Below are 49,283 nucleotides of genomic sequence, written 5' to 3'. Positions count from 1 at the left end.
CCGGGCAGGTCGTAGAAGGTGAAGACGGACTCGCCCCAGCCGGGGCCGGTCAGTCCCTCGGTCTCCTCCGGCAGCAGCCGGGCGCCGGTGGCGACGACGAGGGCGTCGTAGGCGACCCAGCCGCCGACGGCGAAGTACACCGTCTGCGCGTCCAGGTCGACGCGGTCGATGCGGGCCCGGCGGTAGTCGATGCCGTCGTGCAGCTGGCGCGGGCGGGAGCGGACCAGGGCGTGCGGCTGGGCCAGCCCGAACGGCACGAAGAGCAGGCCGGGTTGGTAGACGTGGTTGTCGTCCTGGTCGACGACCGTGATCCGCAGCTCGCTCTCGTCGTACGTGCGGCGCAGCCGGTTGGCGGTCATGGTGCCGGCGGTTCCGCTTCCGAGAATCACGATGTGTTTACCCATGCCTCCACGGTGGTGCGGGGGATGAGATGTGATCAGGGGCCGATGGTCCCCTTTCCGGTACCCACCGGGGTATGCGCCGTCCACACCGCCGCGCCGCCAGGGGCCGAACGGCCCGAGACCCACCCCGATTGTCTCCTCGCCCTCCCCCACCGGCCGCGCTGCACTGAAGGCAGGAGCAGGCGACGGCATCCGGAAGGGTCTCGCACTGCACCGTGCGCAACGCTCCGCGCGTCGGCCACAGGAGGTGGACTCCCCGTGCCCTTTCCCCGGTTCCTGAGCCGCCGGCTGCGCGGCCCCGTCAACAGGACGACCCTCCGTCTCGCCGGTCATCTCGCCTTCGCCGACCTCGAACACGTCGGCCGCAGCACCGGCGTCGTGCGGCACACACCGCTGCGGGCCTTCCGCAGCGGCGACACGGTCGTCGTCGGGGTCAACTTCGGCCGGGAATCCGACTGGTTGAAGAACATCCGGGCCGCGGGCCGATGCCGGATGCGGCTGGGCGGGCAGTGGCTGGAGCTCGATGCTCCTCGGATCGTGCCCGTCGAGGAGGGCGTGCGGGACATGCCGTGGCTGTTCGGTGCGGTGCTGAGGTACGTCGTGCGGACCAGGGAGTGTGTTCAGCTGCCCGTGGTCGGTGGCGTGAGCGCCCGGAGCTCGGAGTCGCTGCCGTGATCGTCGCCGCCTCGCTGCTTCAGCTGCTCATCCTCGTGGGGGCGTTGTACGACACGGCCCGACTGCTGCGGCCGGCCACGGGTTCCCGCCGTGCCGGGCGGCCCAGTCGTCGCCGCGCCGCGCTCGAGGCGACTGAGCGCCGGCTGGTGGATCAGCGGCTGCGCGGGCGGATCGACGCGGGCGCGTACCGGGAGGGGATGCGCCTGGTGGCCGAGGGTCGGGAGGCGCCCGCCCGGAGGGGTCACGGCTGATCCCGGTGGGTGGCGTCCCGGCGTGCGGGCGTCAAGGGCCCGAACGGCCCTCGGTCCGGACCACTCGCCCCTCCTGTACCGGTGGTGGCGTGGTGATCATTGAATCAGGCGCGGATGCCGGGGCCGGCACCGCAAGGGGCTCCCCCGTCCCCCACCGGAACGGCGTCCGCGCCAGGGGGACGGCCACCCGAGGGGGCCGCGGTCGCGAGTGGGTCGTCCATCGCGTTCCCCGCCCAGGTGGCCCGTCCCCCGTGCGGACCGCTCGGTCCCGCCGGGCGAACGGAACAGGCACAACCGCCCTGCGCAGCTCCCGATGAGCCCGGTTCACAGCCTCCGGCGCCGGCGTCCTCGGCGTCGCACGACCCAGCCCCGGTCACCCGCGCTTGCGCCCGACCCCCGCGTACACCCAGTACTCCGAAGGCTTGTCCGGGACCTGCTCCTCCGGGTCCGGGCGCCACAACGGGACGTACACCAGGCCCGGTTCGGTCAGTTCGAAGCCGTCGAAGAGGGCGTGGATCTCGTCGTGGGAGCGGGTGGAGACCTGCGAGGTCGCCCGGGCGTTGTACAGCCGGGTGACGGCGGCGGCCGTCTCCGGGCGGTCCTCGTTCGTGGCGTGGGACAGCGCGAGCCAGCTGCCGTCCGGCAGGGCGTCGCGGAACGCGCCCACGATGCCGGCCGGGTCCTCCTCGGGCGTGACGAAGTGCAGGATCGCGACCATCAGAAGGGCGACCGGCTGCTCGAAGTCGATCAGTTTCCGCAGCTGCGGCGAGGACAGGACGTCGGCGGGCCGGCGGATGTCGGCGTCGACGATGGCCGCGTCCGCGTTGTCGGCGAGCAGCGAGGTGCTGTGGGCGACGGCCACGGGGTCCTTGTCGACGTGGACCACCCGGGCGCCCGGAATCGCGGCCTGTGCCACCTCGTGCACATTGCCCTGGGTCGGGATGCCCGAGCCGAGGTCGATGAACTGCCGTACCCCTTGCCCGGCGAGGAAGCGCACGGCTCTGCCGAGGAAGGCGCGGTTGGCGCGGGCCAGCGTGCGCACCTGGGGGTCGATGGCGGTGACCGCCGCCACCGCCTCGCGGTCGATGGCGAAATTGTGCTCTCCGCCGAGCATCGCGTCGTACATCCGCGCGACACTGGCCTTGTCGGAATCGGCCCCTGGCGGTGGACCTGCGCTGTCGGGCACCACAACATCCTTTCCTCTCAGGGATCTTGACGTCCCATCATATAGTTGCCGTCGACGCGCGGTGATCCTTTGTTCCCGCCGCGCACCCGGTCCCCCCACCCGGAAAGGCACGACCCTGCGGAACGAACCGCGCAGCCCCGCCGACGGTCCTCCTGCCGTCCTGCCCTCTCCGCGCCGGTCGGCCTTCTCGCCCGCGGCCGACGTCATCGGCTCGGAGCTCGATCTCCAGCTGACCGGCAGCCATGTGGTGCACGCCCTGACGCCGGGGTTCTGCGACGCGGCGTCGCTGTATCTGCTGGAGCGCTGGCGCCGCGAGGAGACCGCGTACGCCGCCGTCGACCCGCCGCAGATCGAGGCCCGCCGGCTGGCGCTGCGGGTGGGCACGGACGCGCCCGAGACCTGGGAGGGGGTACTGCCGGTCGGCGAGGTGATCGTCTTCCCCCGGGGGACGCCGTACGCCCGCGCTCTCGTCGACGGGCAGGCGCAGCTGCTGGACTCCGTCGACGCGCACACCACCGAGCGGCTGATCGCCGCCGCCGACGGGGACGAGCGCATCGAGGAGCTGCTGAAGGTGGGGGCGTTCCTGGTGGCGCCGCTGCGGCTGCGGGGCGACACGATCGGCTTCATGGCCTGCTCGCGCGCCCCGGAGCGGGGGCCGTTCCTGACCTCGGAGGTGGCGGCCGCGGAGTCGCTGGCCGCGCGGGCCGCCGTGGCTCTCGACAACGCGCGCCGCTACGAGCGCGAGCGGCGCACCGCGCTGGCCATCCGCAACAGCCTGCTGCCCGGCGCGGTCCAGGAGGTCGAGGGCTGCCGGATCGCCCATGGCTCGCTGCCGGCCGGACAGGGCACGATCATCGGCGGTGACTGGTCGGACGTGCTGCGCCGGCCGGGCGACCGGGTGAGTCTGATCGTCGGGGACGCGATGGGGCACGGCCCGGAGTCCGCGGTAGCGATGATCCAACTGCGCACCGCGGTACGCACATTGGCGGGCCTCGACATTCCCGCCGCGGAGCTCATACGGCGGCTCGACGCGCTCGCCAGCGAGACGCCGGGCGCCTCCTTCGCCACCTGCATCTACGCCGAGTGGGACGCCCGGCAGCGGACCTGCACCCTGGTGGGCGCGGGACACCCGCCGCCTCTCCTGCGCGGCCCGGACGGCCGCACCGCACCGGTGCCGCTCGTCGGAGCGGGCCTGCCCCTCGGGCTCGGCACCGGCAGCTACGAGCCGACCGTGCTGAGCATGACCGAGCCGGGTCTGCTGGTGCTCTACAGCGACGGCCTGGTCGAGTCCCGGGACGCCGACATCGACCACGAGATCGCCCGCCTCGCCCGGCACGTGGACGAGGCCGCCGTAGAACCGCTGAACGGCGGCTACGACGCCCTGTCCGCGCTGTGCAAGCAGCTGCTGCGGGCCCCCACGGGTACGGCCGGTGGGGACGACCGCACTCTGTTGCTCGCCGAGCTGACGCCCGCGAAGGACTGAGACTCCTCCCGCCGGCGCGTGCACTCAGGCCGTCAGGTTCGCCCACACGGCGTTGCCGCCGGTGAGCCTCGACCGGTCGACTCCCCAGGAGACCGCGAGCTGTTCCACCAGAAGCAGTCCGCGTCCGCCCTCGTCGTCGGGGCCCGCCTCGCGACGGGACAGCTCACGGCGGCCCGAGTAGTCGTGGTCGTGCACCTCCAGCCGCAGGCACACATCGCTCAGGAACCCGATGCCGCACAGGATCCGCGCGCTGAGGGTGTGCCGTACGGCGTTGGTGGCCAGCTCGGACAGGAGCAGCACCGCGTCCTCGCACAATTCGACCGGAAGCTGCCAGCCGGCCAGCCGGGTGCCGACGGAGCGGCGGGCGACTCTGATGCTGGAGCGGTGGGCCGGGAGTTCGAGCCAGTGGGTGCGGTCGGGGTCGGCCGCGTCTAACAGCTGGGGAGCCGAAGTGAGGTGGGGGGACACGGTGTTGGCCTTCCGTGGGGGCGGGCGCAGCCAGGCGCGGGGAGACGCCTTGCACGTCGGAGCACACCAACTCGTTGGGGGGTGGGGACGGTTGACGGACCGCGCTCGCGTTCGGCAGCACGGTTCACACAAGTAACTATGATCGCACCCAAGTTCAACCTGCAACAGACCTGCTGATAATTTCAACGGGCCGATATCGGTCTGGTGACGTCAACAAGTCGCTGACAGACTCGACCGGGTGACAGTTCCTCAGGAGGTGCGGGCGTGAGCGAAGGCCGTCAGAGCACGGGGGGCAACAGTGCCCCCACCGTGCTGCGCATGATCCTCGGCCGACGGCTGCAGGAGCGGCGGCAGGGCGCGGGCGTCTCCCTCGAGGACGCGGCGAAGGCGCTGCGGGTCACCTCCCTGACGATCCGCCGCCTGGAGAAGGCGGAGGTCGGCCTCCGGCCCCTGTACGTGGAGCTGTTGCTGCATGCGTACGGGGCGGACCGGCAGGAGATCGACGAGTTCGTGGCCCTCGCCGAGCGGGCCAACGAGCCCGGCTGGTGGCACACGTACCGCGATGTCCTGCCGGGCTGGTTCAGCGCCTATGTGAGCCTGGAGAGCGGCGCGCGCACCCTGCGCACCTACGAGCCGCACTACGTCACGGGGCTGCTGCAGACCCGCGCCTACGCGCGCGAAGTGCTCAGCGGCGGCTTCCCGAACGAGGCCGACGAGGACCTGGAACGGCGCGTGGACCTGCGGCTGCGGCGGCAGAGCCTGCTGGAGAGACCGGACGCGCCGACGCTGTGGGTGGTGATGGAGGAGGCCGTGCTGCACCGGGTGGTGGGCGGCCCCGAGGTGATGCGGACGCAGATCGAGCGGTTACTCGAGGTCTCGGAGCTGGAGCACATCAGCGTCGACGTCGTGCCGTTCACCGCGGGCGCCCATGTCGGTGCCTGCGCGCCGTTCACCTACTTCCGCTTCGAGGCGCCGGAGCTGCCGGACATCGTGTACAGCGAGATCCTCTCCGGCGCGATGTACCTGGACCAGCGCTCCGACGTAGTGGCGCATCTCGAGGCGCACAACCGCATGTCCCTGCTGACCTCGGACGCGGACAGCAGGGCACTCCTGAATCGCATGCGCAAGGAGTACTCATGACCACCATCGACTGTCACCACGTCTACAACGGGATGCCCGCGACCGCTCTCGGCGAGCAGGGCTGGGAGTCCCCGTGGAGCGGCCCCAACGGGGGACAGTGCGTGCAGACGAAGCAGCTGGCCGACGGCCGCGTGGCCCTTCGGCAGTCGACCGATCCGGCCGGTCCCGCGCTGATCTACACGCCGGAGGAGATCGCCGCGTTCGTCGCCGGCGTCAAGCGCGGCCTGGCCGACCACCTCGCCACCGGCTGAACCAGGACCCGAGCGGGAAGGATCCTGCCGGCCCCGGCCGCGACCTGCCCGACACCCCCACGCTCACCATTGAAAGGGACAGGATGACCAACTCGCACGCCGCGCGGGACATCGACACCAGCAGGCCCCACTCCGCCCGCATGTACGACTACTACCTCGGCGGCAAGGACCACTTCGAGATCGACCAGAAGGCGGCCGAGTCCGTCGCGGCGGCCTACCCGGGCATCTTCGTGTGCGCGCGCGAGAACCGTGCCTTCATGCACCGTGCGACCCGTGTGCTCGCCCGGGAGCACGGCATACGCCAGTGGCTGGACATCGGCACGGGCATCCCGACCGAGCCGAACCTGCACCAGGTGGCCCAGTCCGTCGTCGCCGATGCACGGGTCGTGTACGCCGACAACGACCCGCTCGTCCTCAAGTACGCCGAGCGCCTGATGCGCAGCACCCCCCAGGGCCGCACCACCTACATCGAGGCGGACGTCAACGACCCGGACGCGCTGCTGAACGCGCCCGAACTCGCCGCGGTCCTCGACCTGGACCGGCCGGTGGCCCTGTCCCTCAACGCGCTGATGCACTTCATCACGGACGCCCAGGACCCGTACGGCATCGTGAACCGGCTGCTGGCCGTGCTTCCCTCGGGCAGCGCGCTGGCCCTGTCCCACTGCACCCCCGACTTCGACCCGGACACCTGGCAGAAGGTGACCGACATCTACAACGGCGCCGGTACACCCGTGCAGTTCCGCTCCCGGCAGGACGTCGCCCGCTTCTTCGAGGGGCTCGACCTGCTCGACCCCGGCGTCGCCGTCGGCCACCGCTGGCGCCCGGACGGCGCGTCCGAGGCCACGGACGCCGAGGTCAGTCTGTGGACCGGGGTGGGCATCAAGCCGTAGGGCCGAGAGGGAGATCCATGGGGCCGGTCGGCCCCGGAACCGGGTGCGGGCCTTGGGCCGTTGGTCCCCGGCCCCGGGGGCCGGCCGGCCCCTCTTGGCTGCGACGCCCCTCGACGGCACGGACACACGGGTGGCTGCCTGCTCCACAGAAGTGGCCGCCGCGCACCTGCGCCGCGGCACTGCCCACCCATCCCTTTCGGCGACATCCACCTGGACGACCCGGCCGACGCGACCACTCCCGTCGTAGTGGTCTCGGCGGGTGTCGGCGGCACCCCGATGACGGGCATGCCGGCCCACCTCGCCGCGCTGCGCTCCCCGCGCCCGGTCCTGGTCCCGCACGCCGACCGCTCCCTGTCCGAGCACGCCCTGCGCTCCGGGACACGCGAGCTGGTCGGTCAACTGCCGGTCGCTCGCGCGGAGTTCTGGTACGAGCAGCCGGGATCGGAAGAACCCGCCACCCACACGGGCCTGATGGGCCTCGACGGCGTCGAACTCCCCGCGGACGCCACGGTGTTCCTGTGCGGCCCGCTGCCCTTCATGCGCACGGTCCGCGCACAGCTCGTCGAGGCCGGGATTCCTGCCCGCCGTATCCGCTACGAGGTCTTCGGCCCCGACCTGTGGCTGCCGGGCCCGACTGCCTGAACGGGCTCGGGTCCGCGCCCGCGGCCCGATCCGCCGGACGGCCCTCGACCTGCGCGGGCCGTCCGGTCCGCGCAGGTGACCAATGGCCCACTGACGGCCCCCGGTCCGGGAGGGAAGCGTGGGGTGTGCGGTTTCCGATCGACGTGTGAGAGACGAGGAGTTGGGCCATGGCGAAGGCGTATCTGGTGGGCGGGGGCATCGCGTCGCTCGCCGCGGCCGCGTTCCTGATCCGCGACGGCGGCTTCCAGGGGACGGACATCCACCTCTTCGAGGCACAGCGGCAGCTCGGCGGCAGCCTGGACGCGGGCGGCACTCCGGAAGCCGGCTACTCCATGCGCGGCGGGCGGATGTTCGAGGCGGAGTTCCGCTGCACGTACGACCTGCTGTCCGGCATCCCCTCGCTGGACGACCCCTCGGTGTCGGTGACGGAGGAGATCCTGGCCGGGCACGAGGAGTTCGGCTGGGACGACGTATCGCGGCTCGTCGACGGCAAGGGGCAGATCCTCGACACGTCCTCGATGGGGTTCTCCGAGCGCGACCGGCTGGAGCTGGTCCGCTGTCTGGCGGCACCCGAGGGCCACCTGGACGGCCAACGGATCACGGACTGCTTCGGCGAGCACTTCTTCACCACCAACTTCTGGTTCATGTGGTGCACCACGTTCGCCTTCCAGCCCTGGCACAGCGCGATCGAGTTCCGCCGCTATCTGCGCCGCTTCATCCACCTCTTCCCCGAGTTCGCCTCCATGTCGGGCATCCATCGCACCCGCTACAACCAGTACGACTCCATCGTGCGGCCCCTGACGGCCTGGCTGCGCGAGCGCGGCGTCGTCGTCCACACCGCGACCCGGGTCACCGACCTCGGCTTCGCACCGGGACAGCACAGCGGCACGGTCGAGACGCTCCACATCACCCGGGCCGGGCGCGAGGAGAAGATCTCCGTGGCCCCCGAGGACCTCGTGCTGGTCACCAACGGCTCGATGACGGACGCCTCCAGCCTCGGCACCCACACCGCTCCTCCGCCGCCGGCGCCGGGCCGTTCGGACGCCTGGCTGCTGTGGCACCGACTGGCGCGCGGACGCGATGAGTTCGGCAACCCGGCCGCCTTCGACAAGCATGTCAAGGAGTCCCGCTGGGAGTCGTTCACCGTCACCGCCAAGGACCCCGCCTTCCTCGACGCGCTCGCGGAGTTCAGCGGGCGCGAGACCGGCCGGGGCGGCCTGATGACCTTCACCGAGTCCAACTGGCTGCTGTCCATAGTGGCCCAGCGCCAGCCGGTCTACCGCGAGCAGCCCGAGGGCGTCTCGGTGTGGTGGGGCTACGGGCTGTTCCCGGGCCGTGCGGGCAACCACATCCCCAAGCCGATGACGATGTGCTCCGGCCGGGAGATCCTCGAAGAGGTCCTGTACCACCTGCGCTTCGAGGGGGAGCTCGCGGACCGCGTCCTGGCGACCTCCACGGTCGTGCCGTGCGTGATGCCGTACATCACCAGCCAGTTCCTGGCCCGCCGCCGCGAGGACCGGCCGCACGTGGTGCCCGAGGGATCGGTGAACCTCGCCTTCGTCGGACAGTTCGCCGAGGTACCCGACGACGTCGTCTTCACCGTCGAGTACTCGGTGCGCACCGCCTGGACGGCCGTGTCCCGGCTCCTGCACCTGGACCGGCAGCCTCCGGCGGTCTACAAGGGCCACCACGACCCGCGGGTGCTGGCGGCCGCTCTGGAGACCATGCACCGGCGGTGAAGGGGCGGGTCCCAAAAAACTGATCGAAACCCTGTCTCCGGGCCGGGGACGCGTTAGCCTCGTCTTCCCTCAGGGGGCGAACTGACATACGACGAACATCACTTCGGGGGATCAGTGTCAGAAGACCGGCCGGTGGCACCGGACCCGGCGCCGGACGACGCCGCCGCGCTGCGGCAGTCCGGCGCCGCGCCCCTGCACTCGGGCGACCCGCGCCGCATCGGCCCCTATGTACCGCTGGCCCTGCTCGGCAGCGGCGGCATGGGCCGGGTCTACCTCGCCCGTCCCGAGGACGGCGGCCCCGGCCTCGTCGCGGCGAAGGTGATCAGGCCGGAGTACGCGGACGACCCCGGATTCCGGCGCCGGTTCGAGCGCGAGGCGTCGGTGCACGACCTGGTCCGCACACCGCACACTCCGAGGCTCTGCGGCACGGGCTTCGAGGACCGACTTCTGTGGATGGCCACCGAGTACCTCCCGGGCCTCGATCTGGCGGACGCCGTACGTGAGGACGGGGCTCTGGCGACCGCCGCCGTGTGGCGGCTGGTGGCGGAGCTCGGGCGGGCGCTCGCCGACCTCGCCGCGGCCGGGATCGTGCACCGGGATCTGAAGCCGTCCAATGTGCTGCTGTCCGTCCAGGGCGCCCATGTGATCGACTTCGGCCTGTCGAAGGCCGTGGACGCGAGCGCCCTGACCGGTACCGGCAACCGGGTGGGCACCCCGGCGTACATGTCACCGGAACACCTGAGGACGGGCACCTGCGGACCGGAGTCGGACGTGTTCTCGCTCGGCGCGACGCTGGTCTACGCGGCGACCGGTCAGGCCCCGTTCGGCGACGGCACCGGTGTCGACGTGATGCATCGGGTGGCCTTCGAGGAGCCCAACGCGGAGCTGCTCGGCGCGGTCGCTGCGGCGGATCCGGAGCTCGCCGCCCTGCTGTCCGTCTGCCTGGCCAAGGAACCGGAGCGTCGGCCCGCTCCGCGGGAGCTGGTCGACGCGGCCTCGGCCCGCGCCCAAGTGACCGACTGGCCCGAGCCGTTGGCGGGCAGGGTGCTGACCCGGCAACGGGCGTACGAGGTGCTCGACCGCCTCCCGGTCGACAGGACCCCCCGCCTGCGCTCGACGGACGACGGGCCGACGGCGGCACCCCCACCGCCGACCGGGCAGGCGGACCGGCCCGCCGTGCCCGCGGCCGTACTCCCTGCGGAGACGGCGGCGACGGCACAGCCGCCGGAGCGGTTAGCCGCGGACGGCGCCCGCGGCCGCACGCGGGCCCGAAGAAAGCCACTCCTCGTCGTCGCCGTGGGAGTGGTCCTCTGTGCGACGGCCGCGGGCGTCCTCGCCCTCGCCCGCCCGGACCACTCCGCGTCGGCCGCGTCTCCGGGGACGGGAACGACGCGTGACGACTCCCTGCCCGGCATCACCGTCTCGGCGATTCCAGGGGCCTCCGGCCCGTCGTCCGCGTCCGGCAAGAGCGTCGACGGCGCGGCGAGGGCCGCCGACTCCCCCACCCCGTCCACCCCGTCCGCCCCGCCCGTCTCCGGCTCGGCCGACCCCCACGGGGGCGGTTCTCCCGGGGCTCCGGCCACCGGGCCGAGCGCATCCAGCGGGACGACCGTGCCCTCCGCGGGAGTCTCCTCCGAGCCCGCGGCCCCGCCCTGGATCTCCGACTGCACCTACTACTCCGGCAGCGGCCGCACCCGTGAGGGCGACAGCGGCAACCGCGTCCTGCAGGTGCAGTGCATGCTGACGAAACGCGGATACGACGTGGGCGGTTCGGGCGTGGACGGCGAGTTCGGTCCCGACACCACGGCCGCCGTGGAGAGCTTCCAGAGCGACAAGGGGCTGAAGGCCAACGGCGTCGTACGCCGGGGCACCTGGGCCGCGCTGCGCGAAACCGACTGAGCGCGTGATCGATACCACAATCGAGACGATGTCGTTTCGATAGCGACGGGACTAGGCTGGCCCACACGTGAACGAAACGGTTTCGTTCAGGGGAGAAGCACGCCATGACCTCCGTACTCGTCGTCCATGACCAGTCCCTGCAGCGCCTCGGCCTCCGTATGCTCCTCGCGGCCGAACCCGATCTGACCGTCGTCGGCGAGGCGACGACCCCCTTCGAGGCCACCGACATGAGCGCCGGCCTCCGGCCCGACGTCGTCCTCATGGGCGGCCGCGTCTCCGACGCGGACGGCATCCAGGCCATCCGCCACATCAGCCGCCCCACCGTGCCGGGAGAGCGCCGGCCGCGGATCCTCGTCCTGACGCCCACCAGCAGCGAGGCCTACGCCTCCGCCGCCCTGCGCGCCGGTGCCGGCGGCTTCCTCCCGCAGGAGGCCACCCCCGAGGAACTGATCGCCGCCGTCAGGGTCGTGGCCGCCGGGGACGCGGTCATCACGCCCACCCTGACGCGCGCGCTCATCGAGACCGTCCGACAGGAGCAGCCGGTCCCCCGTCCCACCCGGGCCGTCGACCTCGGCACGCTCACCGGACGTGAACGCGACATCCTCGCCGCCGTGGCCTCCGGCTGGTCGAACGCCGAGATCGGCCGGCGGCTGTCCATCGCACCGACCACCGTGAAGTCCCACGTCAGCCATATCCTGGCCAAGATCGGCGCCCGTGCCCGTGTGCAGGCGGTGGTCTTCGCCTACGAGTCGGGGCTGGTACGCCCGGCGGCCTGACACGGACACGACCGGCGGGCAGCGCCCCGCCGGTCGTGTCGATCAGCCGCGGATCACTTCTGGACGGGCTTCCCCCGGCCCCAGGCCCACGCCAGCCGGTCGGCGCCGGACTGGTTCGTCGTGACCAGCCAGGGCCTCGCGGCGTCGCCGGTCAGCTTCTGGATCGAGTACGTGTCGTCCGTGCGCAGGCCCGGCCAGTACACGGAGCCCATACCGAGCGCGCGGGCGGTGTCGGTCTCGGCCTGGATGAAGTTGACGGAGTTGTCGTCCGGCGTCGGCTTGTCGTAGTCGAGGCCCGTGGTCATCGGGGCACCGAACTCGTCGATGACCGTGCGGCTCGCGCAGTCGCCGATGCGGTCCTTGAGGTCGGTCACCCACTGGTCGTAGGTGGCGTACGACTTCCAGAAGCCGTAGTGGTGCAGGGAGAGGTAGGTGCCCTTCAGGCGCGGGTCGGCGCAGACCGAGGTGACGTGGTCGTTGTAGCCGGCACCGCTGACGAAGACGCGGTTGCGGGGGACGGACGGGTAGGTCGCGAGCCACTTCGCGGCGATGTCGGCCCACTGGGCGTCGGTGTAGCCGTGCGGCTCGTTCATCGGCTCGAAGTAGACCTTCGGGTCGTGCTTGTAGGCCTTGACCACGGTGTTCCACATCGGCCAGTACGTCGACTCGTCGTCGATGAAGCCGTCCTTCTGGTCGCCCGTGCCCTCCCAGTAGGACAGGATGACCTTGAAGCCGCGGTCCGAGGCCGCGTCGACGACCCCGCGGTACGACTTCCAGTACGCGCCGTTGACCGTGTAGGGGTTGATGGGCAGCCGGACGGTGTTGGCCCCCAGGTTGGCGCGGAACGCCGAGATGATGCGGGTCGCCTTGGCGTACGTCTGGGCGTAGCTGTCGGAGGTCGACAGGCCCGACAGCTGGAGATAGTCGTTGGCGTAGTTGTCGCGCGGGTCGGCCCAGTTGACACCCTTGAACTGGGTCGTGCCGGTCGGCGCGGCGGAGGCTGGGCTGCCGGCCAGGGTCGCACCGCTGACCGCGGCGATCGCGACCGCCACACAGGTGGCGCGCAGCCCGGAGGTGAGGCGGTTTCTGGCGGGGGTCTTGCGCATCGACGTGCCCTTTCAAGAGGTGGCGGCTCGGCGCTCCGCATGTTTACGTAAACATCGCGTACCGTCGGAGGGGATGTTTACGTAAACTCGGCGGCGCCGGAATCGTGGCATCCGCCTCAGCGGCAGTCAAGGTTTCTCACGCGTAACATCCCGCGCATCGCGCAACAGGCCGCGCGGGCCGGGCCAAGGAGGCACCAGTGGTGGAACGGGGCGGTTCCGGTGTACCCGGCGGACGCCGCAAGCAGCGGGTGTCCATGGCCGATGTCGCCAAGCTCGCCGGTGTCTCGTCCCAGACGGTCTCCCGGGTCTCCAACGGCCATGCCGGGGTGATCGCTTCGACCCGGGAGCAGGTGCTCGCCGCGATGCGGGAGCTGGGCTATCGCCCCAACAGCGCGGCGCGTGCCCTGCGTTACGGCCAGTTCAACACCATCGGAGTGATCCTGTTCAGCCTGTCCTCGACGGGCAACAGCCGCACGGTCGAGGCGATCGCGACGCACGCGGCGGCCGAGGGGTACGCGATCACCCTGATCCCGATCGACGTGCCGACCCAGGACAACGTGCTGGGAGCCTTCACCCGCATGGGCGAGCTGGCCGTCGACGCGGTGATCGTCATCATGGAGATCCATCTCCTGGACACCGGCACGGTCCAACTCCCGCCCGGCGTCCATGTCGTGGTCGTCGACTCCGACGCCGGCGACCGCCACAGCGTGGTCGACACCGCCCAGGCCGACGGCGCCCGCAAGGCGGTACGGCATCTGCTGGACCTGGGGCACCGGACGGTGTGGCATGTCACCGGACCCGAGTCGTCGTACGCCGGTCAGCGCCGAACTCAGGCCTGGCGCAGGGTCCTTGAGGAGGCGGGGCGTCCCGTGCCGCCGCCGCTGCACGGCGACTGGTCGGCCGAGTCGGGCTACGCGGCCGGCCTCACGCTCGCCGAACAGCCGGACTGCACCGCGGTGTTCGCCGCCAACGACCAGATGGCGCTCGGCCTGCTGCGCGCCTTCCACGAACGCGGATGTGACGTCCCCGGGGACGTCAGTGTGGTCGGCTTCGACGACATCCCGGACGCGGCGTACTTCGTGCCGCCGCTCACCACGGTCCACCAGGACTTCGCGGAGGTGGGCCGACGCTGTGTCGAGAAGGCGCTGCACCAGATCCGCACCGGCGGCGACTCCCGCCCCGGCACCGATCTCGTCCCGGTCAGCCTGGCTATCCGGCGGAGCACGGCCCCGCCGAGGAGCTGACGTCACCCGGCCCACGCCGCCGGCGCCTCGACGCGACGCATCACCTCGCGGCAGGGGTCGATCGAGGTCGGCGGGGTCGCGGACCTGTGCGTCCCGGACCGGCCGCTGCTCGGCCTGGATCGGGGTGATCGACCTGGGGCCGGGCGTCGGGAAGGCGGGCGGACGGATCGTGGCGGTGGGGACGCCGGAGGAGGTGGCGGGGGGCAGGGAACGCCACGGCGCCGAATCCGACGCAGGCGTTGCGGCCCGGCAGGCGCTGAGGCCGACCCTCACCTGCGTTCACTCGCGGACGCGCGCCGCGCGCACGAACAGCCCGTCAAGCCGCCGCTTCCGCTTGCGACCTGGCGTCACGCACTCCCCTCAGCGCGCCGGCCCAGGCGATCACCTGGTCGAGCATGCCGTGGACGGCGGCCTCGAAGCCGTCCTGCGGGACGAAGGTGCCGGTCGAGAACGTGGGGATCAGGGGGACAGCGGGCTGGGCGCGGACCGTGGCCACCTGAAGCTCGGCGAGCACGAGCCGCAGCGCCTCGGCGGCCCGGACGCCGGCCGCCCAACCGCCGTAGCTGACGACGCCGGCGGCCTTGTCGTTCCACTCCCGGTAGACGTAGTCCAGCGCGTTCTTGAGCGCTCCGGGGAAGGAGTGGTTGTACTCCGGGACCAGGAAGACATAGCCGTCGAAGCCGTCGATCAGTTCGGCCCAGGCGCGGGTGTGCGCGTGCTCGTACTGCCGGAGGTTCGGATTGCCGCCCTCGTCGAGGTTGCCGAGGCGGTGCTGGGCGAGGTCGATCAGCTCGTAGTCGGCGCCGCCGTAGGTGCGCGCCGTGTCGAGCACCCAGGAGGCGATCTGCTCGCCTCGACGTCCGGGTCGCGTGCTGCCGAGGATGATGCCGATGCGGAGTGTCATGGGTGCCCTTTCGAGAGAGTTGACGCATCAACTCTACGAAGGGCGAGTTGATGCGTCAACTCACCCGCCCGGTATGCTTCCCGCCATGGCCGAGACCACCACCCTGGAACCCGACGAATGGGAGTTCTGGGACACCTGGATGCGCGCGCAGCGCCTGCTCGCCCGGGAGTTGGAGCGTGACCTGCAGCGTGACTGCGGTATCTCGAAGGCCGAGTTCAGCGTGCTGGTGACGCTGACGAAGGCGTCCGGTCGCGAGCTGCGCGTCGGTGAGCTGGCGGAGTCGCTCGCGTGGGAGAAGAGCCGGGTCTCGCACCAGTTGACACGCATGGAGAACCGCGGCCTCGTGGAGCCGGTTCAGAGCGGGGCCGGCGGCCGGCGCACCGGGGTCCGACTGACCGCCAAGGGCCGCCTGGCCGCCGAGGGCGCCGTCCTCGGTCACGCGGGCAACATCCGCCGCCACTTCCTCGACCACCTCACGCCCGCACAGGCGGCGGTCATCCGGGCGTGGAGCGAGCAGACGGTCGACCGCATCGAGAGTGGATCTTGAGCACGTAGCCGACGGCGGCGCCGTCAGGTCCCGGCTCGTTGTTCGTCCCGCCTCGCCGAGGCGATCACCGCGGAGACAACGGTGGTCGCGGCGAGGGTCCCCATCATGACCATCCCTACGCCGACCATGTACAGGCCGCCGACATCGTCCGACCAGTCGCAGGAGGCGGCGACGGTCAGGCCGGCGTTGGTGCCGGTGTGCTGGGCGGCGTTCCGGCGCCATGTCGTGGGTGCTGTGGAGCGCATGTACTCAGCTCCGACCGAGTACGGGAGCCGCGTCAGAAGGGTCCCGGCCTGAGCGGTCGGGACCCTCGTCGCATGCCGGTTGCTACGGCGTCACGACCTTGCCGCCGAACGTCACCGCCAAGCTGCCGTCCGAGGCGAAGGACCAGCCCAGGGCGCCGGAGTACGAGGAGCAGCGGGAGCCGTTCGTACCGGTCCAGAACTGGTTGGTGCTGTCGGCGTCGCCGACCGTCTTGTCGTTGGAGCCGGAGACGGCGAAGCGGCACGAGGTGTTGGTACGGAAGACCGACGTGCCCGCGTCGAAGGAGAAGTTGCGTTCCGCGTTGTCGATGCTCGCGTTGTTCGAGATCGCCATCGTGCCGGGGTTGCTGTTGTACGTGAACCCGTGGTGGCCGTTGCGGTAGGCGATGCTGTGCCGGACGACGTGGTTGACCGCGATGTCGTCGCCGCCGAGCTTGTAGCCGTTGCGGTCGCCGTTGGAGTTCACGGTGCCGTCACTGAGCGTGCCATTGGTGTAGGAGAGCGAGTACTCGATGGTCACGGGCCCGATCGCGCCCGTGTCGGTCTTGGTGTAGAGGTCCCAGCCGTCGTCGATGTTGTTGTGCGAGACGTCGTAGCGGAACACGTTCCCGGTGCCCGTCGTCAGCTTCGAGGCGAACCCGTCCGCGTCCTCCCCGTCGGAGTCCGCGTTGTCGTGCGACTCGGAACTGACGATCAGGTTGTTCGACGGCCACTGCGAGCTGGGCGTGCTGGAGGAGATACGGCCCAACTGCAGCCCCGTGTCACGGTTGTACGCCGTCACCACCCGCTCCACGACGTTGTTGCTGCCGCCGACGTAGATGCCGTTGTCGCCGGCGTGCTGGACGGTGATGCCGTAGAGGTGCCAGTAGTCGGCGTTGAGCTGGATGCCTCGGTTCGACGAACTCTCGCTCTGCGCCGAGAAGTTGAGCACCGGTGTCTCGCCCGGGTAGGCGGTCACCGTGGTACGGGCGCTCGACGTGCCGTTGCTGCCCGCCGGGATCGTGACCGTCGACGAGTAGCTGTACGTCCCGCCGCGCAGATAGATCGTGCCGCCCGAGGCGATACGGCTGATCGCCGTGGCGAGTGTGGTCGGGGCGGACTGTGTGCCGGCCGCGCTGTCGGTGCCGCTGGGCGACACATACTGCGTGCTGCTCGCGGCCTGGGCCGGCGTGCCCGAGAGTGCGACGAGCGCGCCGGCCAACAGGCTGACCGACGCGAGGATGGATCTCACGTGCATGGGGTGCCTCCGGTTCGTGCGGGACCAGGGGTGCCGTGCAGGAGAAAGCGCTTTCTCACGTTCTCAGACGGGAACGTAAGTGCTTGCTATGAACGCGTCAATAGCCGGGTTCTTGATTCTTATTCACGAACATGAACAAGGGTGGGCTTGTCGAGGAGGCCGGCGACGAGGTCGCGCGGCAGGCCGTGGGTGTCGTGGAGGTAGCCGTAGTCCTCGTCGCGCAGCGGCCGTTGGAACTCCGGGCGGGACAGGACACGCCGACCGCGTTCCAGGAGCTTCGTGAACCGCCGCTCCTCGCCGAGGAGTTCGTCGCGGATGCCGTCGATGTCAGGCGTCTGACGGAAGTGGTCGAGCGTGTGGCCGAGCAGCTCCGGAGGCAGGTCGGTCAGGGTGCGGGAGGGATCATCGCGCCGGAGGGTGGTGAGGAGGCGGCGGACCAGCCGGCGCAGCACATACCCGCGGCCGGTGTTGGACGGGCGTACGCCGTCGCCGAGGACCACGATGCTCGAGCGAAGGTGGTCGCAGACCCGACGCAGCGACGGCTCGTCGTCCAGGCCCCACAGCGAGGGCAGCGTGCGCAGCCACGGCTCGAACAGGTCCGTGTCGTAGACCGACCGGCGGCCCTGCAGGACGGTCACGAGCCGCTCCAGGCCCATGCCGGTGTCCACACTGGGCCGACTGAGGGGGTGGAGGCTGCCGTCCTCGTGGCGGAGGTGACGCATGTGGACATGGTTCCAGATCTCCACCCAGCGGGGGTCGGTGGTGGGCGTGCCCTGGGGCGGTGTGTCCTCGCCACCGGTCCAGACGAAGATCTCCGAGTCGGGGCCGCACGGTCCGACGGGCCCGTTGGACCACCAGTTGTCCTCCACGGTCCGCTCCACCGGCAGCCCCGACTCCTGCCAGGTGCGCAGGGATTCGAGGTCCGGGCCGACCTGGTCGTCGCCGCCGAAGACGGTGACGTACAACCGCTCCCGCGGGATGCCGAAGCCGTCGCGGAGCAGCTCGTAGCCCCACTTGAGGCTCTGCACATGGCTGTAGTCGCCCAGCGACCACGAGCCGAGCATCTCGAAGACCGTGAGGTGGGTCGGATCGCCGATCTCGTCGAGGTCGGTGGTGCGCAGACAGCGCTGGACGTTGACCAGGCGCCGGCCCTCGGGATGGGGGCGGCCCAGGAGGTGGGGCGTGAGGGGGTGCATGCCGGACGTGGTGAACAGGACCGGGTCCGAGGGAGGGGGCAACAGCGTGCTGCCGGTGACGAGTTGGTGCCCGCGCTCACGGTAGAAGTCGAGGAAGATCCGTACGGTGCGCTCGGTGTCCATGGCGGTGCCCTTCAGGTCGTGGCGACCGGAAAGAACCGCGAGGGCACAGGCGTACGTACGACGAAGTCCCGGCGGTCCGTTTCCGGCCGCCGGGGAATCGTGCTGAGGTCAGGCGTCGGCAGCCGGGGAGCTGGTCGCTCGCGCGGCTGCGGTCCGGGTTCGCCTGGTGACCTCCATGAACGCAACGGTAACGCCGGTCCCCCGGACCGCGCTCGGATTTTCCCGGCGGCTCGGGTCGGCGGACCGGCTCCCGGCCACCAACGCGGCGTGCGTCCAGTCGGGTTGGGCCGTGTCCCCCGGCTGTGCGGCCTGCGCCAGGGAGCGGCGGTCGGGGTGGCTGCCCGCCGGAATGGCCTCCCGTACCTCCACCTCGGCCACGAGCCCCCGCGTCATCGCGACGCGCCATACCGAGGCCAGCAGCGAGTCCTCGCCGATGAAGGCGGGCGCCGTGCTGGCGGAGCCGCCGGCCACCCGATAGCCCAAGTGCACGGGCTGGACGGAGACCTCGGCGTCCAGCGCCGCCTGGAAGACGGCGCGCCGGAAGGTGCCCTGGGCACGGCCGCACCAGGTGCTGCCCTCGGGGAAGACCCCGACGGCCTGCCCGGCGCGCAGGGCGTCGGCGATACGGGCCACGGTGTCGGGAAGGGCCCGCAGCCGGTTGCGGTCGATGAACAGGGCACCGCGGGCGGCCACCGGTCCGGCGACGGGCCAGTCCCGGATGTCGGACTTGGCGAGCATCCGGGCCGGGCGGACCGCGGCGAGCAGCGGGATGTCCAGCCAGGAGATGTGGTTGGCGACCAGCAGCAGCCCGCCTGTCGGCGCGGCGGCGCCGGTGACACGGACCCGGACCCCCGCGGCCCGTACGATCCACCGGCACCACCGCCTCACCCACCCGGCGGGGATCCTCCCGCCGAACGGCGACAGCGCGATCCCGACGAGCATCAGGACCACGACCGCCGCGATCCGCGCCACGGCACGCGGTAGGGCCGTGGCGGACCCCGTCTGCTCGATGCACGCCCTGGGGGTGCAGGGCGCGCTCGGCATCCAGACGCTCATCAGGCCGGGACGAGGGAGAGGAAGTGCCGCAGATAGCGCGCGTTGACCCGGCGCATCGACAGCAGCACGTACAGGTCGGCGACCCCGAAGTCCGGGTCGTGGGCGGGCTCGGCGCACACCCAGGCACCGAGGCGGAGGTAGCCACGGAGCAGGGCCGGAAGCTCGCCGGGTGCGGCCGGGGCGGCGGCGTTCGCAGTCCAGGGCAGCAGCGGCCGTACGCGATACTCCTCCGGAGCCAGGTACTTGGCCCGCACCCGGTCCCAGGTGGCCGAGGCGAGCGCACCGCCGTCGGCCAGCGGGATCGAGCAGCAACCGGCCAGCCACTCGTGCCCGCGGTCCACCATGTAGCGGGCGATGCCGGCCCAGATGAGGCCGATGACGGCGCCGTCGCGGTGGTCGGGGTGCACGCAGGAGCGGCCGACCTCCACGAGGCCGGGGCGGATCGCGTCGAGCGCGGTCAGGTCGAACTCGCCCTCGGAGTACAGCCGTCCGGCGACGGCGGCCCGCTCCGGCGGCAGCAGCCGGTACGTCCCGACGACCTGGCCGGTCATCTCCTCGCGCACCAGCAGGTGGTCGCAGTAGGCGTCGAAGGCGTCGATGTCGTAGCCCGGCTGGGGGGTGGTCAGCAGGGCGCCCATCTCCCCGGCGAACACCTCGTGCCGCAGCCGCTGCGCGGCACGCACGTCGGCCTCGTCGCGGGCGAGGGAGACGGAGTAGCGGGTGGGGGCGGCGGGCTGAGCGGGGCGGTCGAGGGTGGTGGTGCCGGTCATGGCTCTCTCCTGGTCACGCGCCGGTTCGGGGACGGTGGCGGTACACCTGTTTCTTCCGATGCCGGTTGGCGTGCGCGTGTCCGGTGCCAGGAGAGCGGATGTGCGCTGATTGAACGGCTCGCCCCGCACATGCGAGACGGGGCCGGGGAGCACCCTCCCGACCCCGCCCGTCCGCACGATTTCGGCGAACGTTCACGGTGCTACCGCTTCGCGACCTTCCGCGTAGCCCGCAGCCACTCCTTGTTCATACTCGTAATGGAGACCAGCGGAATCCCCTTCGGGCAGGCGGTCGCACACTCCCCCGTCAACGTGCAGCCACCGAACCCCTCTGCGTCCATCTGCGCCACCATGTCCAGCACCCGCGTCTCCCGCTCAGGCGCCCCCTGAGGCAGCACATTCAAGTGATTGACCTTGGCCGACGTGAACAACATCGCCGCCCCGTTGGGACACGCCGCCACACACGCCCCGCACCCGATGCACTCCGCGTGCTCGAAGGCGAAATCGGCGTCCGGCTTGGGCACCGGCGCCGCATGCGCCTCCGGCGCGGCCCCGGTGGGCGCGGTGATGTACCCCCCGGCCTGGATGATCCGGTCGAACGCCGACCGGTCGACGACCAGATCCTTGATCACCGGAAACGCCGACGCCCGCCACGGCTCGACGTCGATCGTGTCGCCGTCCTTGAAGGACCGCATGTGCAGCTGACAGGTCGTCGTCCGCTCCGGCCCGTGCGCATCCCCGTTGATTACCAGGGAACACGCACCGCAGATGCCCTCGCGGCAGTCGTGGTCGAAGGCCACCGGATCCTCACCGCGCAGGATGAGCTCCTCGTTGAGCGTGTCGAGCATCTCCAGGAACGACATGTCGGAGGAGATGCCGTCCACCTCGTACGTGGACATGGCGCCGTCGGCGTCGGCGTTCTTCTGCCGCCAGACGCGCAGGGTGAGCTTCATGCGTAGCTCCGCTGAGTGGGATGGACGTACTCGAAGACCAGGTCTTCCTTGTGCAGGGTCGGAGCCTCACCGGTGGCGGTGAACTCCCAGGCCGCCGCGTAGGCGAACTCGTCGTCCCTGCGGGCGGCTTCGCCGTCCGGCGTCTGCGACTCCTCGCGGAAGTGCCCGCCGCAGGACTCGGCCCGGTGCAGCGCGTCGAGGCACATCAGCTCGGCGAGCTCCAGATAGTCGACGATGCGGTTGGCCTTCTCCAGCGACTGGTTGAACTCCTCACCGGTGCCGGGGACCTTGATCCGCCGCCAGAACTCCTCACGGATCTGCGGGATGCGCTCAAGTGCCTTGCGCAGACCGGCATCCGTCCGTGCCATGCCGCAGAACTCCCACATCAACTCGCCGACTTCACGGTGGAAGGAGTCCGGGGTGCGGTCGCCGTCGACGGAGAGGAGCAGGTTGATCCGGTCCTCCGTCTCGGCCAGCACCTCCTGCACGACCGGGTGTTGGTCGGTCACCTCGCCCAGGTGCGGGTTGCGGGCGAGGTAGTCGTTGATGGTCGCCGGCAGCACGAAGTAGCCGTCGGCCAGCCCCTGCATCAGCGCGGAGGCGCCCAGCCGGTTCGCCCCGTGGTCGGAGAAGTTGGCCTCGCCGATCGCGAACAGGCCGGGGACGGTGGTCTGCAGGTCGTAGTCGACCCACAGCCCGCCCATCGTGTAGTGCACGGCCGGGTAGATCCGCATCGGCACCTCGTACGGATCCTCGTCGGTGATCCGCTGGTACATGTCGAAGAGGTTGCCGTACTTGGCCTCGACGGCCCCCCGCCCCATCCGCTCGATGGCGTCGGCGAAGTCGAGGTAGACGCCCTGACCGCCCGGCCCCACTCCCCTGCCCTCGTCGCACACGTTCTTCGCGGCGCGGGAGGCGATGTCGCGCGGGACCAGGTTGCCGAAGGACGGGTAGATGCGCTCCAGGTAGTAGTCGCGCTCGTCCTCGGGGATCCTGTTCGGCGGACGGTCGTCGCCCTTGGCCCTGGGCACCCAGATCCGGCCGTCGTTGCGGAGCGACTCACTCATCAGCGTCAGCTTCGACTGGTGCTCGCCGGTGCGCGGGATGCAGGTCGGATGGATCTGCGTGAAGCAGGGGTTGGCGAAGAAGGCGCCGCGCCGGTGGGCCCGCCAGATGGCGGTGGCGTTGGAGTTCATGGCGTTCGTCGACAGGTAGAAGACGTTTCCGTAACCACCGCTCGCCAGTACGACGGCGTCCGCGAAGTAGGTGTCGATCTTCCCGGTGATCAGGTCTCGGGCGACGATCCCGCGCGCCCGCCCGTCGACGACGATCAGATCGAGCATCTCCGTACGCGGGTGCATCTCGATGTTCCCCGCGGCGATCTGCCTGCTGAGGGCCTGGTAGGCGCCCAGCAGCAGCTGCTGACCCGTCTGGCCGCGGGCGTAGAAGGTCCGCGAGACCTGGACGCCGCCGAAGGAACGGGTGTCGAGCAGACCGCCGTACTCCCGTGCGAACGGCACGCCCTGCGCCACGCACTGGTCGATGATCTCCACCGAGATCTGCGCGAGCCGGTGGACGTTGGACTCCCGTGCCCGGAAGTCGCCGCCCTTGACGGTGTCGTAGAACAGCCGGTGGATGGAGTCGCCGTCGTTGCGGTAGTTCTTGGCCGCGTTGATGCCGCCCTGTGCGGCGATGGAGTGGGCGCGGCGCGGGGAGTCCTGGTAGCAGAACTGGACGACGTGGTAGCCCTGTTCGGCGAGGGTGGCGCCGGCGGAGCCGCCGGCGAGGCCGGTGCCGACGACGATGACCGTGTGCTTGCGCCGGTTGGCCGGGTTGACCAGCTTGGCCTCGAAACGGCGCTTGTCCCAGCGCTCGTTGACGGGGCCCGAGGGGGCCTTGGGGTCGGTGACCGGTTCGCCGGTGACGTATTCGGTGTAGGTCATGTCAGCTCACCACTCCGGTCATGACGCCCACGGGGACGGCGATGAAGCCGGCCGTGAGCAGCAGTGCGAGGACGTTGCCGATGGTCTTCAGGGCGCGGTCGCGGGTGTGGCTGCCGACGCCGAGGGTCTGGGCGGCGCTCCAGAAGCCGTGCCGGACGTGCAGGCCGAGGGCGAGCATCGCGACGATGTAGATGACGTTGCCGTACCAGGTGGAGAAGGTGTCCACGACGTTCTGGTACGGGTGCCCCTCCTGGAAGCCGCCCGAGTGCACGGTGCCCGTCGTCAGGTCGAGGAGGTGCCACACGATGAACAGGCCGAGGATGATCCCTCCCCAGCGCATGGTGCGGGTCGCGTAGCTCGCCCGCGGCTTCCTGTGCACGTACTTGCTGGGCCGTGCCCTGATGTCGCGGCGGCTGAGCTGGTACGCGGACGTGGCGTGGGCGACGACCGCGACCACCAGCACGACGCGGATGAGCCAGAGCGTCCACTCGTAGTGCATGAACGGTTCGCCGATGGTGCGCAGCCAGTGGGCGTAGTGGTTGAACTCGCCCGCGCCGAAGAAGATCTTCAGGTTGCCGATCATGTGGACGACCAGGTACAGCAGCATGATCACGCCGCTGACGGCCATCACCGTCTTCTTGCCGACGGTGCTGTCCCACACGGTGCGCGCCATGGACGGCCGTCGGTCCGTCCGCGTTGCCAGAGCCATGGGTCAGGACGCTAGGGCCGAACGGCCCCATCGGTCCAAGACATGGTCCGGCTTGATTCGATAGACTACGACTATCGTGGAAGGATGCAGTTCCAGCAGCTCCAGTACTTCGTGGCGGTCGCCGAGACCCGGCACTTCACCCGGGCCGCCGATCTGGTCCATGTCGCCCAGCCGTCCCTGTCCCAGCAGATCAAGGCGCTGGAGCGGGAGCTGGGGGCCGATCTGTTCCTGCGGGCGCGCGGCAACATCACGCTCACCGACGCGGGCGAGGCCCTGCTGCCCCTGGCACGCCGCATCCTGGCCGACGCGGACACGGCGCGGCACGAGGTGCAGGAGCTGGTGCAACTGCGCAGTGGGCGGGTGCGGTTGGGGGCGACGCCGAGTCTGTGCACCGGCCTGCTGCCGGACGTACTACGCGCCTTCCACGACCGCTATCCCGGCATCCGGCTACTGATCGAGGAGGGCGGGTCGCACGATCTCGTACGGGAGCTGGCACGAGGTGCGCTCGATCTGGCGCTCGTCGTCCTGCCGCTGCCCACGCCGGCGCCGGCGCTGACGACGGTGGAGCTGCTGCGTGAGGACCTGGTCGTGGTGTCCTCACCGGAGGCGCTCGCGCCGGGTGGCCCGGGCCGGCGCACGGTTCGCGTCTCCGACCTGGAGGGCGAACGCCTGGTGATGTTCCGGCACGGCTACGACCTGCGTGAACTGACCGTCGCCGCCTGCCGCGCCGAGGGCTTCGAGCCCGACTTCGCGGTGGAGGGCGGGGAGATGGACGCGGTGCTCGGCTTCGTGCGGGCGGGGCTGGGCGTAGCGGTCGTACCACGGATGGTGGCGGCTCGCTCGGGACGGGGGCTGCGAGTGACACCGCTGACCCGTCCTGGACTGCACCGCACCATCGCGCTGGCCCACCGCAGCGATGTGGCCCCGCCGCGCGCGGCACGGGAGTTGCAGCGGATGCTGCTGGAGCGCTGAGCCGCCGTAGCATGGGGCTCTCCGGTGCGGGGGTGGACATGCGAATTCGTGTGGCGGGCGCGGGGCTGATGGCGCTGTTGCTGGCCGGATGTTCGGGTGCGGGGGACACACCCTCCGCCTCGGGGCATACGACGGTCTCGTCGCCGGCCGCACCGACCGCACCGCTCAGCGCCTCCCCCGTGTCGGGCCCCTGGCGACCGTGGACCGTGCCGCTGTCGGCACAAGAAGCGCGCGGCACCTGCGATGTGACGACTCATCAGGTCGTGTGCGCCGGCACCGCGGGCGCTCTTGTCGGCCGGTCCCGGGCCACCGGAGAGGTCAACTGGGCGGTCCCCGGAAGCGGCGGCAAGGGCAAGAGCGCGGGACTCGTCGTCGACGCGGCGGACGAGCGGGCCGTGACAGGTGTCGGGGACGTGATAAGCGCCGCCAGCCTTCGTACGGGCGCGGCGGCTTGGACACGCCGGCTGGCCGACGGCAGTACCGCCGACGCTCTGAAATCCGCCGACGGCACCGTCTACGTCCTCGAAACGCAGGCCAATGCCTCCCGGAACGTCGCGCTCGGCGCCTTCCGCGCCTCCGACGGCAAGCTCCTGTGGCACCGCACGCTCGACGCGGACACCTCAGGAGGCCTCGCCGCCTTCGACGGCCGTGTCTACACCACCGACGGCACCCGGGTCACCGCCCGCGACGCCGACACCGGGGAGGCACTGGCGACCACTCCCGAGGGCACCGAGTGCCCGGCGCTCATCTCGGGCAGGCGCTACCTGGTGTGCACCGGCAGCCCGATCTCCGCCGGGGACGTCTTCCCGCCGTTGCGACGCCTTGACCCGGGCACGCTCAAGCCGCTGCCGACGCCCGAGGACTCGGGGGACAAGCCGGAGCGTGGGCTGATCTCGTCCGACGGCGTGCTGGTGCTGTTCGAGGACAGCGCGGAGGATCCGGGCGCCGGCTACTGGAACGCGTACGACCTCGTCCACGGGCGCAAGCTGTGGGGCTACTACACGACGACCGAGGAAGCCGCCCTGGCCGACGGCCGGTTCGTGACCTTCACCCCGGTCAACGACACGGCCGTCAGGGGGCGCGTGATCACGATCGACCTGCACGCGGGCCCGAAGGCCACGGGAAGCGCCGCGCCGCGCATGTCCGCACCGTATCCGCAGACGAGGGACGGCGAGTACCCCCGGCTCGCGGTACCGGGTGGCGACTCGGGCCATGTGATCGTCCGGGCCTACACGCACCGCTCGCTGCGCTCGATCCCGCTCCCCTGAGGCTCGCCCGACGAGGGTCAGCCCGTCGCGTCCACCAGCGCCAGCTCGTGCAGCCGATCCGGTGGGCCCGGCCTCGCGTAGTACCAGCCCTGAGCCGTGTCGCAGCCCAGTATCCGCAGCTGTTCGGCCTGGGCGCCCGTTTCCACGCCCTCCACCGTTACCGCGAGGTTCAGGCTGTGGGCCAGGGAGACGATTCCCTCGACGATCTTGAGGTCCACCGGGTCGGCCGGGAACTGTTGCATGCTCTGGGTGAAGGAGCGGTCCAGTTTGAGGATGCTGACCGGGAGGCGGCGGAGGTTCGCCAGGTTCGAGTAGCCGGTGCCGAAGTCGTCGAGGGCGATGTCGACGCCCATCTCGGCCAGGCGGCGCAGGGGCTTCAGGAGGTCGTCGTCGGCACCGATGAGGGCCGATTCGGTGACCTCCAGGCACAGTGCGTCCGGCTCGACTCCCGCGCGCTCCAGGATGTCGACCGTGTCCTGGACCAGGCCGGGGTGAGTGAGCTGGCAGGGCGAGAGGTTGACGTTGATGCGGAGGGGGCCCGCGTCGTCGTACCGTTCTCGCCACTCGCGGGCCTGGCGGACCGACTGCTCCAGGACCCAACGGCCGAGCGGCACGATCAGGCCGGTGTGTTCGGCGAGCGGGATGAAGCGGTCCGGACCGAGGACGCCGTGCTGCGGGTGCAGCCAGCGGACCAGGGCCTCGGCGCCGCGGACACTGCCGTCGCCGAGGTGGACCAGCGGCTGGTACTCGATGAAGAACTCGTTCCGCTCCAGCGCGGCCGGCAGGGCCGTGGTCAGGCCGTGCCGGGTGATGGCGCGGGCGTCGGCCTCCTCGTCGGCTAGCTCGAAGCGGTTGCCGCCGGCCGACTTGGCCCGGTACATGGTGATGTCGGCGCTGCGCAGCACCTCCGCCGGGCTGCGCTCGCCCGCCGGGCCCTCGACGACGCCGATGGAGCCGCGGACGGTGAGCTCACGGCCGTCGATGCTGATCGGCGCGATCAGCGCGCCCATGATCCGGGCGGCGAGCTCGTCGACCTCGCTCTCGGTGTCGGCGCCGGTGGTCAGCGCCACGAACTCGTCGCCGCCGAGCCGGGCGACCATCTCGCCGGGGGCGGTCGCACAGCCCTGCAGCCGGTCGGCGACCTCGACGAGCAGCCGGTCGCCGGCCGCGTGGCCGAGGCTGTCGTTGATGGTCTTGAAGCCGTCGAGGTCGAGGTAGCACAGTCCGAACCGCTGGCCCTCGCCCGCGCCGAGGGCCTTCTCCAGGCGCTCGAAGAAGAAGGTGCGGTTGGGCAGGCCGGTGAGGGCGTCGTGCGTGGCCTCGTAGCGCAGCCGGAGGTTGAGCAGCCGGCGCTCGGTGGTGTCCTCCATGAGGGCGAGCTGGTACTGCGGGTTGCCGTCCGCGTCGCGCAGCAGGGAGACCGTCAGGTTGGTCCACAGGACCGTTCCGTCGGGGCGGTAGAAGGCCTTTTCGACGTGGTAGTGCTCGCGCTCGCCGCGGACCAGCTCGTCGTAGAGCGTCCAGGTCTGGGGGGCGTCGTCCGGGTGGGTCCACTCCCGGACGTTGCGGGCGCGGAGCATCTGGTCCGTCAGGCCGAACATGCGCAGCAGTGCGCCGTTGACCTGCAGGACGTTGCCATCGAGGTCGGCCATGCCGATCCCTATGGCCGCGCCCTCGAAGACCGCGCGGAAGCGGGCCTCGGTCGCGTGCAGCGCCTGGGCGACCACACCCTGCGCCTTCAACGCGGCGGCGGAGATGGCCTCCTGCTCGGCCAGCGTGCGCTCGCGCAGCGCCTGGGCGAAGCCGGCCGCCATGGCGTGCTGCAGCCGCGAGGAGCGCGCCCGCAGCTCCTCCTGGTCGCCGCCCTCACCGCAGTACAGGACGAGGTAGGCGTCCACGCAGTCCAGCGTGCGGCTGAGCGCTTCGGGGTCGGTGCAGTGCGCGGAGACCAGGGCGGCGCCCACCGCCCGGCCCGCGTCCGCCGCAGGCGTCCGGGTGTGCAGCGCCTGGCTCAAGCGCCGGGCCAGCGGCAGGAGTTCCTCCTCGAACTCCGGCCGGGTCAGCGACGTCGAGGTCACCGGGAAGACCGCCCGGCTCCAGATCGTCGCGAACCGGCGCAGTCTGTCCTCCGGCCCGTCCGGCTCGGCGGTCACGCGGTACGCCCCACGCCGGCGAATCCGGAGAAGGCGAAAGGATCCTCGTCCTCCGGTGCCGTGTCCGGCCGCCAGTGAGGCATCGGCACCACTCCCGGTTCCACCATGTCGTACCCCTCGAAGAACCGCGCGATCTCGTCACGAGAGCGCATGATCAGCGGGTTGCGAATGTCCTTGTACACGTCCACCGTGCCCGCGGCCTGCTCCGGTGGAAGCGGGATTCCCTCGTACGAGGCATGGGTGAGGATCAGCAGGCTGCCGGGCGCGAGTTCGTCGCGCAGGTGGGCCACCGCCTCGTACGGGTCGTCCGCGTCTTCCACGAAGTGCAGTATGGCAACGAGAAGCAGCGCCACTGGCCGGTTCAGGTCGATCAGGCGCCGTACTTCGTCGCTGTCGAGGATCTCCTGGGGCTTGCGGAGGTCGGCGGCGACGACGCCCGCGTCCTCGTTTCCGTCCAGGACCGCCTGGCTGTGCGCGACGGCGACCGGGTCGTGGTCGACATAGACGACCCGCGCGCCGGGGCTGGCGGCCTGGGCCACCTCGTGGACGTTGCCGAAGGTCGGGATGCCCGAACCGACGTCCAGGAACTGGGTGATGCCCTCACCGACCGCGTACCGCACCGCGCGGCGCATGAACGCACGATTGGCCTGCATGATCTTCGGCAGGCCCGGCATGAACTCCATCGCCTTGCGGGCCGCCTCCCGGTCGACCTCGAAGTTGTGCGAACCGCCCAGGTAGAAGTCGTAGATCCGGGAGACGCTCGGCACCGAGATGTCGATGCTCCGTGGGGCCCAGGCGGGACGCTCCATCTATGCTCTCCTCGGCTTAGGCGATCCGGTGTTCGAGCTGAGGCTACTGATCGCCTGCCAACGGGGCGAGCCGAAACGGAAATTGACCATCCGTTCCCGGTCACTGCCTGCGGCACGTGCTGTATGCACCCGGTGGAAAAGCGACAAAACGGCCGAACGCCGAAAGCGGTCCGCCCCCTCCGTGCGGTGCGGAGGGGGCGGACCTGCGATCGTGCGCGCGTCCGGTGCGATCAACCCTGGGGAGGTGACGCCTACTTCTTCGGCGCGCCGATCGGCTTCCCGTCGGGAGACATGACGTACCAGGTGCCCCCGACGCCCTGGCCGTTGGTGTCCCCCGGCTCGGTGTCACCGGAGAAGGTGTACGCCGGCCAGCAGTCGACGGTCATCTGCTTGACGCCGTCGGGCCGGGTGAAGCCCATCAGGCCCTTCTTCTCGATGCCCTTGGTGTCGTCCGGCGAGACGATCCCGACCGCGGGCCACTTCTCCAGGCAGGAACCGGTGCAGTTGGAGATCGGCTTCGGCCAGGCCACGTCCTTCAGGAAGCGGTAGACCGTCCTGCCGTTCTTGTCGACGACGATGTTGCCGAGCTTGGGGTCCTTGCGGACGGACAGGCCGGGCAGGCTGGCGAGGGTGGCCTTCTTGCCGTCGGGGGCGAGCGCGAACCACTTGCCGCCCACACCCTGACCGGCGATGTCCCCGGCCTTGGTGTCCTTGGCGTAGCGGTACGCCGGCCAGCCGCCGATGGTCAGCTGCTTGGTGCCGTCGGCGCGGGTGACCTCGCCGAGCAGGGCCTTGTCGATACCGGCGCCGGCCGTGGCGTCGTCCGCGGGAACCGGCGGCCAGGTCTTGGCGCAGTCGCCGTTGCAGTTCGACTTCGGCGGCTCGGCGGTGTCCTCGTCGAAGCGGTACAGCGTGAGGCCGGTGCCGTCGGTCAGCACGTTGCCGAGCTCGGCGTTCTCGCTGACGGCGAGCTTGCCGGCCGGTGTGGTCTGGGTCGAGGCTCCCTGCTGTCCGTCGGCGCCGTAGCCGTTGCTGGGACTGGCGCTGGCGCTCGCACCGACGCCGACACTGCCGTATCCGCCGGCCGGGGCCGTGGCGCCCACGTTCTGGCTGCCCACCGACGTGTTGCCGCCGCCCTGGCCGCACGCGGTCGTAAAGGCCAGGATGGCCGCGGCGCCCACCACGAAGGAGGCACTCCGCCAGGAGGTCTTCATCGTCAACAACTCCCCATAATCGCAAGGCTGTTGCAGCGCCCTGCTGCGCCGCCGCACGAGCATGAGTACGCATGGGACCTGCGGTTGTGTTCAACCGCCTCACAAATTTCTTTTCGGAACCTGTGCCACGGTCACGCCATCTCGCACACGCGTGCGTGGCTACGACCGTCCGGGGGGCGCCGATCAAACCGCCGTGCGGCCACGGTCCCCCGTTCGGGCCAATCACCGCTCACTCCGGCGCGCCATGGCGCGCAAGGCCCCATGATCTTCGTCGTGCATGGATCCGAACCGACCCAAACCGCCCTCGTCACAAGGGTGTTGACGCTGGTGACGCTGACCTGGCTGCTCGCGGGGGCGCCGGCCGGCGTAGCCGCGGCCGACGCCTGCGCGTCCGCCTCGACCGGCCCGGACGGCACGCGGGCGGTGGCGGTCGCCGGAAGCCTCAACTGGCCGACACCACCGGCCTGCCCGAAGCCCACGCCGACACCGACACCGACACCGACACCGACACCGACACCATCGTCGCCCTGTCCGAGTCCGAGTCCGAGTCCGACCCCGACGCCCCGGCCCACTCCACCACCCCGACCCAGGCCCACACCCACCCTCACGCCCAAACCGGCACCGAAGCCCGCGCCGCCACGCCCCACGCCCCCTCCCCCGCCCGCCCCGACGCCGACACCGATCCCCACCCCGACGCCGTCGGCCAAGCCCACCCCGCATCCGTCCGTGGCGCCCGTGAGCTATCCGCACTACCGGGCACCGACGCCGAGCCGCCCGACCCACGACAGCCCCTCACCGCTCGTCTTCGTCCTGCTCATCACCGCGCCCGCAGCGATCGCCGTCGCCGCGCTGCGACCCCGCTGACCCTTGGAGACCCCTCTTGTCGGATTGGCTTGTTCTCACCCTCGCGATGCTCGCCGCCTGCGCCGTGGTGGTGATCGTCACCGTCGTACGGCACAAGGCCGCCCCCGAGGACGAGGACACCAGTGAAACCCCGGACGTCATCGAGTACATGACGATGTGGATCGGCGTGGTGTACGCCATCGTCCTCGGCCTGGCCATCGCCGGGGTGTGGGAGGGCCGCAGCGCCGCCCAGGACCACGTCCAGGCGGAGGCGGTCGCGCTGCACGAGATCTCGCAGCGCGTAAGGGTCTATCCGCCCGACGTCCGCGACCGCATTCGGGACGATGTCAACGCCTATGTCGGACAAGTCGTCACCACGGAGTGGAAGACGATGTCCGACCACGGCAAGGTCACCGCGCACGGCACCGAGCTGTTCCAGCACATCCGTACGGACGTCACCGACTACCGGCCGAAGAACGACTTCGAGGCCCAGGCCTACCAACCGCTCCTCGACCAGGTCACCGCCGCCGACCAGGCGCGCAACGCCCGCTCGGACTCGCTGGGAGCGACCATGCCGGGCGTCGTGTGGTTCGGACTGCTGGCCGGAGCGGTGATCACGATCGGCATGATCTTCGCTCTGCAGATCCGGCGCACCCTGCGCGAACTGGTCCTCGCCGGACTGTTCTCCGCACTGATCGCCTTCCTGCTCTTCCTCATCTGGGACTTCGACGCGCCCTACAGCCGCGGCATCACCGCCTCGGCGGCGCCCTTCCTGAGCCTCTTTCCTCATATCAAGGCCTGACAGCCCCTCATCCGACGGGCCACCCGGAAGACAGCGGCCACGCCGCGCGTGTCCCCTGGGTGGCCCACACTGTTGCCCCATTCGCCCGACTGCGATCGCGCAGGCGCACACCTGTTCCTAGCGTTTCGGTCATCGAGGTGCACTTCTGGCGCAAGCGGAAAAGGTCCGCAGCTGCTCCTCGGGGACCCGGAGGATTCACATGCGCGCGATACGCGTCGCTTCGGCCGCACTGCTGGGCGCCTGCGCCCTCACCCTCTCCGCACCGGCCGCCGTCGCGAGCGGCGGCGGCAACATCACGCCGTTCGGCTTCAGCGTCCTGCCCTCGACCGTCGCGGCGGGCGGCCAGGTCACGCTGCAGCTCAACAGAGACGGCGGCTGCAAGGGGCCGGCGACGGTCACCTCGGCCGTCTTCGACACGGTCACGATCCCCCGGGGGCGCTCGACGGCGACGGCGACGGTCGACTGGGACGCCAGGGCCGGCGCGACGTATCAGGTGACGTTCACGTGTGACGGCGTGAGCGGGTCGACCGATCTGACCATCGCCGGCGGCCGCCCGGTGGGCCCGACGCCGGTGCCGGTCAACCCGGTCAACCCCAACCGACCGGTGCACGCCGGTGAGGGCGGCTCCATCGCCGGGTTCGACCTCCGGGAGATCGGCCTCGGCGCGGCGCTCGTCGTGGGCTCGGTCGCCGCGGCGTACCACTTCTCGCGCCGCCGCACCGGCGAGGGCGGCGCCTGACCGGCACCGCCGACCCGTACAGGCCTTCGCCCCGGAACCCTCTCGAGGGTTCCGGGGCGAAGGGCTTCCCCTGTGCGTTCCGCACTCCGAAGGGGAGGAGCTCGGAAGGGGGGAGCCCAGAGATGAGCTCAGAAGAGGGTGAGCTCGGGAAGGGGGCAGGCTCGGAAAGGGCGAGGGGCTCAGATCCGCTTCTCCGACCGGCGGCGCATCCAGAACAGTCCGCCGCCGACGACGGCCGCGGCCACCAGTCCGCCGCCGATGGCCATGTCCGTCGGTGTCGCCCCGGTGGTGCTGCCGCCGCCGAGACCGCCGCGGACGCCACCGATGACGGTGTAGGCGGCCGGGTTGGTCAGGGTCTGGCCGTTGCAGGTGACCGTGATGCTGTGCGACCCCGTCGAGGCGTTGTTGTTGACCGTGGCGGTGCCCCTCGACGTGTTGCTGGAGTCGACGCGCCTCAGGACCGTGGGCGAGAACGCGTCGGAGGTCGCGGTGGCGACGCCCGACCCACAGCCGTCGACGGTGATGGTGAGCTGCCCGCCGCGGGCGATGACGCTGGGCAGGGCGACGAGGTTGCTCAGGGTGTTGGGCATGCCGTCGCGTGCGACGGCCGTCGGGGCGGCGAGCCCGAAGGTGGCGACCGCGGCGGCAGCGGCCGCCAGGGCACGAGTGGTACGCATGTGATCCTCCGCGGAAGACGCCCCGGGTCCCGTCCCCGGCATGTCGGCGAGAAAGCGCCTCCCAGAAAGACCCTCAGTTGCCGTGCGCGGGCCCGCATTTCGGCGATGGTCCGTCCCGGTGAGAGAACACGCCGGGCAAGGAGCACACAATCGGATATCACCGCAGGTCACGGACTGTCAGAAAATTACTTTCGGCGGCGACTCGGATGGCGCACCACTGTCGTACGGGCCACCCGTTCGCGTCTGCCCCGTCGCCGGTTTCGCGCGCGGGACTTAGCGTTCTCGTATGCGCGAATGACGGGGCGACGGCCGCGTCGAGAGGGGAAGTCGAATGTCTGCGTTCGAGCTGGCCGAAGAAGAGGAGCAGCCGAAGAAGCGCGCTCCTTGGGGCGTGATAGCGCTTGTTCTGCTGACCGGCCTCGCACTCATTCGGAATGGTTCGGGAGAGTTCGACGTGGGTCCGCCGCAGCCCGCCTCGGCAGCTGCGGCGGACAGTCGTGTGCCCGGCACCTTCGCCAAGGCCCAGGCGTTGCCGTTCTCCGTACCGGACCGGGTCAGGATTCCTTCGATCCGGGTCGACGCGCCGGTCATGCCGGTCGGTCTGGACGCGGACGGCTGGGTCGGGGCACCGCCGCCGGAGGACCCGAATCTGGCGGGCTGGTTCACCGGGGCGGTCTCGCCCGGCGAGAAGGGCACCGCGGTCGTGGTCGGCCATGTCGACAACAAGATGGGCCCCGCCGTGTTCTACGGACTCGGGGCGCTCAAGAAGGGACATCGCGTCGAGGTCGCCCGTAAGGACGGAAAGACGGCCGTGTTCGAGATCTACGGCATCGAGGTCTTCGCGAAGAACAACTTCCCGGGGGACCGCGTCTACGGCTCGAAGGGGGATCCGGAATTGCGGGTCATCACCTGCGGGGGCGGCTTTTCCAAGCAGCATGGTTACGACGGGAATGTCGTCGTCTTCGCTCGCCTGGTCGAGGTCCGCTGAGCGTCCCCGACCGGGCGGGCGGAATCCGGTTATGCGTAACGCCGTCTCGGTACGGTCATGTGATAGCCGGAGTCCAGCAGGTGCGGCAGATAGTCCTTGAGCGCCCGGACACTCTGGGTGCGGTCGCCCCCGGCGTCGTGCGAGAGCACCACGACGCCGGGGGCGGCACCGTCCTCGACACGGTGGACGATGGTCCGGGTGCCCGGGATGGTCCAGTCGAGGGTGTCGACCGTCCACGCGAGGGGTTCCATGCCCAGCTCGGCGCCGAGCTGGAAGGCGGCGCGGTTCCAGGCGCCGTAGGGGGCGCGGAACCACAACGGCCGCTCCCCGTAGGCGTCCTCGATGACATCGCTGGTGCGCTCCATCTCGGAGTGGATCTGGGAGCGGGTCAGCCGGGTCAGCAAGGGGTGGGACCAGGTGTGGTTGCCGACGACGTGCCCCTCGTCGGCCATCCGGCCGAGCAGGTCCCGGTTCCAGTCGGCCTGCTCCCCGCACACGAAGAACGTCGCGCGGACGTCGTACTCGGCCAGGGTGTCCAGGATGTGGGGTGTGTAGCGGGGGTCGGGGCCGTCGTCGAAGGTCAGCACCATGGTGCGACCACGGCCCGACACGCGCAGGAACGGCTCGTGCCGCACGGGGGGCAGGCCGGGTGCCGCACGCGGCGGCCCGTATCCGGTCAGGGGCTGGAGGCGGTAGGCGGAGGGCTTGAGCGCGGCGCGCGCCTGCGGGCCGGTGGCGGGTACGGCGGGCCGCACCGGCTCGTCGCCCCCGCCGAGCGCGAACACACCGGCGGTGCCGGCCGCACCCAGAGCAGCGGCGCCGGCGATCAACGCCCGGCGCCGCGTGAGCAACTGATCCTTCTTCATGACTCATCAGTCGCCCGCCGGAAGGCGGACGCCCCACTCAGACACCGGTGCGGCGGCAGGAAAGTACCCGCATGGCCCAAGCGGGCGGAACATCCGACGCGCCGAGAGAGCCGAGAGCGGGTCGGACAGCCCGGCTGACCGGCACGGAATTCGCTTTCGGCAGGCGGTTGTTCCGGTGTTCCGGATGGCGTGCGCGCACGCCATCACTGGAGCGATCCCTCATGCTCCCTCCCCCTCCCGTCCTCGGCGACACCCCGGACGCCACCCTGGCCGCCTTTCGCGCCCGCGCCGCTGACGACCCCGGTGTCCTCGGCCTGGTGCTCAGCGGGTCACAGGTGCACGACGGCATGCCGACCGCCCGGTCCGACCACGACCTGCATGTCGTCCTGCGCGACCGCGACGCCTCACCGCTCAGTCAGCTGGCCCGGTTCCGCGAGTACCGCGGCCGCCGGATGGCTCGACGCCTGCGTCAATCAGACCTGCCGCTCCCTCAAGAGCCACCGCGACGGCCGGGACGCGGTCGGGCACCTGGACGCCGGCGAGTGCGGCCGTACAACAAGACCGTCGCTCGGCGAGGAGCGGTGGTGGCGGTGCTGCGGCGGATTCCGGCCGACGGGGACCCGGGCTCGACGCCTGGGGAGAGGATCTGGAGCTGCTGCGATGAGTCAGCGGCGGCGCACCAGGGGGAAGGGCAGGGTCTCGCGGATCGTCAGGCCCGTGAGGAACATGACCAGCCGGTCGACGCCGATGCCGAGGCCTCCGGTGGGCGGCATCGCGTATTCGAGGGCGTCGAGGAAGTCCTCGTCCAGCTCCATCGCCTCGGGGTCGCCGCCGGCGGCCAACAGGGACTGGGCGGTGAGACGACGGCGCTGTTCGACCGGATCGGTCAACTCCGAGTAGGCGGTGCCCAGTTCGGTGCCGAAGGCGACCAGGTCCCAGCGTTCGGCGAGCCGCGGGTCGGTGCGGTGCTGGCGGGTGAGCGGGGAGACATCGGTCGGGAAGTCCTTGTAGAAGGTGGGGAGTTGGGTCTTCTCCTCGACCAGCCGCTCGTACATTTCGAGTACGACGTCACCGCGGCCGTCGTCGGCGGTGTACGGGACGCCGGCGCGGTCGCACAGCCGTTGCAGCGTCTCCAGCTCCGTGTCGGCGTCGACCTTCTCCCCCAGTGCCTCCGAGATCGCGCCGTAGACCGTCTTGACGGGCCAGGCGCCCGAGATGTCGTACTCCTTGCCGTCCTTGTGGGCGATCGGTGTGCCGAAGGCTGCGGTGGCGGCGCCCTGGATCAGTTCGCGGGTGAGGTCCAGCATCACGTCGTAGTCGGCGAAGGCCTGGTAGGCCTCCAGCATCGTGAACTCGGGGTTGTGCTTGTAGGAGACGCCCTCGTTGCGGAAGGTGCGGCCCATCTCGAAGACCTTCTCCAGGCCGCCGACGCACAGCCGCTTGAGGTACAGCTCGGGGGCGATGCGCAGATAGAGGTCGAGGTCGTAGGCGTTGATGTGGGTGGTGAAGGGGCGGGCGTTGGCGCCGCCGTGGATCTGCTGCAGCATCGGGGTCTCGACCTCGAGGTAGCCACGCTCCAACAGGCCCTGGCGCAGGGCCTGTACGGCGGTGGAGCGGGCGCGGACGACCCGGCGGGCGTCGGGGCTGGAGACCAGGTCGAGGTAGCGCATGCGGACCTTGGCCTCGGGGTCGGCGAGGCCCCGGCGTTTGTCGGGGAGGGGGCGCAGGCACTTGCCGGTGAGCTGCCAGGAGGTCACGAAGACGGTCGGTTCGCCCTTGTCGCTGGTGCTCGCCCGGCCCGTCGCGGTGATGTGGTCGCCGATGTCGATGTCGGCGGTGAAGCGGTCGAGCGCGGGGCCGGATTCCTCGCGGGTGAGGGCGAGTTGGTGGTCGCCCGACCAGTCGCGCAGAACGGCGAAGACGATGCCGCCGAAGTCGCGGACGAGCATCACCCGGCCCGCGACGGTGACGTCCCCGCTCTCGGGGAGGTCGGCGAGGGCGTGGGTGCGTGCGGGAATCCCCACGGGGTACGGCTCCGTGCCGTCGGCGCGCAGCCGGTCCACCTTGTGGTGCCGGACCCGGAACTGTTCGGGCAGGCCCGCGAGGGGGTCGTCGGGCCCGGCCTCGTCCCCTCCGGCGAGGCCGAGCGCCGACAGCGACGGCAGGCCCTCCGTGGTGGCGGGCCTGGACGCGCCCTTCGGGTGCCCCTTTCCCCAGAGTTTGCGCAGGGACGGTACCGAAACGAAACCTTCGGCGATCCCGGAGGCCAGGCCGATGCGGGCGAGGGCACCGGTGTCGCCGTAGCAGATGAAGCGCGGATACCACTCGGGGTGGTACTTGGCGTTGGAGCGGTACAGGGCCTCCAGTTGCCACCACCGGGAGAAGAACAGCAGCAGCCGCCGCCACAGCCGCAGCACCGGTCCGGCGCCGATGCGGGCGCCCTCCTCGAAGGCGGAGCGAAAGACGGCGAAGTTGAGGGAGATCCTGTGTACGCCCAACTTCGGTGCGACGGCGCAGAGTTCGGCCACCATGAACTCCATGACCCCGTTGGGGGCGCTGCGGTCACGGCGCATCAGGTCGAGGGAGACGCCGTCGCGGCCCCAGGGGACGAAGGAGAGCAGGGCGAGGAGACGGCCGTTCTCGCCGAGTGCCTCCACGAGGAGACAGTCGCCGTCGTCCGGGTCGCCGAGGCGGTCGAGGGCCATGGAGAAGCCGCGTTCGGTCTCGGTGTCGCGCCAGGCGTCGGCCCTGTCGACGATCTCCTCCATCTCCTCGTCGGTGAGGGTGGCGTGGCGGCGGATGCGGCAGGTGGCGCCGGTGCGGCGGACGCGGTGGACGGCCTGGCGGGTGACCCGCATGTCGCGGCCGTCGAGGTCGAAGCCGGCGACGTCCAGGACGGCCTCGTCGCCGAGTTGGAGGGCGCCGAGTCCGGAGCGGGCGTAGGCCCTCGCGCCGTCCTCGGAGGCGCCCATCGCGGCGGGCGCCCAGGCGTGTCGGCGGGCCACGTCCAGCCAGGCGGCGATGGCGTGCGGCCAGGCCTCCCGGTCGCCGACGGGGTCGCCGCTGGCGAGGCAGACGCCGGCCTCGACACGGTAGGTGACGGCGGCCTTGCCGCTGGGTGAGAAGACGACGGCCTTGTCACGGCGGGTGGCGAAGTAGCCGAGGGAGTCCTGGTCGCCGTAGGCCTTCAGCAGGGCGCGGATACGGGACTCCTCGTCGCCGTGCAGGGCGGATTCCATGCGCTGCGAACGGAACAGCGCGGCGGCCGCGTTGAGGAGGGCGAGGGCGCCGAAGAGGCCGAGCAGGAAGAACAGGGCGCGGGGCGGGCGGCCGTCGAAGGAGCGGCCGGAGACCAGGCCGCCGCAGACGCGGTTGGCGGCCCACAGCAGGTGCTGGCTCTCGGGCAGGGTGCCGGGGAAGAGGGCGACCAGGCCCCAGCCGACGAGGATCCCCAGGCCGAGCCCGGCGAGCAGGACCCCGACCGCCCGCCGGACGGCGGCCCGGCGCGAGGCGGCGTAGAACTCCCGGCGGGCGGCGATCAGAAGGACGAGCAGCAGGCCGCAGACGACCAGAGACGGTATGGACTCGGCGTACAGGCCGAGCAGCACGTCGGCGGCGTCGTCGATGACGAGGAGCCCCAGGTAGACGACAACCAGCCACCACGCGACCTTCTTACGGGCGGCGGTGGCGCCGGCCAGCAGGAAGAGGAAGACGGCATAGGCGAGGTTGGCGCTCACCGGGACGGTGAGCAGGTCGAGGAAGCGGACGACGGGGCGCAGCAGGTCGCGCAGCGGCGGGATGAGGGCCAGCAGCGCGCAGAGCAGGCCGAGAACGCCGAAGAAGGTCGCGAAGGCTTCGGGCACCCTGCTCGTCCGCCCGTTGCCGGGCGGCCGTGTCGGGCCCGTGGCGTCCTTCGGTGGCATGACCTCCACGGTGGCACTCATGTTCCGACTGTAGGAAGCCCCCGGCCGCCTCGCCCGTCGAAGGGGCCCGGACAGGCTGCCGGACCTGCGGCTTCCGATAGCCTCACAGCCGTGACGGAACAGTACTCGCACCAGTTCGAGCGGGGCACGGACGGGCCCAAGGTCATCGTGGTCGGAGTGGACGGCTCCGACTCCTCCCTCCGCGCCGCGGCCTATGCCGCTGGCCTGGCCCGGCGACAGCGCGCGCTGCTCGCCATCGTCTACGTCCAGCCGGTGATGGCGGCGGGTGCGGCGATGGGGGCGCCGGTGGCCGAGACGACCGACGAGATCGCCGAGAACCTCGTCGCCGAGATCCGCGACGCGACCGAGCGCATGAAGGGGATATTCGACGTGCGCTGGGAGTTCCACACCTTCCGCGGCGACCCGTACAGCGGCCTGGTCAAGGCGGCGGACGAGCTCAAGGCCGACGCGGTGGTGGTGGGCGCCTCGGAGCAGGCGGGACACCGGATCGTCGGGTCGGTGGCGGTGCGGCTGGTGAAGGCGGGGCGGTGGCCGGTGACGGTGGTGCCGTGAGCCTCAGCGCTTGCGGGCCAGCAGTTGCACCCCCTGGGACCGGTGGCCGTTCATCGTGACGACGTCGATCCGGCGCTCGGCCACGAGGTCGACGTCCGCAAGGAGGGCACGCAGCTCGGTGATGTCGTGGTGCCGGCACACGGAGCCGTCGTCGGTGGCGAACACCCCGTACGGGGTGACGAATCGGCGGGCGTGGGCGGTGTAGCGTTCCCGGTTGCGTTCGTCGTCCTGCAGGGTCATGTCGCTGACGTACAGCAACCCGCCGGGGGCCAGGACGCGGACCAGTTCGGCGACGAGGGCGCGCTGTGCCGCCGCGTCGGGGACGCAGGTGAGCACCGCGAAGAGCAGGACGACGTCAACGCTCGCCGACGGGTGGGGCAGAGTCGGCGGGGACCGCAGTACGTCGAGGCGCAGGTCCGGCCTCGATCGACGGCCGCGCTCGACCAGACCGGAAGACGGATCGACCCCGGACACATCGCTGAACCCGCGGTCCTTCAGCTCGGCCGTCACACGACCGTACCCGCAGCCGTAGTCCAGGATCCGGGCGTCCCGGCCCACCCCCGCCAGCCAACTGTGGTGCACGGGGTGCGTGAACGTCTTCGTCGCGCCGACACCGTTCCAGTACGCGACCTGGCTGCCCACGGCCCTCATGCGGACCCGGCGTCGAGCTGGTGGTCGGCCCAGACGTAGCTCTCGGGCAGCAGGTCGGTGACGGGGACGGCGCGGACGCGGTCGCCTTCCCCGACGATCACCTCGATGGCCGGGAAGTAGTCGAGGAGTACCTGACGGCACCGGCCGCACGGGGCAACGACTCCCCGGTCGCGGTCGCCCACGGCGACGATCGTGTCCAGCTCGTAGACGCCCTGCGCGGCTGCCGCACCGATGAGGACCAGTTCGGCGCACGGGCCTCCGGTGAAGTGGTAGGCGTTCACCGCGGTGACGATCTGCCCGTCCCGGGCGCGGGCGGCGGCCGCCATGGTGTGGTTGTCGCCCCTGCAACGCGTGCGGGCGACATGGGCCGCGGCCTGGATGAGTTCGTGGTCGAGGGGATGGGCCCCGGTGGTCATCTTCTCCGCCTTCGTAAGGTGCCGTGTGGCAGCATGCTGCCCTATTGGCGGCCGACCGCGATCGACGCAGGCGGCATCATCGGCGCGGGCACCGGGGGTTCGGGGGCGTTTCGCCCCAGAAGACGCAGCATCCTCGCCGGGACCGCGGCCAACGGTACGGCGGGTCCCGCGCCCCTCGTCTCCTTTTCCTCACCGCCGGCGCCGGCCGGGCGTCAGAGGGCGTGGAGGAAGTCGAGGAGCAGGGCGTTGAACTCCTCGGGGCTCTCCATGTTCGGGTAGTGCGAGGTGCCCTCGACGAGCACCGAGCGCCCATTCGGGACGGTACGGGCGAAGCGCTCGGCGTCGGCGATCAGGTCGGGCGAGTCGAGGGCGCCGTTGACGGTGAGCACCGGGACGTCGATCTTCGGGGCCCGGGGCCGGGGGTCGGTCATCGGCACGTGCCAGTTCCGTTCGCCCGGTGTGTGCTTGGCGATGGTGTGCAGGGCCATCTCGCTCAACCGCTCCAGGATGGCCGGGTCGACGTCGTCGACCGTGCGGTTCAGGCCGGCCACCGCTTGCAGGAACACCTTCAGCCAGGCCTCGATGTCGCCGGAGTGCAGCAGTCGGGCGGACTCCGTCACGAACTCCAGGGTGCGCGGGTCGGTGTACTGGAAGTCGCTGGTCGTGGCTCCGCTGAGGACGATCGCCCGGACCAGCTCCGGGTACTCGATCGCGGTGTCGCTCGCGACGGCCCCGCCCATCGACACCCCGACCAGGACCGCGGGACCGGCGTCGAGGTGCTGGAGCAGGCCGGCGAGATCGTCGGCCCAGCGGAAGGGCTCGCTCGCGTTGGCCGACCAGCCGTGGCCGCGGACGTCCGCGGCGACCACCCGGTACCCCGCTGCGACGAGGGCCGGCGTCTGGGCCTCGAAGACACGGTGGTCGACGTACCCGGAGTGGAGCAGGACCACGAGATCGCCGCTACCGGTGTCACGGTAGGCGAGGTCGCCGTCGGTGGAGGTGTAGTAGCTCAGTTCCGAAGCAACTGTCATGACAACCAAGGTGTCATCTTCGCTCGACTTTGACAACCCAGTTGTCATGATGATCCGGTGCATGATGGGCGGGTGAACGACATCGACGCGCCCCTGCCACCCGACGATCTCGGCCATCGCGTCAGCGAAGTGTTCGACCTGATCGGCGCGCTCTACCGGCGCGGTCTGCGCAAGCTCGAACAGGGCGAGGAGGTCGAGGGGGTCTCCGTCGGCGTGCGCTCCGTCCTGGTCCTGCTGCACCGGTACGGACCCATGACGGTGCCTCAGATGGGCCGGGTCATGACGCTGACCCGGCAGTTCGTCCAGCGCATGGTCAACGACGCGATGGACCGGGGCTGGGCGGAGGCCACGCCCAATCCCGCGCACCAGCGGTCCTCGCTGATCCGGATCACGGACGAGGGCGAGACCGTCATCACCGCGATCCTGGAGCGCGAGCACGCCCTGAACCGGCAGGTCGGGGGCGGGCTGACCGAGGCCGAACTGCGCGCGTGCGTACACGTGCTGAAGGAGATGCTGCGGACCTTCGACCACGTGGACGTGGACTGAACCGGACCGGAGCGAACCGCCCTACTCCCCCATCACCAGCCCGTCCTTCGCCGCGCCCCGGCTGAGGACGACGTCCCGGATTCGGTCCCGTACGCCCTCGACGTCGGCGCCCTGCTCGATCGCCCGGTTGAGGTTCACCACCCGCCCGGCGTCGATGTCGAACAGCTGCGGGATGAACTCGGCCCTGGTCACCTCCCAGCGGCCTCCCGGGCGGCCGGGCGGCACGAAGGTGAAGCGGCCGATGGTCGACTGGTTGCCGCGCGGGTCCTGCACGCCCTCGTGGTTGAACATCTCACCGGCGATCTGGTCGCCCATGCCGTAGACGACCCAGGTGCCGTTGACCTTCTCGTACGCCTGCGGGACATGGGCATGGGTGCCGAGGATGAGGTCGATGTCGGGCCGGCCGCCGGTGCGGGAGGCCGTGAGCTGCTGAGCCAGGGCGAGTTGCTGCCGGTCGGGCTGGTCCTGCCACTCGGTGCCCCAGTGCAGGGAGACGACGACCACGTCGGCGCCCGCCTTCCGGGCGGCCCGGGCGTCCGTGATGATCTGGTTCTCGTTCATGAGGTTGACGGCCCAGGGCTCACCCACGGGCAGGGGGAAGCCGTTGGTGTCGTAGGTGTAGGCGAGGTGGGCGACCTTCGCCGGGCCCGCACGCAGGAGGGTGACGGTGCGCGCCTCGGCCTCGGTGCGGGCCGAGCCGGCGTGCCGTACACCTGCGCGGTCGAGGGCGTCGAGAGTGCGGCGGATGCCCTCGGCGCCGTCGTCGAGGGTGTGGTTGGAGGCGGTGGAGCAGTCGTCGTAGCCGGTGGCGGCGAGGCCCTGGGCGACCTCGGGCGGGGACTTGAAGGTGGGGTAGCCGGTGTAGTCGCCGTTCGCCCCGTAGACGGTCCCCATGTGGCACAGCCCCAGGTCGGCGCGGGAGACGACGGGTTTGACGCCGGCCAGCATCGGCCGGAAGTCGTAGGCGGTGCCGCCGCCGTCGAAGAGTGCGCGGTCGATGATCGAGCTGTGCGGGAGTACGTCACCGGAGGCGACGAGCGTGAATCCGCGGGCCGGAGCCGGGGGCCCGGCCTTCGACGCCGCTTGGTGGTGCTGGGCCTGGCAGGCGGCGCCCCCGGCGAGGATGGCCGTGAGGGCCAGGGCAACCTGCCGTCTGCGTGCAATCATCAGCTCACCCCATGTTGGTCATATTTGCTGACAAACCGTACGGAGTGGAGCGAGTCGCCCCCGGCTCCGACCCGCCGATTAACCCGTCCGGCACGCGGGGAGGGGACACCCGGAGCCATCCGTACCGGGCACCGGGGACCGTTCGTCGTACCGTTCGTCGACGCGATCGACCGTCCGCCGCAGATCCCGGCGCGGGGCCTGTCCCGAAACGGCCCCCTGCGATGCCATACGCGCATGACGGCCGGAACCACCCTCACGAACGGGACGACCGCCGAGCACGAGCTCGCCGCACTGCAGCGGGAGCACGGCCGGCCCCTCTTCGCGCTCCTCCTCCGGCTCTGTGACGGCGACCGGCAACGCGCCGAGGACCTCGTGCAGGAGACCCTCGTCCGCGCCTGGCAGCATCCCGAGGCGCTGCGCGCCGACGACTTCGACTCCGTACGGCCGTGGCTGATGACCGTCGGACGGCGGCTCGCGATCGACGCGCGGCGGGCCCGGCAGGCGCGGCCGGCCGAGGTCGGGGACGCGGTGCTGGAGAACGCGCGGGTGATCGCCGACCATGCCGAGCGGGCCGCCGCCGCCCTCGATGTGCGCGAGGCTGTGAAGACACTCACTCCGGAGCACCGTGAAGTCCTGGTGCTCGTGTACTTCCAGGGGGCGAGTGTGGCCGAAGCCGCCGAGGCCCTCGGGATTCCGCCCGGTACCGTGAAGTCCCGCGCGTACTACGCGCTGCGCGCCCTGCGCCGGGTGCTTCCCGGATATGCGGCCGACCTGCGGTGAAACCGAGGGCTGAGTCAAACCTCCGTAAAGCGCCTTGCTGAGGACCCCTGTTGGGCCATCAGCTGTCCTCATCCGTGTTCCGGACTGGGGGGCTCGGGGTCCACACAATGGGCCCGGGGTCGGGCGACGCGCACGCACCGGAGGAAGGCAGGAAGGGATGCTGCACAGAGGTCAAGAGAGCACGGACGGCGCCGACGGCGGTGAACTGGTCATTCCCATGGCCTGGTTGTACGCCGAGTACATCGCCGACGAGCTGCTCAGGACGGGCGATCTGATGCCGCCGACGTCCATGGAGTTCCGCGCGGGGCGCGACGCCCTCGCGCTGACCATCTTCCTCTCGGACACGGACGGCGAACTCTCCGGCATCCGGGTGGTCACCCAGCTGGAGACCTGGCTGTCGCTGACCGCCTATGACCAGCCGTGGCAGGACTGGGTGCGGGAGCGGCTGGCGGATCTCGCCGCCGTGGCGGCCGAGTCCTGCGCCCCCGCGCCGGACCTGGATCTGGCGGAGGCGGCCTGGCGCTGGCTGGAGGAGACCGAGTTGCTCGCGCCCGACCTGAACGCGGTGCCGGGCGGGGCCGTAGGGGTCGGCGAGGACGAAGGTCCGAAGGTGTGGACGAAGGCGTGGCAGCTCGGGCTGCCCCTCGGTCATCTCGCCATCCACCTTTTTTAGACTCTCTTCGATTCGGACCAATCCTCGGGCCGTACCGCTACGAATCCCAAGGTTCACGATTCTGTGTGTGCCTTGAGTGAATCAGCGGTCTGGTGCGTACCGGTGGGAGCAAGGAGTAACCCACCCCGCACCCAACGGCACGAGGATTCGGCATGAGGTCCCAGGAAACGCACCGCGACGTCGCCGCGTACGCGCTCGGCGTGCTGGACGAGGCGGACGCCTTCCGCTTCGAGGACCACCTCATGGAGTGTGCGCGCTGCGCCGCTCACGTGACCGAGTTCGGACCCGTCACCCGGCAGATGATGCTGTACCGCCGGGCGACGCCGAGGTTCGTGAGCCCCATGACCCGGCCCGGCCCCCAGCTCCTCGACCGGCTGATGGGCGCGGTGGCGACTCGGCACCGGGCCACCCGGCGCCGCTTCCTCTACGGCCTGGCCGCCTCGGTGGCCATCGCCGCGGCAGGGCCCGGGGTCATGATGCTCGCGGCCGGCGGAAACCACCACGCCGTGCAGATCGCGGCGACCGACGCGAAGACCGGCGTGTGGGCGCGGATCACGACGGCGGACGAGGACATGGGCAGCGACGTCACGCTGGAGGTGAAGGACGCCGCGGGCCCTCGCTCCTGTCGGCTGATCGCCATCGGCGACGACGGCTCCGAGCAGACCGTCACCAGCTGGACCGTCCCGAGCCATGACGCCCGCCCGATCACCATGCGGGGCAGCACCGCGATGCACACCGACGAGATCGTCAGGTACGAGGTGCGTACGGCACAGGGCCAGCATCTGGTGACGTTGAACCCCCGTTGAGGAAACGGCTGTTGCGGATACGGTTCACCGGTCCGCCGGCACTCGCTCGAGTGTCGCCCAGCCCGCGGGACCCCAGGTGCGCTTGCCGCCCGGAAGCCCCCGCTCCCAGGCCTGGCCGATACGGATGAGACCCAGGGCGCGCAGCACGGCCCAGCCGCGAGCGCGTCGGATCGTCGCCTCGTCCGCGGCTCCGTAGGCCTCGAAGAACCGGCCCGCCGCTCCTGCCGGCAGCAGCAGCCAGGCCGCGCAGAGGTCCGTCGCCGGGTCCCCGGCACAGAGGTCACCGAAGTCGATCACACCGCAGAGGGTTCCGTCGGCGACGACGACGTTCGCGGGGTGGAGGTCGGCGTGCAGCCAAAGGGGCGGGCCCTGCCACTCCGGCGCCTCGACCGCCTCGTCCCACACCTGCCGGAGGTCGGCGACCGGGACGCGGGCGGCGAAGGGGTCCAGGTCCTCGGGGAAGTGCCGCGCCAGGAACCTGAGAGGAAGACCACGGTCCGGGCTCACGGGAGCTTCGGGGGGGCGCGGGTTGGTGCAGGGCCCTGAGGAATTCCGCGAGGGTGTCGGCCGCTTGCTCGCCCCGGCTGACGGGGACATCGTCGGCGGGCTCGCCCGGCACCCATCGCGCCACGCTCCAGGGGCTCGGGAAGCGCGCCGAGGGTTCGCCGATGCGTACGGGGGTCGGGACCGGCAGCGGCAGTCGGGGGGCCGGCAGAGGCAGCCACTGGTGCTCCTTGCGCAGGAGGTCCGAGGCCCGGTCGGTGCACGGGATGCGCACGCCCAACTCCGGTCCCAGCCGCCACAGTTGGTTGTCCCAGCCGCCATCGACCTCGCACAGGGCGAGCGGTGCGAGGTCCGGGTGCTGCTCGTGCAGGAGGGAACGCACCAGGTCCGTTTCGATGTCGAACCTGTTCACGGGTGTGACAGTACGGTCCGCTGTTGCGCTGTGTCGTGGTGTTGCCGGGATATTCGGGATGGGTGCACTGGTGTTGTTGGCGGACCGCTATGCGCTGGACGAACTGCTGGGGCGCGGGGCCATGGGTGACGTGTGGCGAGCCACCGACCGGCTCCTCGTCCGCCCGGTCGCGGTCAAGGTGCTGCGGATGGAGGAGGCCGCGGACACGGAGCGGTTCCGCCTGGAGGCACGGATCGCGGGCCGCCTCAACCACCCGAACGTCGTCGGCGTGTACGACTTCGGCGCACACCATGACGGCCGGCCCTACCTCGTCATGGAGCTCGTCGACGGCTGGAGCCTGGCCCAGGAACGCTCCCTGCGCGGCGCCCTGCCCCCCTGCGAGGCGGCCGGGCTCGCGGCCCAGATGGCGGCCGGGCTCACGGCGGCACACCAACAGGGCGTGATCCACCGGGACATCAAGCCGGCCAACGCGATGGTCACGACCGACGGCACCGTCAAGATCACCGACTTCGGCATCGCCCGCTTCGCCGACGAGGCGGCGGGCGCGGCGACCGCGACCGGCAAGGTCCTGGGCACCGCCGACTACCTCGCTCCGGAGCGGGCCCTGGGGCGGCCCGCCCGGCCCTCCGTCGACATGTACTCGCTGGGCTGCGTCCTGTACGAACTCCTCACCGGCCGCCCGCCGTTCCGGGGCGCGACCTCGCTCGCCGTGGTGCAGCAGCACGTCGACGCGGCTCCGCTGCCGCCGGTCCGACTGCGCGCCGAGACACCCCGCCCCCTCTCCGACTACGTGCTGTGCCTCCTGGCCAAGGACCCGGTGGCACGGCCCGGCGCGGCGGAGGCGGCCGACTGGCTGGGGGCGTTGGCGCGGAGGTCGGCCTCGGGCGGACGGACCGCCTCCACCGCATACCGGCGCGTGCCACTCACTCCGGCCGAGCCGGGCAGCGTCACGGCCCACCGGCCGGTGCCGCCCCCGCCGTCCGCCACGGCCGGACCAGCCGCCGACACCGCCCACGGGCCGATGCCGCCCGACCCGGGCACCACCGCCCACCGGTCCGTGGCCTCCGTGGGGTCCGCTCCGCACACCGGACCCTCGTCGGTGCCGTCCCCCTCCGTCGCCCGCGCCTCCCACTCCCGCCCGCGCGGCCGCGGCCGACTGGCCGTGAAGGCCGCGGTGGGCGCCGGTGCCGTGGCGTTGTTCGCCGGGGCCGCCGCGCTCGGGGCGACACTCGACTCGGGCGACGTCCAGGGCCCTTCGACGCCCGTCTCTGCGACGTCATCGGCGGTCGCCTCCGCGCCCCCCGACGGGACCGGCACAGCGAGGACACCCTCCGCCGACTCGAACCCGACGGCACCGTCCGTCTCCCCCGCCACCACCGGACCTCCTCCGAACGACCACCAGGCCGCCCGGGAGGACAAGCCCAAGGGCAGGGAAGAACACACCAAGGGCCACGCCCGCTGATCGCCCCACCGGCGATCTACTTCAGCAACCGCGACATCCTCCGGTCCGCCAGTGGCTTACCTCCCGTCTGGCAGGTCGGGCAGTACTGGAGGGAGGAGTCGCTGAAGGAGACCTCCCGGATGGTGTCGCCGCAGACCGGGCAGGGCTCGCCGGTGCGGCCGTGGACGCGGAGGCCGCTCTTCTTCTCGGCCTTGAGGCGGCCGGCCGACACGCCGCGGGAGCGCTCGACCGCCTCGGTGAGCGTGGTGCGCAGGGCCTCGTAGAGGCGGGTGGTCTCCTCGGGTGTGAGGGACGCGGCGAGTTTGAAGGGGGACATCTTCGCGGCGTGCAGGATCTCGTCGCTGTAGGCGTTGCCCACCCCGGCGATCAGGCTCTGGTCGCGCAGGGCGCCCTTGAGCCGGCGTCTCTCGGGTCCGAGGAGGTCCGTGAACGCCTGCTCGTCGAAGGTGTCGGCGAGCGGGTCCGGACCGAGGCGGGCGATGCCCGGGACCTCCTGCGGGTCCTGGACGACGTAGACCGCGAGGCGTTTCTGGGTGCCGGCCTCGGTGAGGTCGAAGCCCTCGCCGGTCTCCAGGGCGACCCGCAGGGCGAGGGGTCCCTTGCCGGGGCGGGGCGGGCCGTCGGGGAGCCGGTCCTTCCAGTGGAGCCAGCCGGCGCGGGCGAGGTGGGTCACGAGGTGCGGGCCGCCGTCGGTGGCGAGGTCGAGGAACTTGCCGTATCGGCGCACGGCGGTGACCTCGCGGCCCTCGAGCGCGCCGAGCGGAGGGTCGTAGGTCTTCAGGACGCTGATCGCGACCGGCAGCACGCGCACGATCTCGTGCCCGACCAGGTGCTCGGTCAGGAAGTCCTTGAGTGCTTCGACCTCGGGGAGTTCCGGCATACGTCCAGAGTGCCACCCGCCACCGACGGCGCCAGGCGGGTCAGGTGTGAGCCCCCACCAGGAACTCGCACCACACGCACTTGCCGCCGCCCCGCGCCTCCACACCCCACACGTCCGTGAGCAGGTCGACCAGAAGCAGGCCCCGGCCGGAGACGCCCGACTCGCCCGCCTCACGGCGGCGCGGCAGGGCGCTGGAGGAGTCCTCGACCTCGACGCGCAGTCGGCGGTCGCTGCCGGTGAGGATCCTGAGGGTGACGATCGCCGAGCCTTCCGTGTGCA

General features: G+C 71.1%; 49 protein-coding genes and 1 pseudogene (1 of these 50 cut by a window edge). 24 read left to right on the top strand and 26 right to left on the bottom strand.

All coding sequences use genetic code 11. From position 1 onward, the window contains the following. A partial coding sequence (locus ACWC09_RS13345) for an FAD-dependent oxidoreductase (protein ID WP_450850640.1) occupies positions 1-404 on the bottom strand: 404 nt, incomplete at its 3' end. Between the two features lie 255 nt (positions 405-659). On the opposite strand from ACWC09_RS13345, the gene ACWC09_RS13340 reads away from it, so the two are divergent. Together ACWC09_RS13340 and ACWC09_RS13335 are read left to right on the top strand one after the other, a co-directional pair. Further along, positions 660-1,076 carry a nitroreductase family deazaflavin-dependent oxidoreductase gene (locus tag ACWC09_RS13340; RefSeq protein WP_450850639.1) on the top strand — a complete coding sequence of 139 codons (417 nt, stop codon included), beginning with the start codon at positions 660-662 and terminating at the stop codon, positions 1,074-1,076. Next, positions 1,073-1,327, top strand: coding sequence for a hypothetical protein (locus tag ACWC09_RS13335; protein ID WP_450850638.1), 255 nt, complete (start codon positions 1,073-1,075; stop codon positions 1,325-1,327). Before ACWC09_RS13340 ends, ACWC09_RS13335 begins: the two co-directional genes overlap by 4 nt. 373 nt (positions 1,328-1,700) lie before the next feature. Here the strand turns inward: ACWC09_RS13335 and ACWC09_RS13330 are convergent, their stop codons facing one another. Next, a complete protein-coding gene (locus ACWC09_RS13330) occupies positions 1,701-2,513 on the bottom strand; it encodes an SAM-dependent methyltransferase (protein ID WP_450850637.1) in 813 nt (270 codons plus the stop codon). Between the two features lie 61 nt (positions 2,514-2,574). Between ACWC09_RS13330 and ACWC09_RS13325 the strand changes: the two genes are divergently transcribed. Beyond that, on the top strand, positions 2,575-3,996 hold the full coding sequence (locus ACWC09_RS13325) for a PP2C family protein-serine/threonine phosphatase (RefSeq protein WP_450850636.1): 1,422 nt from the start codon (positions 2,575-2,577) through the stop codon (positions 3,994-3,996). Positions 3,997-4,020: 24 nt separating this feature from the next. On the opposite strand, the gene ACWC09_RS13320 is transcribed toward ACWC09_RS13325, so the two are convergent. Then, on the bottom strand, positions 4,021-4,464 hold the full coding sequence (locus ACWC09_RS13320; protein ID WP_450850635.1) for an ATP-binding protein: 444 nt from the start codon (positions 4,462-4,464) through the stop codon (positions 4,021-4,023). Positions 4,465-4,728: 264 nt separating this feature from the next. Here ACWC09_RS13320 and ACWC09_RS13315 point away from each other — a divergent pair, with 264 nt between their 5' ends. The 7 genes from ACWC09_RS13315 (at position 4,729) to ACWC09_RS13285 (ending at position 11,801) form a co-directional block, all read left to right on the top strand. Continuing rightward, the gene (locus ACWC09_RS13315; RefSeq protein ID WP_450850634.1) at positions 4,729-5,604 is read left to right on the top strand and encodes a helix-turn-helix domain-containing protein; all 876 of its coding nucleotides are present in this window, start codon (positions 4,729-4,731) and stop codon (positions 5,602-5,604) included. Continuing rightward, entirely contained in the window at positions 5,601-5,855 is a 255-nt protein-coding gene (locus ACWC09_RS13310) for a DUF397 domain-containing protein (RefSeq protein WP_356343959.1), read from the top strand. Before ACWC09_RS13315 ends, ACWC09_RS13310 begins: the two co-directional genes overlap by 4 nt. Before the next feature lie 83 nt (positions 5,856-5,938). Beyond that, a complete protein-coding gene (locus tag ACWC09_RS13305; protein ID WP_450850633.1) occupies positions 5,939-6,745 on the top strand; it encodes an SAM-dependent methyltransferase in 807 nt (268 codons plus the stop codon). 246 nt (positions 6,746-6,991) lie between these two features. After that, positions 6,992-7,387 (top strand): hypothetical protein, encoded by a 396-nt coding sequence (locus tag ACWC09_RS13300; protein WP_450850632.1) that lies wholly within the window; start codon positions 6,992-6,994, stop codon positions 7,385-7,387. Between the two features lie 167 nt (positions 7,388-7,554). Beyond that, complete coding sequence (locus ACWC09_RS13295; RefSeq protein ID WP_450850631.1) at positions 7,555-9,126, top strand: oleate hydratase; 1,572 nt, start codon at positions 7,555-7,557, stop codon at positions 9,124-9,126. Positions 9,127-9,258: 132 nt separating this feature from the next. After that, the gene (locus ACWC09_RS13290; protein WP_450850630.1) at positions 9,259-11,025 is read left to right on the top strand and encodes a protein kinase domain-containing protein; all 1,767 of its coding nucleotides are present in this window, start codon (positions 9,259-9,261) and stop codon (positions 11,023-11,025) included. A gap of 104 nt (positions 11,026-11,129) precedes the next feature. Continuing rightward, complete coding sequence (locus ACWC09_RS13285) at positions 11,130-11,801, top strand: LuxR C-terminal-related transcriptional regulator (protein ID WP_450850629.1); 672 nt, start codon at positions 11,130-11,132, stop codon at positions 11,799-11,801. A gap of 53 nt (positions 11,802-11,854) precedes the next feature. Here the strand turns inward: ACWC09_RS13285 and ACWC09_RS13280 are convergent, their stop codons facing one another. Next, complete coding sequence (locus ACWC09_RS13280; RefSeq protein WP_450850628.1) at positions 11,855-12,907, bottom strand: glycoside hydrolase family 5 protein; 1,053 nt, start codon at positions 12,905-12,907, stop codon at positions 11,855-11,857. 197 nt (positions 12,908-13,104) lie between these two features. Here ACWC09_RS13280 and ACWC09_RS13275 point away from each other — a divergent pair, with 197 nt between their 5' ends. Beyond that, on the top strand, positions 13,105-14,151 hold the full coding sequence (locus ACWC09_RS13275) for a LacI family DNA-binding transcriptional regulator (RefSeq protein WP_450850627.1): 1,047 nt from the start codon (positions 13,105-13,107) through the stop codon (positions 14,149-14,151). Positions 14,152-14,467: 316 nt separating this feature from the next. Here the strand turns inward: ACWC09_RS13275 and ACWC09_RS13270 are convergent, their stop codons facing one another. Further along, entirely contained in the window at positions 14,468-15,055 is a 588-nt protein-coding gene (locus tag ACWC09_RS13270; protein ID WP_450850626.1) for an NADPH-dependent FMN reductase, read from the bottom strand. Positions 15,056-15,140: 85 nt separating this feature from the next. Here ACWC09_RS13270 and ACWC09_RS13265 point away from each other — a divergent pair, with 85 nt between their 5' ends. Next, positions 15,141-15,602: a MarR family winged helix-turn-helix transcriptional regulator gene (locus ACWC09_RS13265; RefSeq protein ID WP_450850625.1), complete on the top strand. Its 462-nt coding sequence runs from the start codon at positions 15,141-15,143 to the stop codon at positions 15,600-15,602. Between the two features lie 23 nt (positions 15,603-15,625). Here the strand turns inward: ACWC09_RS13265 and ACWC09_RS13260 are convergent, their stop codons facing one another. The 8 genes from ACWC09_RS13260 to ACWC09_RS13225 form a co-directional block, all read right to left on the bottom strand. Continuing rightward, entirely contained in the window at positions 15,626-15,847 is a 222-nt protein-coding gene (locus ACWC09_RS13260; RefSeq protein WP_450850624.1) for a hypothetical protein, read from the bottom strand. An 82-nt stretch (positions 15,848-15,929) separates the two neighbouring features. After that, the gene (locus ACWC09_RS13255) at positions 15,930-17,102 is read right to left on the bottom strand and encodes a right-handed parallel beta-helix repeat-containing protein (protein WP_450850623.1); all 1,173 of its coding nucleotides are present in this window, start codon (positions 17,100-17,102) and stop codon (positions 15,930-15,932) included. Positions 17,103-17,221: 119 nt separating this feature from the next. Continuing rightward, the gene (locus tag ACWC09_RS13250; RefSeq protein ID WP_450850622.1) at positions 17,222-18,421 is read right to left on the bottom strand and encodes an alanine--tRNA ligase-related protein; all 1,200 of its coding nucleotides are present in this window, start codon (positions 18,419-18,421) and stop codon (positions 17,222-17,224) included. A 108-nt stretch (positions 18,422-18,529) separates the two neighbouring features. Beyond that, the gene (locus ACWC09_RS13245) at positions 18,530-19,477 is read right to left on the bottom strand and encodes a lysophospholipid acyltransferase family protein (RefSeq protein ID WP_450850621.1); all 948 of its coding nucleotides are present in this window, start codon (positions 19,475-19,477) and stop codon (positions 18,530-18,532) included. Then, positions 19,477-20,247 (bottom strand): GNAT family N-acetyltransferase, encoded by a 771-nt coding sequence (locus ACWC09_RS13240; protein WP_450850620.1) that lies wholly within the window; start codon positions 20,245-20,247, stop codon positions 19,477-19,479. Before ACWC09_RS13240 ends, ACWC09_RS13245 begins: the two co-directional genes overlap by 1 nt. Positions 20,248-20,447: 200 nt before the next feature. Beyond that, the gene (locus ACWC09_RS13235; protein WP_450850619.1) at positions 20,448-21,197 is read right to left on the bottom strand and encodes a succinate dehydrogenase/fumarate reductase iron-sulfur subunit; all 750 of its coding nucleotides are present in this window, start codon (positions 21,195-21,197) and stop codon (positions 20,448-20,450) included. Continuing rightward, complete coding sequence (locus ACWC09_RS13230) at positions 21,194-23,140, bottom strand: fumarate reductase/succinate dehydrogenase flavoprotein subunit (protein ID WP_450850618.1); 1,947 nt, start codon at positions 23,138-23,140, stop codon at positions 21,194-21,196. Before ACWC09_RS13230 ends, ACWC09_RS13235 begins: the two co-directional genes overlap by 4 nt. A 1-nt stretch (position 23,141) precedes the next feature. Continuing rightward, entirely contained in the window at positions 23,142-23,813 is a 672-nt protein-coding gene (locus ACWC09_RS13225; protein ID WP_450850647.1) for a succinate dehydrogenase, read from the bottom strand. A gap of 120 nt (positions 23,814-23,933) precedes the next feature. Between ACWC09_RS13225 and ACWC09_RS13220 the strand changes: the two genes are divergently transcribed. Both ACWC09_RS13220 and ACWC09_RS13215 read left to right on the top strand, forming a co-directional pair. Continuing rightward, positions 23,934-24,821, top strand: coding sequence for a LysR family transcriptional regulator (locus ACWC09_RS13220; protein ID WP_450850617.1), 888 nt, complete (start codon positions 23,934-23,936; stop codon positions 24,819-24,821). Positions 24,822-24,859: 38 nt separating this feature from the next. Then, on the top strand, positions 24,860-26,089 hold the full coding sequence (locus tag ACWC09_RS13215) for an outer membrane protein assembly factor BamB family protein (RefSeq protein WP_450850616.1): 1,230 nt from the start codon (positions 24,860-24,862) through the stop codon (positions 26,087-26,089). Between the two features lie 17 nt (positions 26,090-26,106). Here the strand turns inward: ACWC09_RS13215 and ACWC09_RS13210 are convergent, their stop codons facing one another. From ACWC09_RS13210 to ACWC09_RS13200, 3 genes are all read right to left on the bottom strand, one after another. Continuing rightward, positions 26,107-28,242: a putative bifunctional diguanylate cyclase/phosphodiesterase gene (locus ACWC09_RS13210; RefSeq protein WP_450850615.1), complete on the bottom strand. Its 2,136-nt coding sequence runs from the start codon at positions 28,240-28,242 to the stop codon at positions 26,107-26,109. Continuing rightward, positions 28,239-29,051, bottom strand: coding sequence for an SAM-dependent methyltransferase (locus tag ACWC09_RS13205; RefSeq protein ID WP_450850614.1), 813 nt, complete (start codon positions 29,049-29,051; stop codon positions 28,239-28,241). The genes ACWC09_RS13210 and ACWC09_RS13205 overlap by 4 nt, the downstream gene beginning before the upstream one ends. Positions 29,052-29,302: 251 nt before the next feature. Next, positions 29,303-30,265, bottom strand: a complete 963-nt coding sequence (locus ACWC09_RS13200; RefSeq protein WP_450850613.1) for an SCO0930 family lipoprotein — start codon at positions 30,263-30,265, stop codon at positions 29,303-29,305. 726 nt (positions 30,266-30,991) lie between these two features. Here ACWC09_RS13200 and ACWC09_RS13195 point away from each other — a divergent pair. The 3 genes from ACWC09_RS13195 (at position 30,992) to ACWC09_RS13185 (ending at position 32,649) form a co-directional block, all read left to right on the top strand. Beyond that, positions 30,992-31,129: a hypothetical protein gene (locus ACWC09_RS13195; RefSeq protein ID WP_450850612.1), complete on the top strand. Its 138-nt coding sequence runs from the start codon at positions 30,992-30,994 to the stop codon at positions 31,127-31,129. Positions 31,130-31,145: 16 nt separating this feature from the next. After that, entirely contained in the window at positions 31,146-31,910 is a 765-nt protein-coding gene (locus ACWC09_RS13190) for a bestrophin-like domain (protein WP_450850611.1), read from the top strand. A gap of 199 nt (positions 31,911-32,109) precedes the next feature. After that, on the top strand, positions 32,110-32,649 hold the full coding sequence (locus ACWC09_RS13185) for a hypothetical protein (RefSeq protein WP_450850610.1): 540 nt from the start codon (positions 32,110-32,112) through the stop codon (positions 32,647-32,649). A gap of 179 nt (positions 32,650-32,828) precedes the next feature. On the opposite strand, the gene ACWC09_RS13180 is transcribed toward ACWC09_RS13185, so the two are convergent. After that, positions 32,829-33,326, bottom strand: a complete 498-nt coding sequence (locus ACWC09_RS13180; protein WP_450850609.1) for a hypothetical protein — start codon at positions 33,324-33,326, stop codon at positions 32,829-32,831. Positions 33,327-33,657: 331 nt separating this feature from the next. Here ACWC09_RS13180 and ACWC09_RS13175 point away from each other — a divergent pair, with 331 nt between their 5' ends. Beyond that, positions 33,658-34,314, top strand: coding sequence for a class F sortase (locus ACWC09_RS13175; protein WP_450850608.1), 657 nt, complete (start codon positions 33,658-33,660; stop codon positions 34,312-34,314). 29 nt (positions 34,315-34,343) lie between these two features. Here the strand turns inward: ACWC09_RS13175 and ACWC09_RS13170 are convergent, their stop codons facing one another. Both ACWC09_RS13170 and lysX read right to left on the bottom strand, forming a co-directional pair. Next, entirely contained in the window at positions 34,344-35,180 is an 837-nt protein-coding gene (locus tag ACWC09_RS13170; protein WP_450850607.1) for a polysaccharide deacetylase family protein, read from the bottom strand. A gap of 665 nt (positions 35,181-35,845) precedes the next feature. Beyond that, positions 35,846-39,124: a bifunctional lysylphosphatidylglycerol synthetase/lysine--tRNA ligase LysX gene (gene lysX, locus ACWC09_RS13165; RefSeq protein ID WP_450850606.1), complete on the bottom strand. Its 3,279-nt coding sequence runs from the start codon at positions 39,122-39,124 to the stop codon at positions 35,846-35,848. 90 nt (positions 39,125-39,214) lie between these two features. Between lysX and ACWC09_RS13160 the strand changes: the two genes are divergently transcribed. Further along, positions 39,215-39,676, top strand: a complete 462-nt coding sequence (locus ACWC09_RS13160) for a universal stress protein (RefSeq protein WP_450850605.1) — start codon at positions 39,215-39,217, stop codon at positions 39,674-39,676. A 3-nt stretch (positions 39,677-39,679) separates the two neighbouring features. Here ACWC09_RS13160 and ACWC09_RS13155 read toward each other — a convergent pair whose 3' ends face one another. From ACWC09_RS13155 to ACWC09_RS13145, 3 genes are all read right to left on the bottom strand, one after another. Further along, a complete protein-coding gene (locus ACWC09_RS13155; protein ID WP_450850604.1) occupies positions 39,680-40,327 on the bottom strand; it encodes a class I SAM-dependent methyltransferase in 648 nt (215 codons plus the stop codon). Next, a complete protein-coding gene (locus ACWC09_RS13150) occupies positions 40,324-40,743 on the bottom strand; it encodes a cytidine deaminase (RefSeq protein WP_450850603.1) in 420 nt (139 codons plus the stop codon). The genes ACWC09_RS13155 and ACWC09_RS13150 overlap by 4 nt, the downstream gene beginning before the upstream one ends. A gap of 212 nt (positions 40,744-40,955) precedes the next feature. Next, positions 40,956-41,774 (bottom strand): alpha/beta fold hydrolase, encoded by an 819-nt coding sequence (locus ACWC09_RS13145; protein WP_450850602.1) that lies wholly within the window; start codon positions 41,772-41,774, stop codon positions 40,956-40,958. Between the two features lie 72 nt (positions 41,775-41,846). On the opposite strand from ACWC09_RS13145, the gene ACWC09_RS13140 reads away from it, so the two are divergent. Then, the gene (locus tag ACWC09_RS13140; RefSeq protein WP_450850601.1) at positions 41,847-42,320 is read left to right on the top strand and encodes a MarR family winged helix-turn-helix transcriptional regulator; all 474 of its coding nucleotides are present in this window, start codon (positions 41,847-41,849) and stop codon (positions 42,318-42,320) included. Between the two features lie 21 nt (positions 42,321-42,341). On the opposite strand, the gene ACWC09_RS13135 is transcribed toward ACWC09_RS13140, so the two are convergent. Continuing rightward, positions 42,342-43,487, bottom strand: coding sequence for a CapA family protein (locus ACWC09_RS13135; protein ID WP_450850600.1), 1,146 nt, complete (start codon positions 43,485-43,487; stop codon positions 42,342-42,344). A 234-nt stretch (positions 43,488-43,721) separates the two neighbouring features. Between ACWC09_RS13135 and ACWC09_RS13130 the strand changes: the two genes are divergently transcribed. The 3 genes from ACWC09_RS13130 to ACWC09_RS13120 all read left to right on the top strand — a co-directional run bounded on the left by ACWC09_RS13130 (position 43,722) and on the right by ACWC09_RS13120 (position 45,746). Continuing rightward, positions 43,722-44,267, top strand: a complete 546-nt coding sequence (locus ACWC09_RS13130; RefSeq protein WP_450850599.1) for a sigma-70 family RNA polymerase sigma factor — start codon at positions 43,722-43,724, stop codon at positions 44,265-44,267. 157 nt (positions 44,268-44,424) lie between these two features. Then, positions 44,425-44,940, top strand: coding sequence for a hypothetical protein (locus ACWC09_RS13125; protein WP_450850598.1), 516 nt, complete (start codon positions 44,425-44,427; stop codon positions 44,938-44,940). A 152-nt stretch (positions 44,941-45,092) separates the two neighbouring features. Then, positions 45,093-45,746 (top strand): zf-HC2 domain-containing protein, encoded by a 654-nt coding sequence (locus tag ACWC09_RS13120; RefSeq protein ID WP_450850597.1) that lies wholly within the window; start codon positions 45,093-45,095, stop codon positions 45,744-45,746. A 24-nt stretch (positions 45,747-45,770) separates the two neighbouring features. On the opposite strand, the pseudogene ACWC09_RS13115 reads toward ACWC09_RS13120, so the two are convergent. Next, positions 45,771-46,662: pseudogene (locus ACWC09_RS13115) on the bottom strand (aminoglycoside phosphotransferase family protein). A 58-nt stretch (positions 46,663-46,720) separates the two neighbouring features. On the opposite strand from ACWC09_RS13115, the gene ACWC09_RS13110 reads away from it, so the two are divergent. Continuing rightward, positions 46,721-48,124, top strand: coding sequence for a protein kinase domain-containing protein (locus ACWC09_RS13110; RefSeq protein ID WP_450850596.1), 1,404 nt, complete (start codon positions 46,721-46,723; stop codon positions 48,122-48,124). Positions 48,125-48,140: 16 nt separating this feature from the next. Here the strand turns inward: ACWC09_RS13110 and ACWC09_RS13105 are convergent, their stop codons facing one another. Both ACWC09_RS13105 and ACWC09_RS13100 read right to left on the bottom strand, forming a co-directional pair. Then, positions 48,141-49,004, bottom strand: a complete 864-nt coding sequence (locus tag ACWC09_RS13105; protein ID WP_450850595.1) for an Fpg/Nei family DNA glycosylase — start codon at positions 49,002-49,004, stop codon at positions 48,141-48,143. Positions 49,005-49,044: 40 nt separating this feature from the next. Further along, positions 49,045-49,283 carry the final stretch of a SpoIIE family protein phosphatase gene (locus ACWC09_RS13100; RefSeq protein WP_450850594.1) on the bottom strand. 1,837 nt of this gene lie beyond the right edge of the window, so the window shows 239 of its 2,076 coding nt (coding positions 1,838-2,076); its start codon lies beyond the right edge, outside the window; the stop codon is at positions 49,045-49,047.

The sequence above is a fragment of the Streptomyces sp. NPDC001617 genome (genome assembly GCF_053596855.1).
This window is presented reverse-complemented; position numbering and strand designations above follow the sequence as displayed.

Excerpts from the sequence above, each read along its gene's own strand:
- ACWC09_RS13310 (WP_356343959.1), top strand. The coding sequence starts at position 5,601 with ATGACCACCATCGACTGTCACCACGTCTACAACGGGATGCCCGCGACC.
- ACWC09_RS13305 (WP_450850633.1), top strand. The coding sequence starts at position 5,939 with ATGACCAACTCGCACGCCGCGCGGGACATCGACACCAGCAGGCCCCAC.
- ACWC09_RS13295 (WP_450850631.1), top strand. The coding sequence starts at position 7,555 with ATGGCGAAGGCGTATCTGGTGGGCGGGGGCATCGCGTCGCTCGCCGCG.
- ACWC09_RS13285 (WP_450850629.1), top strand. The coding sequence starts at position 11,130 with ATGACCTCCGTACTCGTCGTCCATGACCAGTCCCTGCAGCGCCTCGGC.
- ACWC09_RS13280 (WP_450850628.1), bottom strand. The coding sequence starts at position 12,907 with ATGCGCAAGACCCCCGCCAGAAACCGCCTCACCTCCGGGCTGCGCGCC.
- ACWC09_RS13270 (WP_450850626.1), bottom strand. The coding sequence starts at position 15,055 with ATGACACTCCGCATCGGCATCATCCTCGGCAGCACGCGACCCGGACGT.
- ACWC09_RS13265 (WP_450850625.1), top strand. The coding sequence starts at position 15,141 with ATGGCCGAGACCACCACCCTGGAACCCGACGAATGGGAGTTCTGGGAC.
- ACWC09_RS13260 (WP_450850624.1), bottom strand. The coding sequence starts at position 15,847 with ATGCGCTCCACAGCACCCACGACATGGCGCCGGAACGCCGCCCAGCAC.
- ACWC09_RS13255 (WP_450850623.1), bottom strand. The coding sequence starts at position 17,102 with ATGCACGTGAGATCCATCCTCGCGTCGGTCAGCCTGTTGGCCGGCGCG.
- ACWC09_RS13250 (WP_450850622.1), bottom strand. The coding sequence starts at position 18,421 with ATGGACACCGAGCGCACCGTACGGATCTTCCTCGACTTCTACCGTGAG.
- ACWC09_RS13245 (WP_450850621.1), bottom strand. The coding sequence starts at position 19,477 with ATGAGCGTCTGGATGCCGAGCGCGCCCTGCACCCCCAGGGCGTGCATC.
- ACWC09_RS13240 (WP_450850620.1), bottom strand. The coding sequence starts at position 20,247 with ATGACCGGCACCACCACCCTCGACCGCCCCGCTCAGCCCGCCGCCCCC.
- ACWC09_RS13235 (WP_450850619.1), bottom strand. The coding sequence starts at position 21,197 with ATGAAGCTCACCCTGCGCGTCTGGCGGCAGAAGAACGCCGACGCCGAC.
- ACWC09_RS13230 (WP_450850618.1), bottom strand. The coding sequence starts at position 23,140 with ATGACCTACACCGAATACGTCACCGGCGAACCGGTCACCGACCCCAAG.
- ACWC09_RS13225 (WP_450850647.1), bottom strand. The coding sequence starts at position 23,813 with ATGGCGCGCACCGTGTGGGACAGCACCGTCGGCAAGAAGACGGTGATG.
- ACWC09_RS13220 (WP_450850617.1), top strand. The coding sequence starts at position 23,934 with ATGCAGTTCCAGCAGCTCCAGTACTTCGTGGCGGTCGCCGAGACCCGG.
- ACWC09_RS13215 (WP_450850616.1), top strand. The coding sequence starts at position 24,860 with ATGCGAATTCGTGTGGCGGGCGCGGGGCTGATGGCGCTGTTGCTGGCC.
- ACWC09_RS13205 (WP_450850614.1), bottom strand. The coding sequence starts at position 29,051 with ATGGAGCGTCCCGCCTGGGCCCCACGGAGCATCGACATCTCGGTGCCG.
- ACWC09_RS13200 (WP_450850613.1), bottom strand. The coding sequence starts at position 30,265 with ATGAAGACCTCCTGGCGGAGTGCCTCCTTCGTGGTGGGCGCCGCGGCC.
- ACWC09_RS13185 (WP_450850610.1), top strand. The coding sequence starts at position 32,110 with ATGCGCGCGATACGCGTCGCTTCGGCCGCACTGCTGGGCGCCTGCGCC.
- ACWC09_RS13180 (WP_450850609.1), bottom strand. The coding sequence starts at position 33,326 with ATGCGTACCACTCGTGCCCTGGCGGCCGCTGCCGCCGCGGTCGCCACC.
- ACWC09_RS13175 (WP_450850608.1), top strand. The coding sequence starts at position 33,658 with ATGTCTGCGTTCGAGCTGGCCGAAGAAGAGGAGCAGCCGAAGAAGCGC.
- ACWC09_RS13170 (WP_450850607.1), bottom strand. The coding sequence starts at position 35,180 with ATGAAGAAGGATCAGTTGCTCACGCGGCGCCGGGCGTTGATCGCCGGC.
- lysX (WP_450850606.1), bottom strand. The coding sequence starts at position 39,124 with ATGAGTGCCACCGTGGAGGTCATGCCACCGAAGGACGCCACGGGCCCG.
- ACWC09_RS13155 (WP_450850604.1), bottom strand. The coding sequence starts at position 40,327 with ATGAGGGCCGTGGGCAGCCAGGTCGCGTACTGGAACGGTGTCGGCGCG.
- ACWC09_RS13150 (WP_450850603.1), bottom strand. The coding sequence starts at position 40,743 with ATGACCACCGGGGCCCATCCCCTCGACCACGAACTCATCCAGGCCGCG.
- ACWC09_RS13145 (WP_450850602.1), bottom strand. The coding sequence starts at position 41,774 with ATGACAGTTGCTTCGGAACTGAGCTACTACACCTCCACCGACGGCGAC.
- ACWC09_RS13135 (WP_450850600.1), bottom strand. The coding sequence starts at position 43,487 with ATGATTGCACGCAGACGGCAGGTTGCCCTGGCCCTCACGGCCATCCTC.
- ACWC09_RS13130 (WP_450850599.1), top strand. The coding sequence starts at position 43,722 with ATGACGGCCGGAACCACCCTCACGAACGGGACGACCGCCGAGCACGAG.
- ACWC09_RS13125 (WP_450850598.1), top strand. The coding sequence starts at position 44,425 with ATGCTGCACAGAGGTCAAGAGAGCACGGACGGCGCCGACGGCGGTGAA.
- ACWC09_RS13120 (WP_450850597.1), top strand. The coding sequence starts at position 45,093 with ATGAGGTCCCAGGAAACGCACCGCGACGTCGCCGCGTACGCGCTCGGC.
- ACWC09_RS13110 (WP_450850596.1), top strand. The coding sequence starts at position 46,721 with ATGGGTGCACTGGTGTTGTTGGCGGACCGCTATGCGCTGGACGAACTG.
- ACWC09_RS13105 (WP_450850595.1), bottom strand. The coding sequence starts at position 49,004 with ATGCCGGAACTCCCCGAGGTCGAAGCACTCAAGGACTTCCTGACCGAG.